The sequence below is a fragment of the Scopulibacillus cellulosilyticus genome (assembly GCF_042665295.1).
Classification (GTDB): Bacteria; Bacillota; Bacilli; order Bacillales; family Sporolactobacillaceae; genus Scopulibacillus_A; species Scopulibacillus_A cellulosilyticus.
Window position 1 is genome coordinate 1 of the sequence record NZ_JBHTCO010000016.1, and the last position, 52,519, is coordinate 52,519.

Below are 52,519 nucleotides of genomic sequence, written 5' to 3' on the forward strand. Positions count from 1 at the left end.
CATATACACGTAACTCCTATCCTTCTCTTGTTTCTGGACAATTCAAGTGTAAAGGATTAAGGAGCTTGCGTGTATTTTTTTGTTTTAATTTTTCTCATACCCCAACAAATATTATAGAGCCAAAAAAGCTTGTCATCTCATCTGAAGATGACAAGCTTTTTTCCTTCAGAGATTTAGGAGCAACTTTCAGAAAATTACGGCCAACCCAAATAAAGAAGAACCGGCAGTACATCCCCGGTCCTTCTAGCTTTATACAAATAACATGATTATTTTAAACACAATCGCCGCCAAGATTGCTGTGATAGGCAATGTGATAATCCAAGTAAAGATAATGCGCAGAGCAACTCCCCAATCAACGCCCCTGATCCGTTGTGCAGACCCGACACCCATAATTGAAGAAGAGATCACATGGGTGGTACTTACTGGAAGGCCTAATTTTGAAAATCCAAAGATAATAATCGTGGATGACAAATCAGCGGCAGCCCCGTTAACTGGCCGTAATTTCATTATCTTTCCGCCGACAGTTTTAATAATTCTCCATCCGCCAACGGAAGTGCCGGCGGCCATTGTCAATGCAGCAATGATTCGTACCCAAAGTGGGATATCAGGTGAAGAATGATAACCTGCGGCAATTAACGCCATTGTAATAATTCCCATCGTTTTTTGAGCATCATTTGTGCCGTGCGACAAAGATTGAAGAGCGGCAGTAAAAATTTGGAGGGTGCGAAACCCTTGATTCGTTTTAGAAAGTGGGAAATTTTTAAAGATTATTTTAAATAAAGTCATTATAATAAGACCAACAGCTAAAGCAAGAATAGGAGAAACCACAAGTGCTTCAATAATATTTAAAAAACCTTTATAGTTTAGCGATCCAAATCCTTCTGAAGCAATCGCGGCCCCAGCGATTGAACCGATAATGGCATGGGAAGAGCTGCTTGGAATCCCGAAGTACCATGTTAATAAGTTCCATATAATCGCTGCGATTAAAGCAGCAAGGACAACCATTAAGCCGTTATTTAGTGAAAATGGATCCACAATCCCTTTGCTGATCGTTTGCGCAACCCCAGTAAACATCAGTGCGCCAATTAAGTTCATCGCACCGGCGAGTATAATGGCAGCGCGCGGGTGTAAAGCTCTTGTCGAGATGGAAGTTGCAACAGTATTAGCAGTGTCATGGAATCCGTTTATAAAGTCAAAAGCAAGTCCGAGTATGACGACTAAAATGATAAGGTAAAGAATATTGTCCATTCATTAGCTCCTTATAATTTTTAATATATTTGTATAAATGTAAGAAGAATTTCCCTTTATCGATGACAAGTCGTTTGATCCTCAGTTACTGATATTTTCCCCTTTCATTAGTAAAGTATCTTTACAACCAAATCATATCAGATTGTTACAATTTTTTTGTTAAGGGAATGTAAAGGTTATATAAAGGTTGTGTAAAGATAAATACATACAATGTCAGGAAAAAAGCAGTGAAAATTCCGTTAATATTTGCTACAATGAAAAAATAGAAAGGATGTGATATCAATCTTGATATTATAAATTACGCTCAAATGAATGCTGAGGTGATTTATGAGTTTGTTGTCGTTTGTTAGAAAAAATAATGTGTTATCCGCTCAGCCATTACCTGCTTATCATCTTCCCTCACCGCCGTTACCTGTTAAAACCTCTTTTCAATTTAATCCGGATTTACAAAAAGCTTTATATGGCCGCCATCTTTTATTAAACGAACTTCCGTTTCCGAAAGATTTGATTGATGAACACGAGGCTCACGGATTTGTGCGAATTGAACAAGCGATTGCTGATCGTCCCCTAACCTGCAAGCGTTGCAGCAACCATTCTTCGTATCTTTTTTATTCCTATCATTGTGCTAAATGCGGACAAATTTGTTATTATTGCCGGCAGTGTCTGAAGCTTGGCATTGTGAAATCTTGTTCAACCCTGGTTGAATGGACGGGCCCGCCGCCGGCAATCTGGCATCCGGTAAATAAATCCTTTTGCGAATGGAAAGGGAAGTTATCGGAAGCGCAAGCAAAAGCTGCATCTGCTTTGCTTGAATCCGTAAAGAAACAAGAAAACTTTCTTGTCTGGGCTGTTTGCGGGTCCGGGAAAACTGAATTGCTTTTTCCTGCAATTGACTATATGTTAACCAATAACAAGACACTGGCAATAGCCTCACCCAGAACTGATGTTGTCCTCGAATTAGCGCCCCGTATGCGTCAAGCCTTTCCTGACGTTCCGATCAGCGTTTTATACGGCGGCAGCCAAGAACGCAATCACCCCGTCCCCTTTGTGATTTCAACAACCCATCAGCTGTTAAGATATAAAGATTACTTTGATTTGATCATTATTGACGAAGTAGACGCTTTTCCTTTTAACCACGATCCAATGCTGCCATTTGCCGCAAGTAAAGCCCTCAAATCATTCGCTCCGCTCGTTTACCTGACAGCGACACCTTCCAGGCAGTTAAAAGAAAAATTTTTATCAAAATCCTTAAACGGCATGAAAATCCCTGTACGGTTTCATGGTTACCCTTTGCCTGTACCGGAAATGAAATGGATCGGTAATTGGCGTAAGCAAATAAAAAAGGGAAGATTGAATCCAATATTTTTAAATTGGTTAAACAAATCTATTGGGATGAAGCATCCAGTCTTTATTTTTGTGCCATCCGTCGAGATACTTAAAATGCTTGAACCTTTGATCAAACAAGCGGTTACAGTAAATGTCGGCGGCGTCCACGCCAATGATCCGGACCGTCATCAAAAGGTGATGGACTTTCGGGAAGGACGTTTGCGAATTTTAGTGACAACGACAATTCTTGAACGCGGCGTTACTATTTCTTATGCGGATGCCGCTGTATTTGGTGCTGATGATGATATTTTTGACGAGCAGGCATTGGTACAAATTTCCGGACGTGTCGGACGGGATATCAAACATCCAACGGGATCGGTAGTCTTTTTTCATTATGGTGTGACACTTGAGATGACAAGAGCTGTTAAGCATATTTTGAATATGAATAGGGAGGGCCATAAATAATGGGATTTTGCCTTTGGTGCAGTCAAGCTTTTCAACCGCAGATAGGCTTTCGGTCTTTTTTTTCAATAGATGTTCATACAGGGTTTTGTCCTATATGTTATAAGCAGTTGCAGCCCATTGATGAAAGAGAATGCTGCAGGGTTTGCGGACGTGATTTACGGTTATTGGATTCCCGTTATGTTGAAGGGAGTGTTTGCCGTGATTGCAGCCGTTGGGAGGAAAGTGAGTGGCAAGGGCTATTAACCAAGAACCGGTCACTTTATGTTTATAACGATTTTTTAAAGGAAGTCGTCAAAGCTTTTAAATTTCAAGGGGACGTTGCGCTTGTTCATGGTTTTAAAACAGATGTATTGCAGATGTATAAGAAACATTTTAGGAATGCGGCGATTGTACCTGTACCATTAAGCTTTGAAAGGCTGGCGGAAAGGGGATTCAATCAATCAGAACATATTGCTTCGCTGCTGGATCAGCCGGTCTACCATGGATTAATTCGGGCCATTCATGAAAATAAGCAAAGTAAAAAAGGGAGAAAAGAAAGAATCACTCATCGGGAAAATCCATTCACAGCCAATCAAAAATTAAAAGAACGCCTTGAAGGTCAAAGCGTTCTTCTTATCGACGATATTTATACAACCGGTGCGACCATCAGAATGGCCGCCCAAGCTTTACTATCCTTTAAGCCAAAAGAAATTAGCGCCTTAACGCTTGCCAGAGGCGCATAACATTTACTTATTAATTAATTATAGCTGATCGCTTGGCTCCCCATCTGCTTCCACGCTGCGATAAAATCATCCCGATCAACTTTTTCATTTTTTCCGCCTAACGGATTATTAAAGTAAATATTTTTGTCGTCAAAGCCGGTAACGAGGACGGCGTGCTGATAGTATGTAATCTTAACCTTGCCATCTGCTGTATCCCATGTCGTAAATTGCCCGTCTGGAAGTTTTTTGAATGTATAATTCGTAATAACCACAACAGGATGTCCTTTTATAATTTGGTCAAGCACCTTATCAAAAGATTCCCCGGATAAGTCGATAATACGATTAGGCAGATATTGCCGTGCTAATCTTGCTAATGGTTCGTGGTAAACACCGAGGCCGGATTCACTGAAAGTTTTTATATTGCCGACAAAACCATCGTGCGGATTGCCGCGATAGTCATCCTTTTTAAATGGCACTTTATCAATATTATCGGCGAGGGTCATTTTATTTACCTTTACACCGGCGTAGTTAAGCATCATGGCAAGGCTTGTCACCTCGCAGCCCCTGTCTAATTGCGGCTCCTGATGAATCAGCGGTGCATTTAAAATATATTTACGCTGCTGTAAATCAGACTGTATTGTCTGAACCTTGGATACCGGCTTGGCGGCAGAAGCATCATTCGATTTTTCCTCGGCGTGACGAGGGTCAATTTGAAAAACAACCAAGGCTAAAATAATAATAGCTAAAGGAAAAAACAATAGCCAAAGTTTCTTAATCAGTTTCATGCTAATCTCCTTCCCTATACTATTTTTTATCATTAACGCTTTTTCTGTCAATCCTTACGGGAAAATGTAAATAAAACTTAAGAAATTCCATATAGAGGAGTGTCGTTCGTGGCAGAATTATTTAATTGTAAAAATTGCGGTAAATTATTTGTGAAAGTAACGGCTTCCATTTGTCCTTCCTGTCGAAAAATCATTGATGAAAAATATGACGTTGTGTACGACTATATCCGGCAACAGGAAAATCGGCAGGCAACGGTAAGCGAGGTACATGAAGCAACCGGTGTTGAAGAATCGCTGATTTACGGCTGGGTTAGAGAAGGGAGATTAAAAACAGCCGATTTTATTAATCTTCACTATCCATGCCGTACATGCGGACAAATGATTCAGACAGGAACAATTTGCGACAATTGTTCCAAGCAGCTGGCGCATGAACTGAAAATCTATGAAAAACAAAAGGAACAAGATCAGTCTAGTGACAATGATAAAAAAACCTATTATACTGAACTATAAAACTTGGCGGGAGCTAAGTTTTATTTTTTTGCACTTTAAAGGAGTATAAAATGTTACACATTCAGTAATGGAGAACCTTTAAGGCATTCCAACTGGTAAGTTTTCTTTAGTATAATTAAAGAAAGAAACTATGGTGCCGATATAAATATAAGAAGAATAGAACGGCTCGATTTTTATAAAAGGGTGAGTCAACGATGAAAATTAATGGCTATCACAGCATTCATAAATACCAGTCTTACCAAAATCAGATGGGGAGGCAAGGAGGACCTGTCAAAAAGTCTTCCAAACAGGATCAAGTAGAAATATCTTCTCAAGCAAAGCAACTTCAAAATGCTTCAGGAATTGAAGCCGAAAGGAAAGAAAAAATAGCCAAAATCAAAGCAGCGATTGATAATGGCACATATAAAGTTAATCCGGAAGAAGTGGCTAAGAAGCTCTATGATTTTTGGAATCGATAAAAATACGAGTTAAAAAAAGAGAACAAACAGGGCAAAGAAGAAATTCGAAGGTATGATTCCCGGACTATTTGAACTTCTTCTCAAAGGTGGCGGAATAGATGGTTGAAGAACTCATCAATAATCTAAAGACAATAATTAGCGGGCATAAAATGCTTAACCAACTGGCGGCAGCTAAAATACAGGTGATTAAGGATGGGGATGTCAAACAGCTGAATCAAATCATTAACCAGGAAGAAAAGGTCATTTGCCGAATCCGGCAATTAGAAAAAGATCGGGAAATGATTGTGAAAGCGATTTTACAAAAGAAAAATGTTTCAGGTGAACATACACCAGCTTTAACCGAAATACTAGCCTATATTCCGTCCGTATATCATCATCAGCTTAAACAATTGCGGGGCGAATTAGTTCAACAGATTGAAAGTTTAAAAGAAACGAATGATTTAAACCAGCAGCTGCTCCGGCAATCACTGCAATGGGTTCATTTAAATATAAATTTACTGCAGCCTCAGCCAACGCTTAATAACTATCAACATCCTGGGAAAGCACTTGGCGGGCAGCCAATGTTATCGCGGATCGACTCCCGGGCTTAGAAAGAATTGGAGGACAAATAAATGGTATCAACGTTTGGGGGCTTAGAGATTGGCCGGCGCGGTCTGGCAAGTCAGTTAGCCGGCATAAATACAACTGGAAATAATATCGTTAACGCCAATACGGAAGGATACACTAGACAGCGTGTGGATTTTTCACCGTCGGCCGCTTATCCCCCGTCAGGATTCAACCAGCCGTATATCCACGGGCGCTATGGGACGGGTGTCGATGCTAATGGTGTACAGCGGATACGTGATCAATTTGCCGATGCGCAATACAGGGAAAAGTTCAGTAATAACAGCTATTGGGAAACGAAAAGTGATGCACTGGGGCGGGCAGAAGATGTCTTAAATGAACCATCTGATGATGGTATATCAAAAGCGATGGATGACTTTTGGCAAGCGCTTCAAGACTTGGCATCCAATCCGGAAAACGCCGGGGCCCGTTCGGTTGTCCGTGAGCGGGGGAAGGCATTAGCGGAAACATTTAATGACTTATCAAACTCTTTGAATAAAATTAAAGGCGATTTAAAGCAGCAAATTAATGTATCGGGAAATCAGATCAATACTTTGACCAAGCAAATTAACGAGCTTAATAAACAAATTGCTGATGTTGAATCAACCGGTCAAATGCCGAACGATTTGTACGATCAGCGTGACTTGTTAGTCGATCAGCTGTCAGGCCTAGTAAATATTAAAGTTGACCGTGCGGACAGCGGAGGCAATTCCGCTGCTGCTGCGGAAGGCAAATATACGATTACCTTGCTTGATAAGGACGGTCATTCAGTCGGTACGCTTATTGACGGCAAAAATAACCAAGTCAATGAGCTGACTGTTAACACTGATGATAAAGACGGCAAAATCAACGTAACTCTTTCTCTTGGAGGACAGGATATTACAGGAAAAGAGGTTTCCGGTAAGCTGCAAGGGTTAATTGACGGTTATTCGAAAGATCTTCCGGATTTAATGAGCAAACTTGACGATATGGCATACACATTTGCCCAAGCTTTTAATAAGATTCATGAACAAGGGCAAGGTCACGACGGTTCCAAACAAGGTGTCGGCTTTTTCAGCGGTGTTGACCAAAAAGACGGCGCGGCTAAGAACATTAAAATATCAGATGACATTGAAAATTCTTTGAATAACATTGCCACCCGGAAACCCGGTGCACCAATAGGCGATAACTCAATCGTTAATGATTTAGAAAAAGTTTTTTCAGATCAAACATTAACTTTTAATGATGGGACAAAAGGAACTGCTAAAAGTTATTTGCAAAGTTTGATCGGTGATCTTGGCGTTAATAGTCAAACAGCGCAGCGCATGGCTAAGAACACAGGTATATTGGTGGAAAATGCCAACGTACAGCGCCAGTCAGTCAGCGGTGTTTCGCTTGATGAGGAAATGACAAACTTGATTCAGTACCAACAAGCCTATACAGCTTCAGCTAAAATGATAAATGTCATGAACGACGTGCTTGATACCATTATCAACAAAATGGGAGTGTAGGTGATTATTATGCGTGTGACGCAGGGGATGATGTCACAAAACATATTAAGACAGCTTGGCAAAAGCTATGAGAAAATTGCTCAATACCAGCAACAGCTCGCTTCAGGAAAAAAAATCACCCGTCCTTCACAAGATCCGGTTGTTGCGGTCATGGGGATTTCTTACCGGGGGGATGTTAACCATGTTGAACAATTTAAACGGAATCTCTCCGAAGCTCATAAATGGCTCGACACATCAGACGGCAATCTGGATCAAGTCAATCAAGTGCTTCAGCGTGTCCGTGAACTAACGGTGGAAGCCAGTAACGATACATATAATGCTGAACAAAGAAAAGCAGTCAACGATGAAATTGATCAGCTCAAGCAGCAGCTGACGACCATCGGCAACCAGCAAGTCGGCGGCAAATATATTTTTAACGGCCAAAGGACAGATCAAAAACCATTGAATCTTAATGAAAAAGGCGAAGCAGTCGGCGATCCGCCCACTTATATCAGTAAAGTAGATGTAACTTTTAAAGGTGCTGATCCGTCAACGAATCATTTTTCAGTTGAAGTCAATGACGGTATTAATGTGGATATCAATGTAGATCCGAATTCTGTTTTTAACCAAGGTTTATTTGATGATTTAGATGCTCTTCAGAAGAAGCTGTTAGACCCGTCATCTTCAAGCCAAGATATAAGCAGCTTCTTAGGGAAAATCGACCAGCATCTTGATGAAGTCGGTTCAGCAAGATCGGAACTGGGCGCTAAAATGAACCGGATTGACATGTTGGATAACCGCCTTGACCAGCAGCAGGAAATCGCTGAGAAAGTGATGTCGAATAATGAAGATGCTGATTTTGAGAAAGTGATTATTAACCTGACACAGCAAGAAAGTGTTTACCGTGCCGCGCTTTCGGTTGGCGGGCAAATCATGCAGCCGTCGCTTGTTGATTTTATAAAATAATAAGTTTCAAAGTTATCAAATGAAGCGTCCTAATGAAAGGGCGCTTTCATTATAGTTAAATATTGTCATTGTTGTTTGAAGATGTTTAATTTTAATTTGAGGATTTATCAAGATTAGAAAGGATATGTGAAATGGAAATTAAAACGAAATATACAGGCATACAAACGATAGAACAAGAGGAAATCATCACGTTCCCAAATGGCATACCGGGATTTTTAGAAGAAAGGCAATTTGTTGTTCTCCCGTTTGCGGAAGGAACCCCTTTTCATATTTTACAATCTATTAAAACTTCTAACACAGCTTTTATCATTGTTTCACCCTTTCTATTTTTTAAGGATTATGAATTTGAGATTTCTGATGCCCTTGTTGAACAACTCTGTTTTCAAAGCAAAAACGATATCAATGTTTACTCGATTGTTTCAGTGAAGGAACCATTTGAGATGTCAACCGTTAACCTATGTGCGCCGGTACTCATTAATCCTAAGCAACAACTTGGCAAGCAGGTTGTTTTAAACAATGGCAACTATAAAGTTAGGCAGCCGCTTCTGCAAACTCAATTGAATGGTCAGGAGGGATAACATGCTTGTTCTAACAAGAAAACCAAACGAATCCCTTATGGTTGGCGACGATATCGAAATACAAATTCTTGGCATCGAAGGCGATCAAGTGAAGCTCGGTATAAAAGCGCCAAAGTACATCGATATTCATCGAAAGGAAATATATTTATCTATTCAGCAAGAAAATAATCAAGCCGCAAACACTAGTTTATCCAACAACCTTTTAGAAAGCCTAAAATCATTAAAGAAACAATAAAAAGCTATTAAACACTTTTCCTCTAATTCCGATATATAAAGTGTAGAACAATAGACAGGGCGCGCCTTAACATTGTTCGAACAAACCACAAGGACGTGGGAACACTTGTTTTTCAAGGAGGAAAACGAAATGATTATTAATCACAACATTGCGGCGTTAAATGCCAACCGCCAACTAGAAATTAACGGTAACAACACACAAAAAGCATTGCAAAAACTATCATCAGGTATGCGTATTAACAGCGCAGCCGATGATGCTGCAGGACTTGCAATTTCAGAAAAAATGCGCGGTCAAATCAAAGGACTTGAACAAGCTCAACGGAACGCGCAAGATGGTGTTTCACTTCTTCAAACCGGTGAAGGCGCCTTAAATGAAACACAAGATATGCTGCAAAGAATGCGTGAATTAGCCGTTCAATCAGCAAACGATACGAATACAGCTGACGACCGCAAACAACTTCAACAAGAAGTTGATCAATTAGCGAATGCTATTAATGATATTTCAAAGAATACTGATTTTAATACACAAAAACTATTTGCTGGTGACTTTAAGGCTACATTCCAAGTTGGGGCAAATGCAGACCAAAATCTTACTATTAACTTAGATAAAATGGATTCTGACTCTTTAAACGTAGCAGGAAAATATACTGCAGGTACTGAAACAGACATAAAAGTAAAAGATAGGGATGGAAATGATTTAACAGTTTCTGGAGATACAAATGTATTAAAAAGTGGAGATAATGTTAAAGGTATCTGGGTCAATGATGGATACTATAGCACTAATGATGTAGTAGCTGAAAAAGATACTACTTCTGGAGCTATTAATCTTAAAGTTAAAGATGGCGCAGAAAAAATTAGTTCTGGTGATAAGGATGGAAATGCACTAACTGATGGTGACACTATTGTAAATGGCGGTATTGATATTTCTTCTTCTCAAGATGCAGCAAATAAAGCCATCACAACAATTGATAATGCCATTAATAAAGTTTCAACGCAAAGATCAAAAATTGGTGCAGTTCAAAACCGTCTTGAACATACCATTAATAATCTTGGAACGTCTGATGAGAATATAACTGCAGCTGAATCACGTATTAGGGATGTTGATTATGCTTTAGCCGCTTAAGCGGTAACAAGCACAGTCGTCCTAACTGGTAACGGTTAGTGATTATAATCGGGTGAATTGCTGGAAACCCCTAAAGTCTTTCATACGACAACGGAGCTGGAAACGGCAAACGTGAACGTTTAAAAAATGAAAGAATTGGGCAATCAGCAGCCAAGCTCCTGTTCCGAAAGGATGGAGAAGGTTCAACGACTAGGATAGACCACCTAACGTGAATACTATGGTGATGAAATCCGTAGGGCAGAAACCTGTCCGAAGTGCCCGGCCCCTAACAGATCATTCTGAGGGTGAAGATATAGTCTTGTCAATTATGAAAGTAATTGTGGCACGATGGCCAAAGAAATGATGAACTTTACTAAGAACAATATCCTTAACCAAGCTGCACAATCTATGTTGGCTCAAGCCAATCAATTACCGCAAGGCGTTTTGCAGCTTCTTCGTTAATAAATTATGAGGTCCCAAATTTGGGATCTCTTTTTTGGTTCGTTAAACAGTTAAAAAGTAAAAGGGGTTCTTTCAAAGAAAGAAAGTGAAATCCTTTAAATTGATATTAATAAAAGTATTAAAGTTTACCAAACTTTACATACCCTTCTATATTAAAAAAGAAAAGTAAATGTAAAAAAATTATACGATATCACAACCTATAAAAATAAAAAATAGTGAGAGATCAAATAAACATTATGTATTTGGTAAGATGTAGAGAAAAGGCAACGGTATTATGTTGGCACTTTAACTTATCGAAATGAAGAATTTATTTTTGAGTACGAAACGAAAAAGCAACATCGGGGTTTACAAGAGGCTTTAGAAAATGGTTATCTACCTCATTTAGCCATTTTAGATTTACACAAGAAATATCATTTTGACACTCTGTTTGGGCTGTAAAAGGGGTATATTTCGAGTAAACTTTTATATAAGTCTATCAGGAGTATAAAATTCGACACCAAGTTTTTTAAAATCACGCTCGTTATAGGTTAGAATTTTATTTTCACTATGATTTTTGGCGGTTGCGGCAATATAAGCATCTTCAAAAGATATACGGCTATTAATTTTTAATGCACCGATAGCCTCAATAATTAATCGTTTATCATCCCCTAAAAAGCCTGGTTGTTCAAATAATCGTGTTAAAATATTGGCAATTTCTTCACGTTCTTTTTTATAAACCTTTCTTAAAATAAAACAACACTCTGCTGCAACAATAGGAGAAAGATACAAGGCAATTTCATCATCTTGAACCTTTTGCATAATCTCTTTTGATGCAATAGAGTGCTGTCCTCGTTTGATTAAAAAGCTAATAATTATATTTGTATCAACCCAAAAACAATCCAATTAAAATTTCCCCTCCTGCTTTTTCCATGCATAGTATTTTTCTTTTGCTTCTTCACGAATTTCTTCAAATGACTTTCCACTAGGATCCTCTCCAAATACACCAAAAAGTTCCATAATATCTGTAGAAGGTCTAGTTAAAGAAGCTTTGGCGTTATTAATATCCCTCCTTGCCTTCTTTATATATGTTGAAGGAATGGGACTTCTATGAACATTTCGCTTTCCGCTTAATTGATTTGATTCTTTTGAAAAACGGAGCCCTATATGTTGCATGTTTTTACCTCCTTTAATACATTTCTTCTTATTCATTATAGCATCACCTCTTAAGATAAGTCATTATTTTCAAATAGTTATAATTATAATTATGCCCAAGAAATGGCGGGATAGTAAGAATAAAGCAGTCAAATTAATCTTATGCTTCTTTATCTAAATCCTTCAAAAATCCATACTACCCTCCGATATAAAACATAGAAGCTTAAGAGGTGATCAATATGATAGGAAGCCCTTTACGGATCAGCGGTTTAGCAAGCGGTATGGATATAGATAGCATGGTCGATAAGTTGATGCAGGCGGAGCGGAAGCCGCTTGATAAGATGAACCAGGATAAGCAGAAGCTTGAGTGGCAAAGGGATGATTATCGTGACATGAACAAGCTGCTTGATGATTTAAGCAAGATGACATTGGATATGAAATTGCAATCTACATATTTGACAAAGAAGACGTCATCATCTGATGATTCGAAGGTAACAGCAACGGCAGGCGGCAACATTGGTAATGCGACGTATACGTTATCCGGTGTTGATTTGGCGACTTCTGCTCATAATCAAAGTACGGGCAGGATTGCTGGCAATGATTTTGATCCGGATAAAAGCTTAAGTGAGATGCAAGACAGGTTTCAACCGCCGTTAAGCATGGAAGATCCAATAGATTTTAAAATTACGACTTATGATCAGGACGGGAAACCGGTTGAAAAGGAGTTTAATTTTGACCAATCGAAGTCTTTAAATGATATTTTAAAAGACATTAATAGTTCAGATTTAGGTGTTAATGCTTTTTATGATCAATCAACCGGTAAAGTTTCCTTTACACGGACGGATACGGGCAATATGAATGAAGATGGCCCGGAAATGGAATTTACAGGTAACCTTTTAATAAACACACTCAAACTCGATACAACAAAAGAAACCGGCGGCAAGGACGCATCTTTCACACTGAATGGCCTGCAAACAACCCGCCATTCCAATTCATTCACCGTTAACGGCGTCACCTTTAATTTAAAAAATAATAGCCCTGATAACGAGACAGTAACAATTAACGTTGAAAGCGACACAGATGCCGTTTATAAAAAAATTACCGATTATATTAATAAATACAATGATGTGATCGGTCAAATAAACGCAAAAATTTCAGAGACACAAAACCGCGATTATCCGCCGCTTACAGATGACCAGAAAAAAGATATGAAAGATGATGATATTAAGCTGTGGGAAGATAAGGCTAAGAGCGGCATGCTCCATAATGATAGTATTTTATCGAATGTGCTCACTCAAATGCGGAAGGCTTTCTACAGTCCGGTCAAAGGCGTTGATTCAAAAGCTGATCAATTGGCTAAAATCGGTATGACGACATCCAGTGATTATAGGGATAATGGCAAATTAATCATCGATCCTGATAAGCTCAAGCAGGCGGTTACTGATGATCCTCAAGGAGTGATGGATCTTTTCACGAAGAGCGGTGATAATTTTGATTCTGAAGGGATCGCTAAGCGCATTGATGATTCAATCAAGGATGCGATGAATCAGATCAAACAAAAAGCCGGTAATTCGACGATGGTTGACAGTCAATTTTCACTAGGCAGAAGTCTCGATGATTTAAATGATAGAATTAAAACTTTCCAGGACCACTTAAATGGCGTTGAGAATCAATATTATAAGCAATTTACCGCGATGGAACAGGCGATTGAGCAGGCAAATCAGCAGGCAACCTACCTGCAGCAGCAATTTGGCGGCGGAGCGTAATGAGTAAGGGGGAGAAATCATGCCTATGAAACCGCAGCAAGCCTACCAGCAAAATTCAGTGACAACAGCTTCACCAGGTGAATTGACATTGATGCTGTATAATGGCTGTCTTAAGTTTATAAAACAGGGCAAAAAAGCTATGGTTAATAAAAATATCCAAGTAAAAAATGAACAGTTGATTAAGGCGCAAAGCATCATTCATGAGCTGATGGTGACGCTTGACCGGAGCCAGCCTGTCTCTGAACATATGCTGCCGCTCTATGAATATATTCACCGCCTGTTAATAGAGGCTAACGTGAAAAATAACCCGGATATTTTAGATGAAGCAGCAGAATTAGTGACTGAATTCCGCGATACATGGAAGCAGGTCATTCAGCTGTGCCGGAAGGAAAAATATACCGAAGGCGGGCAGGCATAATGTCTGTTGTCTATGAACTTTATAAAACAACCCAACAGCTGGATAGACATATTGAAAACTATCAAAGAAATAAGCAGGGCCGTGATAAAACAATCCTGCATATTGAGCGTCTGTTAGACGGCCGTGATAATCTTATATCCTCTATGACCGGCAAATATACTAAAGAAGAAAAGGTGTGGGGTCAGGAAATCGTTATAATTAACGAAAGGATTAACAAGGGGTTGGTCAGCATTTTAAATGATATTAATCACGACCGTTTTCAGCTTAAGAGAAAAAGGCAATTCTCGAACAAGTATCAGAATATGTACCAAGGTATCTCAACAGATGGCGTGTTTCTGGACAAGAAAGAATAGGTAATAGGTTATCCCAAATCAAAGCTTCGTTTATAGAAAATACTTTTACGGCACTTCAGAACCTTTTTAAAATTCTACATGTTTTGAAGGGATATGAATAGGGAATAACGAATATATATATAAACGAAAGGAGGAGTTCTACATGAATTTCAACATTCGTGGTGAAAACATTGAGGTGACTCCCTCTCTGAGAGATTACGCTGAGAAAAAGGTCAAAAAATTAGAGAGGTATTTTGATTCACCGCTTGCATCGGATGTTCATATTAACATGCATGTTCACAATAATGAACAGGTTATTGAGGTGACAATTCCAATGCAAGGACTTCTCTTAAGGGCAGAAGAATCCCATGAGGATTTGTACGCCGCAATTGATTTAGTGGTTGAAAAGCTTGAAAGGCAAACACGCAAGTATAAAACTAAAATGAACCGTAAGTTGAGACAGGACACCCGTGAACAACAATTAAACCAACTCTATCAAGGTTCAGCCACTACTGCTACATATACGGAGGTGGATGACGAGGATACGGATTTTGAAGTCGTACGTAATAAGCGGTTTAACCTTAAGCCGATGGATACGGAAGAGGCGATTTTACAAATGGACATGCTTGGCCATGCGTTTTTCGTCTTTACTAATGCAGAATCCGGTGACACTAACGTTGTTTACAAAAGGAAGGACGGTCGCTACGGATTGATTGAACCCGAATAATATAAAGGGTCTAAAACATCCAAGCGTATAAGTTAATAACATTTTTGATTAGCATAAAGATAATCGCCTATCGGGCTGTTGTTCGATAGGCGGTTTTATTGTGTTTAATTTTTACAATAAAAGGTTACTTCAATACAATGTGAATTGTAAACCCCTACTGTAATTGTTAAAATAATAAAGTGAAACTTCCATCAGTAGGATTTTGTTTATCCCCGCTGATGGTTAGTAGAACAAATCGGGGTGTTACTGTCCGTTATCTCCCGTCTAACCGTCAATGATTCTCTAACGTTTTGAGGCGGGAGTCTTACGGACAGTTGCACCGGGATAAAGTGTCAATGTCTATCTCTAAGATGAGGTGTATAAACCATGATGGGATTAATAAAAAAAGTTCTCGGGGATCCGGGACTTAGAAAACTGAGCAAAATGGAGAAAATTGCTCATCGAATAGATGCTATGGAAAACGAGTATAAAATATTAAGTGATTCAGATTTGCAGGCGAAAACGGATGAATTTAAGCAGCGTTTAGAAAAAGGTGAAACGCTGGATGATATTCTGCCTGAAGCGTTTGCGGTTGTCCGTGAAGCGGCAGCGCGGATTTTAAATATGCGTCCTTATTATGTACAGCTTGTTGGGGCGATCGCGCTTCATGAAGGTAATATAGCCGAAATGAAAACAGGTGAAGGTAAAACGTTGGTTGCGACAATGCCGCTTTATTTAAATGCTTTAGAAGGCAAGGGCGTTCATCTTGTCACAGTTAACGATTATTTGGCTTCCCGTGACGCTGAACAAATGGGCCAACTTTTCAACTTCTTGGGTCTGACAGTCGGTCTGAATGTTCCCGGCATGTCTGAAGAAGAGAAAAAGGAAGCTTATGCGGCTGACATTACTTATGGGACGAACAATGAGTACGGGTTCGATTATTTGCGTGACAATATGGTGCTGTATAAAGAAGAGATGGTGCAGCGTCCGTTAAATTACGCGATTATTGACGAAGTGGACTCCATCCTTATTGATGAAGCCCGGACGCCATTGATTATTTCAGGGAATGCGGAAAAATCCACGGATATGTATGTACGGGCTAATCAGTTTGTCCGTATTTTGAAAAAGGAAGAGGATTATACGGTCGATCTGAAGACAAAGTCTGTTCAATTGACAGAAGAAGGTATGACGAAGGCTGAGCATTTCTTTAAAATCGATAACTTATTTGATTACAGCAATGTCCAATTAAACCATCACGTCCATCAGGCTCTTAAGGCCCATGCGATCATGCATCGGGATACTGATTATGTCGTCCAAGATGGTGAAATCGTCATTGTTGACCAATTTACCGGCCGTTTAATGAAAGGCCGCCGTTACAGCGAAGGTTTGCATCAAGCGATCGAAGCCAAAGAAGGTCTCGTCATTCAGAGTGAAAGTAAGACACTTGCGACCATTACCTTCCAAAATTACTTCAGAATGTACCATAAGCTTGCAGGTATGACAGGTACGGCGAAAACGGAAGAAGAAGAATTTCAGAGCATCTATAATATGGATGTTATTGTTGTGCCAACAAATAAAGATGTCATCCGTGACGATAAACCGGATTTGATCTACAAAAGTATGGAAGGTAAGTTTCATGCGGTAGTTAAAGAAATTGAACGCGCCCATAAAACAGGACAACCTGTGCTAGTAGGCACCGTGGCGGTTGAAACGTCTGAGTTAATTTCTAAAATGTTGAAGAAGCGCGGGATTCCGCACAATGTCTTGAATGCGAAAAACCATGCGAAAGAAGCGGAGATTATTGAAAATGCCGGACAAAAAGGTGCTGTAACCATTGCCACCAACATGGCCGGCCGCGGTACGGACATCAAGCTTGGCGAAGGGGTTCGCGAGCTTGGCGGATTATATATTATAGGTACAGAACGACATGAATCACGGCGGATTGATAACCAGCTGCGCGGACGTTCGGGCCGTCAAGGAGATCCCGGCATGTCGCAATTTTATTTGTCAATGGAAGATGAATTAATGCGCCGTTTTGGTTCAGAACGCATGCAAGGTATGATGGAGCGCTTAGGCATGGCCGATGATCAGCCGATCGAAAGTAAAATTGTCAGCCGTTCTGTTGAATCCGCTCAAAAACGCGTTGAAGGCAATAACTTTGATGCCCGTAAGCAGCTGCTTCAATTTGATGATGTCATGCGCCAGCAACGGGAAATTATTTATAAACAGCGTTCTGAAGTGCTTGATTCAGAGAACCTTCGGGAAGATATTGAAGGGATGATTCATTCAGTCATTGAGAATCATGTACGAGCTCATACACCTGATGAAGAAGTGCCTGAAGAATGGGATTTACAGAAAATCGCCGATTATCTAAATGCCTTGATCTTTGACGAAGGTGAAATTACGGAAGGCGACCTTAAAGGCAAAGAACCGGAAGAAATGATTGAACTTCTCTATGGCAAGGCATTAAAGAAATATGATAGAAAAGAAGAAGAGTTTACCGAAGAACGTTTAAGAGAATTTGAACGCGTAATTACACTGCGCGCTGTTGATACAAAATGGATGGACCACATCGATGCAATGGATCAGTTGCGTGAAGGGATTCATCTGCGTGCTTACGGACAAATTGATCCGTTCCGTGAATATCAAATGGAAGGCTTTAAAATGTTCGAAGAAATGGTCGCATCTATCGAAGAAGAAGTTGTTAACTACTTGATGAAGGCTGAAATTGAAGGCAATATTCAACGGGAAAAGGTTGCCGAAGGACAAGCGGTTAATCCGCAAGAGGAAGAGCAGCCAAAGAAAAAGAAGAAGAGCCCGATTGTTAAGTTAGATCGTGTCGGACGCAATGACCCGTGTCCTTGCGGAAGCGGCAAAAAATATAAAAACTGTCATGGAAAGTAGGAGAAGCAATGGAATTAGCGGAGATTAAGCATGAACTAACGGAGATGAATGAACGTCTTCAAGAATTCAGGGGGTCTCTTTGACTTAGAGGAAAAACAAGCCCGTATTACTGAACTTGAAGAAAAAATGACGATGCCGAACTTTTGGGATGACCAAAATGAGGCGCAAAAAGTGATCAATGAAGCAAATGCCCTTAAGGATAAAGTCAATGCTTTTAAGGATATTGAAGAAGGCTTCGGTGATCTTGAAGCGGCATATGAACTTGTTAAAGAAGAAAATGATCAAGATCTTGAAAAAGAACTTGAAGCTGATTTAAAGGGCTTAAAGAAAGACTTTAACGATTTTGAACTCACATTATTATTAAGCGACCCTCTTGATAAAAATAACGCCATTTTAGAATTGCACCCGGGAGCCGGCGGCACTGAATCACAAGATTGGGCGTCGATGCTGCTCCGAATGTATACAAGATGGGCTGAGAAGAAAAATTTCTCTGTCGAAACGCTTGATTATCTTCCGGGTGAAGAGGCAGGTGTCAAAAGCGTCACGCTGCTTATTAAAGGGTATAATGCATACGGCTATCTTAAGGCGGAAAAAGGCGTTCACCGTCTTGTCCGGATTTCGCCGTTCGACTCGTCGGGAAGAAGGCATACCTCATTTGTTTCCTGCGAAGTGATCCCGGAAATGGATGAAGATGTAGAAATTGATATTAAATCTGATGAGCTTAAGATTGATACGTACCGGTCAAGCGGCGCCGGCGGACAGCACGTTAATACAACCGATTCCGCAGTAAGGATCACGCATTTACCGACAAATACGGTTGTCACATGTCAATCGGAACGTTCGCAAATTAAAAACCGTGAACAAGCAATGAAAATGCTGAAAGCTAAGCTTTATCAATTAGAGATTGAAAAGCAAAGAGCTGAACTGGATGAAATTCGCGGCGAACAAAAGGAAATTGGCTGGGGAAGCCAGATCCGTTCATATGTTTTCCATCCATATTCAATGGTAAAAGACCATCGGACAAATGTCGAAATAGGCAATACCCAAAGTGTTATGGACGGCGAAATTGATGAATTTATCGATGCTTATCTGCGCTCGCAATTATCATAAAGAAAATTTGCCGATTTAAAAGGCACAGACTTTTTAACGTATATGAAAGCCCGGAACTGAACTGTTCCGGGCTTTTGAATACAATGATTTTTAATAAGGGATACTGCTTTTATGTTGGAGTAAAATGTTTATATTTTTTAATCTAAGTTATGTTAATAAAAAGGAAAGGAATGATTTCCCCTTAAGAACGGGGAAATCGAAGCTTATGCTTCATCATCTGACAATGTAGATTGGGCCTGAGTTGTTTCATTGAAAAATGACAAATGTTGTTCGATGTTGCGACCATCCTCTGGAAAAATATTCATCTCTGGATTTAAAGCTGTATTCATTTGAAGTTCAGCTTTTAAGAAGTTATCTTTTCTCTTACTGGACATAGGCAGACCTCCTTATGAATGATAAAAATTCCTTCCCTCTATCCTATGGATAACGGATAAATAGTGTGAAGTGCCCATCAAATCTTTTTATATTGTATGATTGAAGAGTAAAAAATGTGATCCTTACAAAATAAATAAGTAGTAATTGGCTTACTGTTATTTTATGACCCCTTGTAAAAATTTATACCTGCAAACAGTCATCTTTTTCCACCCTTATTGGACAAATAACCTTCATTTTGTTATTAAAATGATGCATAAAAACTGTCATTTTTAACTTCTTTTACCCTTTTTTATGTTATCTCAGTGAAATGAAAATGTAATACAATTTTGTCTTAACTTGTCGAGAATGGATGTTATAATATGTTTTAGGTTATTTTTCAGCTATATTAGAGATATTTTGACTAAATATGTAGAATAATAAATAAAGTTATTTGTATAGAAAAGGGGTAGGAAGTAAATTAATGACGAATAATCGGATGATTGAAATGAAAGATGTCTGGAAGGCCTATCCCAATGGGGTTATGGCTGTTAACGGCATCAATATTTCTATAGATAAAGGTGAATTTGTATATATTGTCGGACCAAGCGGTGCAGGGAAATCAACCTTTGTTAAGCTCATGTACCGGGAAGTTAAGCCGACAAAAGGCACTATTCATTTTAACGGCACTGATATTACAAAGTTAAAAAACCGTCAAGTGCCGAAATTGAGAAGACAAATCGGTGTTGTTTTTCAAGACTTTAAGTTGCTCCCAAAGCTCACAGTCTATGAAAATATTGCCTTTGCGCAAGAAGTCATAGAAGAGCATCCCCGCAATATTCGCACTCGTGTCATGGAAGTTTTAGACCTTGTTAAATTACAGCATAAGGCACGCTCCTTTCCTGATGAACTTTCCGGTGGTGAACATCAACGCGTTTCCATTGCCCGTTCAATTGTTAACAATCCTTCAGTCGTTATTGCGGACGAACCAACTGGTAACCTTGACCCTGAAAATGCCTGGAGTATTATGGATATCTTTGAAGAAATTAATAGAAGCGGTACGACTGTTGTTATGGCAACCCATAATAAAAGCATTGTTAACACGATGAAAAGACGGGTCATCGCCATTGAAGACGGTATGATTGTCCGTGACGAATTGCGAGGTGAATACGGCTATGAAGCTTAGAATTTTGCGCCGGCATGCCAGAGAAGGCGTTAAGAACCTGGGAAGAAACGGCTGGATGACTTTTGCTTCGATCAGTGCTGTCACTGTTTCACTTATTCTCGTCGGGCTGTTTTTAACTGTAATGGTTAATATTAATCAGATGGCGAAGCAAATTGAGAATGATGTTGAGGTCAGAGTCTATGTTGATCCGTCGGCGAATCATACTGATCAAATGCAGCTGAAGGACAAGCTGGAAAAGGTTCCTGATGTACAGTCGGTTCAGTATCAATCAAAAACAGAAGGACTTAACAATTTGATTCACAGTATGGGCAAGGACGGCAGTGTTTTTGCCGATTTAAAAAAGGAAAATCCTTTGCCTGATACATTTATTTTAAAAACTAAGCAGCCCAAACAAACGATAACAGTTGCAAATGAAGTTAAACACTTCCAATATGTTGGACAGGTAAGATATGGAAAAGGCACAGTAGAAAAACTCTTCAAATTTGTTGGCATAGCCAGAAGTGTTGGTATTGTTCTTATTGTCGGGTTACTGTTTACATCCATTTTCTTAATTGCTAACACGATTAAATTAACGATTATGGCGAGAAGAAAAGAAATTGAAATTATGAAACTCGTAGGTGCCACCAATGGCTTTGTCAGATGGCCGTACTTTATCGAAGGACTTCTTCTCGGCATCCTTGGTTCGGTCATCCCGATATTATTAATCCTGATTGGCTACCGGGCAGTCTATGAAAAACTCAGCAGTGAACTTTCAACATTCTTTTTGAAACTGGTACCGTACAGCACGATGTCATTATATCTCGGTATTTTGCTGTTTGTGATTGGGGCAGTTATTGGTGTTTGGGGCAGCCTGAGCTCAATGCGCAAATTCCTGAAAGCATAAAGGACAGCCGGCGGTGTAGTTGAAAGAATTCTTACACCGCCTATCATCCTTTTTAATAAATAAATACATAAAAATAGAATGATAGCGGTTAGGGGAGAATAAGGATGAAGTCAGCGATCTATCGAGCGGCTTTGGCGCTTGGGTTAACGGTAACGACCGCGTTAGCCTATTCCGGCGCCAGCGCTTTTGCCGATACAGGCTCTGATATTCAGAACCGTATCGATTCAGTACATAAGAAACAGGACTTAAATCAAGGCAAATTAAATAAGGCTGAGCAGAAACTTCAAGAGAACGGGAAGAAGCAAAGTGATTTACAAGCTCAATTAGATGAAGTTAATAAAAAAATTCAATCGATGAGCCGGCAAATTTCTGATAAACATGCTGAAGTAACAAGTATACAGAATCAAATTGAACAGTTAAAAAAAGAAATTAAGAAAATCCAAAAGAGGATTAATAAACGTAAAGGACTCTTAAAAGATAGAGCGAAGTCTATATACATAGACGGCGGTTCCGGCAGTTACGTGCAAGTGCTGCTAGGTTCTGAAAGTTTTGGAGATTTTGTTGACCGGGCGCTTGCCATCGGTTCCATTACTAAACAAGATAAAAAAATAATTAATGATCAAATAGCAGATCAGAATAAAGTGAAAAAGAATAAAGAGACAGTTGATCAGCAGTTGAAACAGGTTCAAAGCGCTTTGGCTGATCTAAAATCCCTTAAATCTTCACTTGATAACCAAAAAGCTAAAAAAGAACAGTTAAGTAAGCAATTAAAGGCTCAGGCCAATGATATTAACGACAATATTATGAGTAAAAAAGAAGAAGCTGATAATTTAGCCGCCCAGGAAAAAGTTTTAAAAGGTCAATTATCTGACTGGAATGATGCTCAAGCAAAGAAAAAGGCGGACGAAGAAGCAGCAAAGGAAAAAGCTCAAGCAAAAGCTGAAGCAGAAAAATCCCAACAGCATGATAAGCCAGAGGTTGAAGCCAAATCAAGCAATCAATCAGACAATCAACCTGAAACTAAGGACAGCCATGATCATAAGCCGAATACCGCGGTTAAATCGGCGTCAACTTCTAATGGGTCCAGTGATTCAAGTACTCAATCGTCACCGGCTGATACGGGTTCGCCATCATCTGGTGAAAAAGATTCGTCATCTCATTCCGGCAGCGCAACATTTGCTTGGCCGGCTGCAGGAACAATCAGCTCGCCTTATGGGCCGCGCGATGGCGGGTTTCATCCGGGTATCGATATTGCGAACAGTGCGGGTACGCCTATTCATGCAGCAGCGGATGGCATTGTTTTCAGAGCCTATAAATCTAGCAGTTACGGAAATGTTGTAATGATTTCCCATCATATTAATGGTCAGCTTTATACAACTGTTTATGCGCATATGGAAGGTTATAATGTTTCAGCAGGACAGCATGTTTCCCAAGGGCAAACGATCGGACATATGGGAAGTACAGGTAATTCGACAGGACCGCATTTGCATTTTGAGCTTTATAAGGGTCCTTGGAATCCGCCGCCGCATCCGGGTACTGTCAACCCTGTGGATTACCTGAACTAAATTGTATTTTAAATAACATCCTGACTTTTTAATTATCGTCATATAATAAAAAGTTTTCGCATATAGATTATTATCCAAAGCAACTGGACAGGTTGTGAATGGGACACAATTTGTAAAAGCATCGCATCATCAACAGGTGTGATGCTTTTTCTTTAAACGAGGGGTGTCGTGTATGAAGTTCAGTGGTAAAATTGTCGCCTTGCTTATCGTTATATCCTTAATTATCGGAGCGGGCGGATCTTTCGCCGCTGTTAGATTATATGATAAGGATAAGCAAGTGAAACAATCTGTTAACGAAGGTGCTTCGGGTAATCGTGAGGCGCAAAAGATCATTTCTATCCACGACTTAATAGAGAAAAACTATTATAAGAAAGTGGACGGGGACAAGCTTTATGACGGTGCGATAAAGGGGATGATTGAAGCCCTCCATGACCCTTTTTCAAGCTATATGGATCCGGAGAATGCGAAAGAGTTCACACAGTCACTTTCGTCATCTTTTAAAGGGATTGGTGCCGAAGTTCAATCATTGAATGGGAAAATTAGCATTGTTTCAACAATTAAAGGGTCGCCTGCGGAAAAAGCCGGGTTAAAGTCTAATGATCAAATTATTGCTATTGATGGCAAAACGACCCAAGGTCTCAGCATCAACCAGGCTGTTTCAAAAATTAAAGGTAAAAAAGGGACGGTTGTTCATCTTCAAGTAAAAAGACCGGGTATTTCCCATACACTGTCTTTTAATATTAAGCGTGATGAAATTCCTTTGAAAACAGTTTATTCTAAGATGATGAAACAAGACCGTAAGCATATTGGTTATATTAATATTACGTCTTTCAATGAAAGAACTGACAAGGAATTTAATGATGCTTTAAGGAAACTTGAGGATCGCGGGATGGACGGATTAATTATTGATGTCAGAAATAATCCCGGCGGTTACTTAGAAGCTGTCGAACATATTGCCAGCCAGTTTATTACGAAAGACAAACCGATTGTGCAAATTGAAAATCGTTATGGTAAACGTCAAAGCTACACCTCTTCTTTAGAAAGAAAGAAGCCTTATCCCATCACAGCTCTTATTGACGGCGGAACGGCATCCGCATCAGAAATATTGTCAGGTGCTTTAAAAGAGGCAGGCGGATACCCGATTATTGGAACAAAGTCTTTTGGTAAAGGTACTGTGCAGCAAGGTATTCAAATGGAAGACAGCAGCGAACTTAAATTGACAACGTTTAAATGGTTGACGCCAGACGGTCATTGGATTCATAAAAAGGGAATTAAACCAACGATTGAAGTCAAGCAGCCTGATTATTTCTATGTATCACCATTATCATTAGATAAGGGTAAAGTATTAGGCTATGATCATACAAGTTCAAAAATAAAGGATGCTCAGCTCATGTTAAAAGGCTCAGGATTCGATCCGGGCCGCGAAGACGGTTATTTTGATAAACAAACAGATTTGGCTGTCCGTGCTTTTCAAAAGAAGAATCACCTTCCTGTGACAGGATCAATTGATAAAAAAACAGCCGGCTTTCTGCAGATGGGCACCTTAAAGGCGATTGAAAATCCAGATAATGATTTACAGTTAAAAGAGGCACTTCACGTGATAGCTGAAAAAGTCAATCATAAAAAGAAATCTGTTGCAAAATAGATCAAAATTCTTTTAGATGTTCAAAAAGTCCGGGAAAAATAGCTGTCGAGACTGCGGGATAAGTGCTCCTGCGCCCGTAGCATATTCATAGGCGTATCGCCAACTTCTCGTCGCAGCTCGCAGTAGTTCGAGAAGCATCGCTCGGTGCTCCTCCGCTCCTCACGTATTTAAAGGCATACACTCCGGTGCTCGGAGACGGCGCTTCCTTGAACTTCCGACGCACAGGACGTGCTAGTACTGGCGTTGTCACATGGACGTGACGTTTTTAGCCAGTGTCGGCTCTTTTTGTCCTCCTTTTTGAACACGATCTAATTAGATAAAATTTTTATTTCCCGAGAAATAAAAAGGATTTTGTTTATAAACGTCGAAGGATATCCGTAAATGTAATACGGATATCCTTTTTTATTGTGTTTGGCTAGTTTTCTATGTCGTTATAAAGGTATAATAGTTTTATATGAATTTATAAAATTTTAATCAAGGTCTATTTACATAACAATACGTTCTCCTTGACGGAATTCAAGTTTATCTTTGGAGGTGTTATCAAATGGTCATAGATATCTTAAAGGGTATTTTAACACTTTTTTATAATCCGTTATTTTATTTATTATTGATTGGACTCGTTCTATTTGGTTATCAACGTGTGAGAAGAGAACGGGTTTCCTTTGGTGTTAAAGTGTATGGGGTGTTTAATAATATTTTTGCAAGTATTGCTCCAAGCCTTATTATGGGGTTAATAGGGACTGTAGCTTTGCTTATTATGGGTGTTTCTCTTCCAAGCGGTGTCATTGTTCTCATGGTTATTTGCCATTTGTTAGTTATGTTAACACTCCGTTTGCGGTATTTGTCTCCTGCGATCATTTTAGGTATGACTATGATTATCAGCGACCTTCTTCCACATTTTGATACGGGCGTTTCATTGATTAATAGTTGGTTGAACGATATTTATCATGTTTCCTATTTGTCCTTTAGTTTATTTTTTCTTGTCAGTTTATTTATCGAAAGCTTTCTTGTCCTCTTTTGGGGGCATAAGCAAACATCTCCGCGTATTATTAATAGTAAACGCGGGAAGAAAGTAGGGGCTCATGAGGCCAGTTATTTATGGATTGTACCGCTGTTTTTCCTAATGCCAACGACCGGGGGGCTTAATCATCACGGCTGGTGGCCTCTAAGTCCGGGGGCAAATTTTGGGTTTGTCCTTTTTCCATTAGGAATCGGTTTACAACAGTTAATCACCTATTCATTGCCAAAAAGAGCGGTTAAAGAAACGGGTATATGGTTATTATTAATTAGTGTTTTAACAGCTGTTATTGCCGGTGCCGGACTCCTATGGGACATGAAGGCATTTATTATCGTTGCCGCGGCATTTGCGATGATCAGCAGACTCATTCTTGTATTTGTTCACCAATATCAATTAGAGAAAAGGCCATTCTTCTTCTCAACAAAATCAGATGGATTAATGATTATTGGCGTTATTCCTCACTCACCGGCCGACCGTATGAATTTAAGAGAAGGCGAAATCATTAAAAAGGTAAATGATCAGGACGTTCTGACAGAAAAGGATTTTTATCAAGCTTTGCAAAGCAATATGGCTTATTGTAAAGTTGAGGTCGTTGATGTCAGCGGGGAACCTCGCTTTGAAAGGGGTTCAATTCATGAAGGAGATTATCATACAATCGGACTATTATTTCTGGAACTCGATAGAAGAAAGCCTTATTTGAAGGCAAGGTCACAATAATTTTTGACATCACCAGGGAAATGTTTCATTTTGTTGCAACGAAGCATTCCTAATAGATTTTAAGTGAACGGGAGGAAAGTCGTTAGCGAAAAACGGCAACATTATAAAACATAAAGTGTGTGTTCAAAAAGGAGGACAAAAAGATCCAAGCTATTTTCCCGGACTTTTTGAACATCTCATAAAGGTTTATAAGTTTTTCATAACGAATCTCGATTGTTGTTTCTAATTATAATTTTAGCGATTTTTGCACCTGGGTTAGTCACGATGGCTCTATTAAGGGTTACCTTTAATGCATACGTCGGGCCGATTTTAACTCTATTAATTACAATTGTTTTATTAATCCGTTTTGCGATGCCTTGGTACACCATCGTCTTAGGTATTCTATCCGTACTGGCGGGCTATGTCCTCGCTAAGAAGATGTCGCTCTTAAAATAAACTAATCTGTATCATGCAGAAGCACATGGTACAGATTTTTTGTTTATAAATGTAATGAAAAGATAAGGTTTGCCTAAGGCAATCTTCGTCAATGATAATAGCAGGTAAAATCGTTGTTTCAAAATAAAGTTGGCTCATTTTTCGAATATCAGTTCGTATTGTTTGTAGATAACCACATTATCTGTGCTATAATGGTAACCACGATAATGTGATATTGGAGGCAATGAGATGGGATTTGAGCTTGTTTCTAAGTATCAGCCTCAGGGCGACCAGCCGAAAGCGATACAAGAAATTGTTGAAGGAATCAAAGCTAATAAAAAGCATCAGACACTGCTTGGTGCAACAGGTACCGGTAAAACATTTACAATGTCGAACGTTATCCAGCAGGTGAATAAACCCACACTCATTATTGCACATAATAAAACACTCGCTGGACAATTGTACAGTGAGTTTAAGGAATACTTTCCAAATAATGCTGTTGAATATTTTGTCAGTTACTATGATTATTATCAGCCTGAGGCTTATATTCCGCAGTCGGATACGTATATAGAAAAGGATGCAAGCATCAATGATGAGATTGACAAGCTTCGCCACTCGGCAACAAGCTCTTTATTTGAACGGAATGATGTGATTATTATTGCCAGCGTTTCCTGTATCTACGGTTTAGGTTCACCGGAAGAATACGGCGCGCTTGTTCTTTCATTAAGAGTCGGCATGGAAAAAGACCGTGATCAAATGCTAAGAGAGCTTGTAGATATCCAATACGACCGTAACGATATTAATTTCGTCCGGGGGACTTTCCGGGTTCGCGGCGATGTTGTTGAAATTTTCCCGGCATCAAGGGATGAGCATTGCATTCGTGTTGAATTTTTTGGTGATGAAATTGATAAAATTACCGAGATTGATGCGTTAACGGGCGAAATTATCGGCCTCAGAGACCATGTTGCTATCTATCCGGCATCTCACTTCGTCACAAGAGAAGAGAAAATGAAAAAAGCAATCAAACGGATCGAAGATGAGCTTAAAGACCGGCTGGCTGAATTAAAAGAACAGGGGAAACTGCTTGAAGCGCAAAGACTTGAGCAAAGAACGAATTATGACCTTGAAATGATGCAAGAAATGGGCTTTTGTTCAGGCATTGAGAACTATTCCCGGCACTTATCATTAAGAGAAGCAGGGTCAACGCCTTATACGCTGCTTGATTATTTTCCGAAAGACTTTCTTATTATGATAGATGAATCTCATGTTACGCTGCCGCAAATCCGCGGGATGTATAACGGAGACCAGGCCCGGAAAAGTGTTCTTGTTGATCACGGATTCAGGCTGCCATCCGCAAAAGATAACCGGCCGTTAAAGTTTGCCGAATTTGAAGATCATGTTCATCAGATTTTATATGTCTCAGCTACACCCGGACCTTATGAACTCGAGCATTCTCCTAAGCCGGTCGAACAAATTATCCGACCGACAGGCTTATTGGATCCAACGATTGATGTCCGCCCGATAGAAGGGCAAATTGATGACTTGCTTGGGGAAATTAACAAACGTGTTGAACAAAATGAAAGAGTGCTGGTGACAACACTTACGAAAAAGATGGCTGAGAACTTAACAGACTATTTAAATGATATGGGCGTTAAAGTACGCTATTTGCACTCAGAAATCAAAACGCTTGAACGGATTGAAATTATCCGTGATTTACGTATGGGCGCTTTTGATGTTCTTGTCGGGATTAACCTGCTGCGTGAAGGACTTGATATCCCGGAAGTTTCATTAGTGGCGATATTAGACGCTGATAAGGAAGGCTTTTTGCGTGCGGAAAGATCACTGATCCAAACGATTGGCCGGGCAGCAAGAAACGCCCATGGACACGTCATTATGTATGCGGATAAAATGACGGATTCTATGAAAGTTGCAATCGATGAAACAGAAAGACGCCGGAAAATCCAAAATGCTTACAATGAAGAGCACGGCATCACACCGCAAACGATTAAAAAGAATATCCCTGATTTAATTAAGGCAACGCATGTGGCTGAAGAGGTTGAGGAATATAATAAAGCGCCTGATCTAAGCAACTTAAACAAAGCTGAACGCGAAAAGGCTATAGAAAATATGGAAAAAGAAATGAAAGAAGCTGCAAAAGCATTGAATTTCGAAAGAGCTGCTGAGTTAAGGGACATCATTTTGGAACTTAAAGCGGAAGGATGACCTGTATGGGACTAGAAAATATTATTGTAAAAGGTGCGCGCGAACACAATTTAAAAAACGTTGATGTAACGATTCCAAGAGACAAACTTGTTGTTGTAACAGGGTTATCCGGATCAGGGAAGTCGTCGCTTGCCTTTGATACGATTTATGCGGAAGGTCAAAGACGTTACGTTGAATCGTTATCTGCTTATGCCAGGCAATTTCTTGGCCAAATGGATAAGCCGGATGTCGATGCTATTGAAGGGTTGTCACCGGCAATTTCCATTGATCAGAAAACAACGAGCAGGAACCCGCGATCAACGGTTGGAACCGTCACGGAAATTTATGACTATTTAAGGTTATTATTTGCACGTATCGGTCATCCGGTTTGTCCAAATCATGGGGTGGAAATCTCGTCGCAAACAATAGAACAAATGGTCGACAGAATTTTGGAATACCCGGAAAGAACTAAACTGCAAATTTTAGCGCCGGTTGTTTCCGGACGAAAGGGCGAACATGTCAAAGTTTTAGAGGATATCAAAAAACAAGGCTACGTTCGGGTTCGTGTAGACGGTGAATTGCGGGAAGTCGCTGAAGAAATCAAGCTTGAGAAAAATAAAAAGCATAATATTGAAGTTGTGATTGACCGTATTGTAGTAAAAGAAGGCGCGCGGTCACGCTTGGCAGATTCTTTGGAATCAGCGACAAAACTTGCGGACGGCCGGGCTATCGTTGATATTATTGACGGTGATGAACTATTATTCAGTGAACATCATTCCTGTCCATATTGCGGTTTTTCGATTGGTGAACTTGAGCCGCGGTTATTTTCCTTTAACAGTCCTTTCGGTGCCTGTCCGTCTTGCGATGGTTTGGGAGCAACGCTTGAAGTTGATTTGGACTTAGTGATTCCAGATTGGGACAGAACTTTGGAAGACAATGCGATTGCTGCATGGGAGCCGACAAGTTCCCAATATTATCCGCAGCTTTTGAAATGTGTTTGTGACCATTATGGCATCGAAATGGATGTTCCTGTAAAAGATTTGCCTAAATCGCAGCTCGATAAAATTTTATACGGAAGCGGAAAAGAGAAAATTTTATTTAGATATGAAAATGATTTTGGCCAAGTGAAAGAGAATATGATCTATTTTGAAGGGGTTATCAATAATATTAGCCGCCGCTATAAAGAAACAGGATCAGACTGGGTTCGCGAACAAATGGAAGGCTACATGACACAAAAGGCATGTACAACTTGTAAAGGCTACCGGTTAAAACCAGAGGCCTTAGCTGTAAAAGTCGACGGCAGACATATTGGCGAGGTCACATCTTTATCAATTCGGGAAGTGAAAGCTTTCTTTGAACAGCTTCATTTAACGGATAAAGAGAAACAAATCGGACGGTTGATTTTAAGGGAAATTATTGAACGGACCGGTTTCCTTGTTAATGTCGGCCTTGATTATTTAACATTAAGCCGGGCGGCCGGTACATTGTCCGGCGGGGAAGCACAGCGGATCCGGTTGGCAACCCAGGTCGGCTCACGTTTGATGGGAGTCTTATATATTTTAGATGAGCCTTCTATTGGTTTGCACCAACGGGATAATGATAAGCTTATTCAAACGTTGTTAAACATGCGTGATCTTGGCAATACTTTACTTGTCGTAGAACATGATGAAGATACGATGCTTGCCGCGGATCATATTATTGATATTGGCCCTGGAGCAGGTGCTCATGGCGGTTATATAACAGCGCAAGGGTCACCGGAAGAACTGATGAAAGACGAAAACTCTTTAACCGGGCAATATTTATCTGGAGAGAGGTTTATCCCTGTTCCGATTGAAAGACGGAAACCTGAAGACCGGTCAATTAAAATCAGCGGGGCCAAAGAAAACAACCTTAAAAATGTAAAGGTGGATATACCCCTTGGCGTATTTACTTGTGTGACAGGGGTTTCAGGTTCAGGCAAGAGTACGCTCGTCAATGAAATTTTATTTAAGACTTTGGCTCAAAAGCTTCATGGAAGAAAAGAGAAGCCTGGTGAATACCGCTCGATCAAAGGCATTGAGGAACTTGACCGTGTCATTGATATTGACCAGTCGCCGATTGGCCGGACACCGCGTTCTAATCCGGCAACGTATACCGGTGTCTTTGACATGATACGTGAAGTATATGCCCAAACAAATGAAGCGAAAATACGCGGCTACAAAAAAGGCCGGTTTAGCTTTAATGTCAAAGGCGGCCGTTGCGAAGCCTGCCGTGGGGACGGTATCCTTAAAATTGAAATGCATTTTCTCCCGGATGTTTATGTGCCATGCGAAATTTGCCACGGGAAACGTTACAATCGCGAGACCCTTGAAGTCACATATAAGGGGAAAAATATTGCCGACGTTCTTGAAATGACGGTTGAAGAGGCCATGCATTTCTTTGAAAATATTCCTCGTATTAAAAGACGGCTTGAACCTTTGTATGATGTCGGCCTAAGTTATGTTAAGCTTGGACAGCCAGCGACAACATTGTCAGGCGGTGAGGCTCAGCGGGTGAAGCTTGCCTCGCAGCTTTACCGGAGAACAAAAGGCCGGGCGCTGTATATCCTTGATGAGCCGACAACTGGTCTGCATGTTGATGATATCTCCCGGTTATTGGATGTTTTGCAGCGATTAGTTGATAATGGTGATTCAGTTTTGGTCATAGAACATAATTTGGATGTTATTAAGACAGCCGATCACTTGATCGATCTTGGTCCGGAAGGCGGCGACGGCGGAGGTACGATAATCGTTACCGGTACACCGGAAAAAATAGCCGAAACATCTGCATCTTACACAGGTCAATATCTTAAACCGGTTTTAAAACGCGATAAATTAAGAATGGAAAAAAGAATTAAAGAGAAACAAACGATTTAATCAGGTTGTTGAACTTAACAGTCTGATTTTTTTATACTTTTAAGTATAAACGGCAGTAAGCTGCAACATGAAACAGCTTCTTCTCAGCTTTGCGACGCGAAGCGGCCATACTTCCCTGAATAAACGCCGGCGGAGGAGCACCGCCCCGCACATTCAGTTATACATCGCCTTTTACGCTAGATCGGCAAGTTTTCTTTAATATAATTTTTGGGTATTTGGCATAAGCTAATGAAAGTATGAGAACTTTAATGCGTTGTTTTGTACTTTTAGTGTGCGGGTATAGTAAAATATAAATTAATATGCCGGTGAAGAACGTTATTTTCATAAAATGAGGTGGAAAAATGTTCAATTTATTTCGCTCGACAAAGCATAGAATTCTTGGAGGGGTTTTAGGAGGATTAGGTGAATTTATTCATGTCAGTCCGTCTCTTCTAAGACTCATTTTTATTGTTATCCTTATAGCTACCGGATTTTTCCCGATGGGGGTAATCTATATTATTGCATGGCTTGTTTTACCAAAAGATTATGAAAGACAGTGATAATTTATGATTAAGGATTGGTTGATTAATGTCATAGTGAATACTATCGTGCTCGTCGTTATTGCCGGATATGTCCATACATTTTATTTAAGCAGTGTATGGGCGGCCTTTGCAGCGAGTATCATACTATCTATTTTAAATTTAATAGTCAAACCCATCCTTGTCTTATTGACTTTACCTATAACCGTTTTTACCTTAGGTTTGTTTTTATTTGTTATTAATGCGATTACGCTTTGGATTACTGCCGGAATAATGGGCAACGCTTTTCAAATTTCCGGCTTTGGAACAGCGCTGTTAGCGGCGATTATTATGGCTGTTTTAAATGCATTAATTCAAATGTTAATTATTAATCCGATACGGCATAAAAATAAATAATGGTTTTTGCAGTGTTTAAAAAGGAGCTTTCGTTATATAAAGAAGGCTCTTTTTTCTTTTGCCATTTTAAAATAATAAAATTTCGGCCCGGCTTTATGCTAAGTTTCAAAACTGCTAAAATATATACATATGTGTATATCCAATAATTAGAGAAGAGCATGTATTTTAGGAGGCAGCTATGGCAAAGGTTCTTGTAGGAGAAGTGCTGAAACATTTTAAATTAGAACTTATTTGCGGTGAGGAAGGGATTAACCGGGAAATCCTCACAAGCGATATTTCGAGACCCGGTTTGGAAATGGCGGGATTTTTTACTTATTATCCTGCCGAACGGGTTCAATTGCTGGGGAAAACAGAACTTTCATTTTTTGCTTCATTATCTAAAAAAGAACGGGAAGATCGAACAAGAAAGCTTTGTACAGACAAAACCCCTGCTATTATGATTTCCCGAGGATTGGATGTGCCGGATGAATTAATAGCATCCTCGAAAAAAGTAGGCGTACCTGTCCTGCGGTCTACACTGAAGTCTACCCGGTTAAGCAGTTTAATTACAAACTATCTTGAAACACGGTTAGCACCGACAACATCTATTCATGGTGTTCTTGTGGATGTCTATGGTGTAGGCGTTTTATTAACAGGCGACAGCGGCGTTGGTAAAAGTGAAACGGCACTGGAGCTTGTCAAACGCGGTCACCGTTTGGTTGCTGATGATTCTGTTGAAATTCGTCAAACAGGTGAAAATGAATTAGTCGGCAATGCTCCGAAATTAATCCGGCATCTCCTTGAAATACGGGGGTTGGGCATTATTAATGTAATGACATTGTTTGGGGCCGGAGCCGTACGAAACTATAAAAAAGTCGCATTGGTTATTCATCTTGAATTTTGGGATCAAAAAAAGGTATACGATCGTCTCGGGTTAGAGGAAGAGAAAATTCAACTGATTGATACATCAATTCCCCGTTTGGTGCTGCCCGTAAGGCCGGGACGAAATTTAGCGGTAATCGTTGAAGTGGCGTCAATGAACTTTCGTTTAAAGAATATGGGAGTTAATACGGCCCAAGAATTTTCCGAAAGGCTTAACGAAGCTATAAGAGATAAATAACTGAATAAGGATGTGAAATTGATGAATCAAAACATCCACCCTTTAAACCGTACAGCCTTCGAATTTGGTCCATTTCACATTTATTGGTATGGGATAATTATAGCGGTTGGTGCGCTGTCAGGCTTTTTGCTGGCCATGCGGGAAGGAAACCGGAGAGGACTTCCAAGGGATACATTTATTGATCTGGCCTTATTCGCTGTCCCTATTTCGATTATTTGTGCAAGGGCGTTTTATGTTATTTTTGAGTGGCAATATTATTCTCAGCACCCTTCGGAAATCATTGCCGTATGGCACGGCGGAATCGCAATATATGGGGCATTAATTGGTGCTGTGATAACAGCGGCTGTTTTTTGTAAAGTCAAAAACTTATCTTTTTGGAAGGTCGCTGATATCGCCGCACCAAGTATTCTTCTCGGTCAAGGCATTGGCCGTTGGGGAAATTTTATGAACCAGGAGGCACATGGCGGCGATACGACCCGGCAGTTTCTTGAGCACTTGCATCTTCCGGCATTTATCATTAATCAAATGTACATAAATGGTGCCTATTATATACCAACTTTTTTATATGAGTCGGTTTGGGATATCTTAGGGGTTGTTATTTTGCTTATATTAAGACGGTTTAACTTAGGGCGCGGTGAGATTTTTTTAAGCTATGTGATTTGGTACTCGATAGGGCGCTGTTACATTGAAGGACTGCGAACTGACAGCTTAATGCTGACAAGCCATTTACGGATTTCACAAGTTTTATCAATTGTTTTTATCATTATTTGTCTTATTATTTGGATTTATCGCCGCGGTAAAGGTTACTCTAAAGTTAAATATATAGAACAGTAAGACAGTTAAAATAGAGGAGTGTCTTGTTTTGATTAAAACAATATTATTTGATTTAGACGGAACATTAATTAATACTAATGATCTGATTATTGCTTCCTTTGCTCATACTTTGGAGCATTATTATCCTGGACGCTACGGGCGCAAGGATATTATTAATTTTATTGGTGAACCCCTTGAAGATTCATTTAAAAGAGTAGATGAACAGAAAGCGCAAGATATGATTGATATGTATAGAACACATAATCATGAATTCCATGACGAACTTGTCAAAGAGTATCCTCATGTTTATGAAACCATGCGGACATTATCGGAAAAAGGCTATAACCTTGGTATTGTTACAACGAAAATGCGGCCGACAGTTTTGATGGGATTAAAGCTGACTAAGCTCGAACCGTTTTTTCCTGTTGTTATTACTTATGATGATGTCACGCATGCCAAGCCTCATCCGGAACCGATTTTTAAGGCATTAAAGGCAATAGGCGCCGAGCCTGATACAGCAATGATGGTTGGCGACAGCCCGTATGATATTCAAGCCGGCAAAAATGCAGGCGTCAGAACTGTCGGTGTTGCCTGGACTATCAAAGGCCGTGAAATCATTGAAAATGAGAATCCGGATTTTATTATTGATGATATGTCTGAAATTCTGTCAATTGCAGGTGTTAATGGCGAATGAGGCAAACGACGCGGTATCCGGTTAAAGGACCCAACTCTCTTTGGCAATTATATAAAACAGTTTCCTTTTGGAAAGTGGCAAAATGCTTTATTGTGATTCAGATTGGACGCTACACACCATCCCTCCGGTTAAAACGTTGGCTGTACCGTACCTTTTTAAAAATGGAAATCGGCGATTATACTGCACTGGCAGTCATGGTTATGCCGGATCTCATGTTCCCGGAGTACATTAAAATCGGATCGAATTCAATCATCGGTTATAACACAACCATCCTTGCGCATGAGTATCTTATTAATGAGTACCGTCTTGGCGAAGTTCGTATTGGTGATCGTGTGATGATTGGGGCCAATAGTACGATTTTACCCGGTGTGACGATAGGGAATGATTCGGTTGTGTGTGCAGGCACAGTTGTCCATCGGCATGTACCTGAAGGCGCATTTGTTGGAGGGAATCCGATGAAAATTATTTATACAAAAGAAGAACGCCAAAAACAGATGAAAGATAACAATGGTTAAGGGGGACAGATCATTGGATAAATGGATTGATCATTACCATTGCTGTGCCTCATGCCGGCATTTTCGCATACGTTCCAAAGATGGCGGTAAGATCTCTGTCTGTTCAAGATTAGGTTACGAGACGAAGCCGTTTTATAAGTTTAATTGCTGGGATCCGAAACCGCGTGTCCAACAAGCGTTAGAAAATAAGCTAGATGAAAAGTCATCCTGAAGGATGACTTTTTCATCTGTATAAGCTGTTTTTATACGTAAAGTATGGCAAGTTTTCTTTATTCACAGAAGATAAAACCCAAATCCCATAATAACGTATGAGGCGAGCAACAGGGCGCCCTCGAACCAATTTGTATCTCCATCTGTTGTGATACTAATCGTTAAAAGGACACTAAGTACCATAGCGACCAGATCTGTTACCGGAAAGACCAAAGGCAAAAAGTTTGTGAAAGCCAGAGACAGCAGTACAAGAATTGGCGCGACAAACATGGCGATTTGTAAAGTAGAACCAATCGCTATCTCTACGGTTACACCGATACGATTCTTAAAGGCCATCATAACGGCAGACGCGTGCTCAGCCGCATTGCCCACAATCGCAACGATAATGACCCCGATAAAAATTTCCGACCAGCCAAACGACCTTGCGACAGGTTCAATCGTCTTAACGAGGTTTTCACTAATATAAGCAACAAAAATCGTCGCAACCGCGAGAATAATAATAGCCTTCCATAATCCCCATTCAGGATCCTCGTGTTCTTCCGGTTTTGCTCCTTCATTTTTCTTATAGACGCCCCGGTGTGTGACAAGTTTGAAAAACAGGGCAAATAAGTAAATGATAATCATAATGACCGATATAGCGGCGCTTAATACACGAACGTCAGAATGATCCAGTTTCGTGGAAAATACGAGCGGAAATACAAACGAAACAATAATTGCAAACATAAGCAGGCCGCCATTATGCCTAGCTTCGAAAATATTAAATTGCTGGCGTTTGTACTTTAAACCGCCGATAAAAAAGGAAAGGCCCGCGACAAGCAGCAGATTGCCAATAATTGAGCCGGTAATAGAGGCCATTACCACATTAATAAGGCCGGACTTTAAAGCAAAAATCGAGATAATGAGTTCAACCGCATTACCAAAGGTTGCATTTAGCAAACCTCCGATAGAAGGTCCGGCGACAATCGCTAAGCTTTCCGTGGCCCGCCCCATGAAACTTGCCAGTCCAATAATGGTTATACAATCGATAATAAACATTAAAGTCGGCGTCCAGTGCAGAAAGCTGCCAATGATTGAAACAGGCACGCCGATAATCGTGATAATAAGAAAAATTAAATTCAACGAATAACCTCCTCTTAAGACAAACTGTTCCAACTTTATTTTATAACATTTTTACATAACTATTTATATATCAATTAAAAAATAATGAAGATTTAGTCTTGACGGCCTCAAATATGTTGTGTAAACTCTATTTAAACTTTATTTTATTATCACATTAGCGAAGTAAAGTACGGAGTGATTATTTTGAGCGATTTGTATATGTTTGAGAAACCTTTGGGTATGCGTGATACATTGCCATCTGTTTACCGTACTATCCAAAAAATAAAAAATATTTATAATAAAGAAATTGAAAAATGGGGTTATGAATTCATGGCAACCCCGGCTTTGGAATATGAAGCGACAATTGGAAAGGTATCAGCGACTGTTGATCACCATCTGTTCCGATTATTGGATAAAGAAGGACGTACGGTTGTCCTTCGCCCGGATATGACAGCACCGATTGCGAGAGTTGCGGCATCCAGTTTAAAGAAACAGCCATTGCCATTACGATTGGCATACACTTCTACATTGTTTCGGACCCAGCAATTTGAGGGCGGACGCCCGGCGGAATTTGAGCAAGCTGGTGTTGAATTGATTGGCGATGCAACTGCTCATGCCGATGCTGAAGTGATTGCCCTTATGATTAGATTATTAAAAATGTCCGGATTGAAAGATGTCAAGATTGTGATTGGCCATACGGGATATGTCAATGCGCTGTTATCAGATATTATTGATTCCCCGGACGATGAATCGGCATTAAGATGGTTTCTGTATAAAAAGAATGATGTCGGATTTCGTGAACATGTTCAATCTTTAAAAATAACACAAGAAAATAAGAGACGGCTGCTGACATTTATTGATTCCCGGCGGGACAGCAATCAAAACACATTAGAAAAAATAAAAGAATTGCTGCCTAATTCTTATGGTTTGACAATTTATCAACATATATCCCAGTTGTATCATCTTCTCAAGCATTACGGTGTTTCTGAGTGTATTGATTTGGATCTTACCTTAATTAGTCATCTTGATTATTATACGGGCGTTGTCTTTGAAGGATACGGCGGCTCAAAAGGCTTTGCAATAAGCAGCGGCGGAAGATATGATGAGCTGCTCGGAAAGTTTAACCGCCCGCTTCCGGCAACGGGATTCGGATTACGGTTAGATCGGCTTATTGAGACTCTTGATCTTGTTCAAGATGACCATCAAAACAATAAAACAGTTGTCATTTATAGTGACGCTAATCAGGAACAAGCACTCAAGTATGCTCAAGATATGAGAGAGCAAGGTCACCCTGTCGTTTTACAAGCGGAACAAGGGTTGAAGGATTCTGAAAGGTTTTTAAATCATTTTAATTCGGTTATCGATTTTACATCTTAAAAAAGATAAAGGAGGGAGACCGAATGGTTCAAGAATTAACAATAGCTATGCCAAAAGGGCGGATTTTTCAGGATGCGGCAAAGCTTCTGCGGCAAGCGGGCATTGAGCTGCCGGCCGATTTTGAAGATTCCAGAAAGTTGATTATCACTGCGGAAAATTGCAGTATCCATTTTATTTTAGCAAAGCCTGTCGATGTTCCGACGTATGTGGAATACGGTGTTGCTGATATGGGGATTGCCGGGAAAGATGTGATGATGGAAGAGCAGCGTGATGTTTACGAAGTTTTGGATCTAGGGATCAGCGCCTGCCATATGGCTGTAGCCGGATTGCCGGAATCGAAGCGGTATCCAGTAACCTATAAAGTGGCAACCAAATATCCAAAGACAGCTGCCCAGTATTTTCGGCAGAAAGGTGAACAGGTTGAAGTCATTACTTTAAATGGATCAATTGAATTAGCGCCTTTGGTTGGTTTGGCTGATTGTATTGTCGATATAGTCTCAACGGGCCGGACACTTAAAGAAAATGGTTTAGTAGAAACAGAGAAGATTTCGGATATTACCTCACGATTAATTGTTAACCCGGTCAGTTACCGGCTGAAAAAAATTGAAATTGATCAATTGATTGGGAAACTAACTGAGGTTGTGAAGGAGAATACTTATGGAATGGATCAAAAATCAGGATCTGCGGTTCTTAAATAAAAGAAAGCTTAATGAATCCTCTGAACAAGAAAAAACCGTCCGTGGCATTATTAACTGTGTAAAAATCCAAGGCGATGCAGCGCTGCGGGATTATACCAATCGTTTTGACGGCGTTAAATTAGAAGACTTAAAAGTAACAAATGAAGAGATTGCATCATCCTATCAAAATACATCAAAGGAAATTGTTGAAATCATTAAAGAAGCTGCAGCTAATATTCGGGCTTTTCATGAAAAACAAAAGCCGGATTCATGGCAGGATACACAATCTGATGGCACTGTGCTTGGACAAAGGGTTACTCCGCTTGATGCGGTAGGTGTCTACGTACCAGGCGGCACTGCGGCTTATCCTTCTTCCGTTTTAATGGGTGCAATACCGGCGCTTGCGGCAGGGGTTGAAAAGGTTGTAATGGTTTCACCGCCGCAGGATAACGGCACGGTAGCCGACGGCGCATTAATAGCCGCAAATGAAATCGGGCTGACCGATATTTATAAAGTGGGAGGTGCACAGGCCATTGCAGCTTTAGCTTATGGAACAGAAACAATTCCCAAGGTTGATAAAATTGTCGGTCCCGGTAACCAATTTGTGGCCTTAGCCAAACGTGAAGTCTTTGGAACAGTTGACATTGACAGCTTGGCAGGCCCGAGTGAAATTGTTGTTTTAGCTGACGATTCGGCTGATCCCAAATGGATCGCCGCTGATCTTTTATCACAAGCTGAGCATGATCCATTATCGATGGCTGTTTTGGTCACACCTTCTGAAATGTTGGGAAAAGCGGTTGAATCCGAGGTGGAAAGTCAATTGGCTGCGCTGCCGAGAAAGGCAATTGCTGAACGCTCAATCAATGACTTTGGAAAAATTATTCTTGTTGAACAGCTTGAAGGTGGTGCTGCGGTCGTTAATCAATTGGCACCGGAGCATCTTGAAGTTATTGTTGAACAAAAAAAGGAAGAAAAAATACTTAAAGCGATTAAGCATGCCGGCGCAATTTTTATCGGCCCGTACAGCTCAGAACCTGTCGGCGATTATTTTGCGGGTCCGAATCATATTATTCCGACAAATGGGACAGCGAGATTCGGAAGTCCTTTAAGCGTTGAAAGCTTTGTCAAACGTTCCAGTATCATCCGTTACAGCCGGCAAGCTTTAGAGGATAATGCCGCAAAAATAGCCGGGTTTGCCCGTTATGAAGGGCTTGAAGCGCATGCCCGGGCAGTTGAAGCGCGTATTAAGGAGTGTTAAAAGATGACAAGAGAAGGCCGCGTGAACAGAGAAACTTCAGAAACAAAAATTAATCTTGCTTTAGAAATAGATGGTGAAGGGCAGGCAGACATTGAGACGGGTGTCCCGTTTCTGGATCATATGCTTAACTTGTTTACAAAACATGGGCTTTTTAATTTGAATGTTAAGGCGGATGGCGATACGGAAATTGATGACCATCATACGACTGAAGATATTGCGATTTGCCTGGGACAGGCTTTTCGGGAAGCGCTCGGCTCCAAGCAGGGGATTGTCAGATATGGACACATCGTGCTGCCGATGGATGAAGCCCTGGTGCTGGTTGCGGTTGATTTAAGCGACCGTCCGCATTTTGAATTTAACGGGCAGCTGCCTTCGCAAAAGGTTGGAACTTTTGACACAGAGCTCGTTCATGAGTTTTTATATAAGCTTGCCATTGAAGCGCGAATGAATCTTCATGTAAAGATTTTTTACGGACAAAATACACATCACATCATTGAAGCGATTTTTAAAGCATTAGGGCGAACGCTTGATGCTGCATCAAATATAGATCCGCGTGTGCAAGGTATACCATCGACAAAGGGGATGTTGTAAATGATCGGCATTTTGGATTATGGGATGGGGAATTTACACAGTGTGGCTTCAGCTCTGAAGCGTCTTGATGTTGAATGTATCGTTTCTTCTAAACAGTCAGAGCTTGAGGAGACAGACGGGTTGATTTTACCGGGGGTCGGCGCTTTTAAAGATGCCATTGACCTATTAAAAGAAGAGGGCCATATTGCCTTTTTAAAAGATTATGTTCAAAGAAAGCCGCTGCTCGGTATTTGCTTAGGCATGCAGCTATTATTTGATGAGAGTGAAGAACACGGGTTAACTGGTGGTCTTGGTTTATTGCCGGGCAGGGTCAGACGTTTTGCTGACGGCGGCTATAAAGTACCGCATATGGGGTGGAACCAGCTTATTGTTCACCGGCCGCAGGAACCGTTAATAAAAAATTTAAAAGCAGATTTTGCTTATTTTGTACATTCTTATTATGTACAAAACGATGATAAAAGTTTGTTAATTGCAACTGCAGAGTACGGTGTGGATGTTCCGGCGATTGTAGGGAAGGGCCGGGTCTTTGGTACACAATTTCACCCGGAAAAGAGCGGTGAATTCGGATTACAGCTGTTATCACACTTTTGTCAACTAAGTGAACGAGGAGTGATTTATGATGCCATTTACCATATTTCCCGCCATTGACATTCGCGGCGGGCAATGCGTCCGTCTTTACCAAGGTGATTTTAATCATGAGACTGTTTATGATAAATCACCTGTCCGGGTCGCACAATCGTTTTATGAACAAGGCGCACAATGGCTTCATCTTGTTGATTTAGACGGCGCAAGGGCGGGTCAGCCGGCCAATCAGCAAATCATTGAGGAAATCGCTTCTTCTGTTCCTATACCGATTGAGGTTGGAGGAGGTATTAGAGATATTAAAGCCATTGAAAATTATTTAAGTGCCGGGATAAAACGCGTGATTTTAGGAAGTTCGGCCATTTCTGAACCGGAATTCGTTAAGGAAGCTCTTAGGAAATATCCGGAAAATATCGCAATTGGGATTGATGCGCGGAACGGCAAGGTAGCCATTGAAGGATGGATGGAAACATCGGAAACGACCGACCTGGAGCTAGGAAAGCGGCTTGCTGAGGCCGGCGCTGAGACTTTTATTTATACCGATATTTCCCGAGACGGCACTTTAAAGGGACCGAACATTGAGGCCATCTCCCAGTTGGCGATTGAAACAGGGCAAAACGTGATTGCCTCAGGCGGCGTTTCGACGGTTGAAGACATTAAAAAACTTGCAGAGAAATCAAAAAAAGGCGTGATTGGATCAATCATCGGCAAAGCCTTATATACCAATTTGATCTCCTTGCAGGAAGCTTTAGAGGTTGTTGAATATGCTTACTAAACGATTAATTCCTTGTCTAGATGTTAAAAACGGACGCGTGGTTAAGGGGATCCAATTTAATAATTTAAGAGATTCCGGCGACCCTGTTGAATTGGCGAAGCAGTATGACCGTGAAGGCGCTGATGAACTGGTTTTTCTTGATATATCAGCGACAAATGAAGGCCGGGAAACAATGATTGAAGTGGTTAGAAGCGTAGCCGAGCAATTATCGATTCCCTTTACTGTCGGCGGCGGTATTAAATCGTTGGAAGATATTAAGCAAATATTGAGAGCCGGCGCGGATAAAGTGTCCTTAAATTCGTCAGCCGTCAGCAACCCGGAATTGATTAAAGAGGGTGCGCGTTACTTTGGCAGCCAATGCATTGTCGTAGCTATTGATGCAAAATATGATCCTGTTTCAGACGGCTTTAAGGTTTATACGCATGGCGGTCATAAAAAAACGGATCTGGATGCAGTTGAATGGGCGCAGCAAGCGGCAGCATACGGTGCCGGGGAAATTTTATTAACAAGTATGGATTGTGACGGAGAAAAGTCAGGTTTTAACCTTACCTTAACAAAAAAAATAAGTGAAGCGGTCACTGTTCCTGTGATTGCCTCCGGCGGTGCTGGATGTGCGGATGACTTTTACGATGCTTTTATCGAGGGAAAGGCAGATGCCGCATTAGCTGCTTCCATCTTTCATTATAAGGAAACATCTATTGATCAAGTTAAAACATTTTTAAAAGAAAAGGGAGTGGCGGTGAGATGACTATTGATGAACTAAACTTTGACGAAAAAGGTTTGATACCGGCAATCGTGCAAGACGCTCAAAGCAAGGAAGTTCTTATGTTAGCTTATATGAACAGGGAATCATTAGATATGTCGCTAAAAACAGGAGAAACATGGTTTTACAGCCGTTCGCGCCAAGAGCTTTGGAACAAAGGAGCGACATCCGGGAATAAACAACAAATTGTTGATATGCGTTTTGATTGTGATAAAGATACCCTGATTGTAAAAGTAATAACACAAGGGCCTGCATGCCATAATGGTTCATACAGCTGTTTTACCCAGTCTCTTAACAATGATAACGATAAATCTCAGGTTTCGCCGGATCGCTTCCAAATTATTAATGAACTGGAGGAGACGATTGCTTTAAGAGAAGCAGAAATGCCTGAAGGTGCTTACACGACCTATCTTTTTGATAAAGGCGTTGATAAAATCTTAAAAAAAGTCGGCGAAGAAGCCGCCGAAGTCATCATTGCAGCGAAAAACCGTTCGAGTGAAGAACTGGAATGGGAAACCGCAGACTTACTTTACCACCTGTTAGTTCTATTAAGGGAGCAAAAAGTGGGGCTAGATCAAATATTAGCTGTTCTAAAAGAAAGACACAAGAACAAAGCGACTACCTGATTAATCATCTTAGCAGCTTTGCGACGAGAAGTAGGGTTACTTCCTCGAATAATCTACGGCGCAGGAGCAAAAAGTGGGACTGGATCAAATATTAACTGTTCTAAAAGAAAGACACGCTAATAAAGCCGGGGCGGAGATGTAAATACCCCGGCTGTTTTTTCTTATCGTAAGGAAAGTATAAAATGTCAATAAATTTTAATGTTTCACCCTTTCTATTGTTAGATGTATGTTATACTTTTTTATGGGATAAAAAGTATACACGGGGGACGACTACCTTGGAACGAATGTCTAAGAAAGCACATATCATTTCCTTTCGTCCAGACGGGGAATATTACTTTCAAAAAGGAATTAGCGCCTATCAAAAAGGCGATTTATACAGAGCACATAAATATGTTGGCAGAGCGATTGCGTTTGAACCGAATGAAACGGAATATTTGTGTCAACAGGCTGCGATTTTAGCTGAATTAGAGGAATATGAATCATCCATTGATATATTAAATAAAGTGGTTCATGATCTTGATGAACAATTAACGGAATGCTATTTTTTTATGGCGAATAATTATGCTTATCTTGGCCGCTTTGATGAGGCTTTAAAAGAAGTAAGGACTTATCTCTCTTTAGATCCTAAAGGCAGCTTTAAACAGGAAGCCATGGAACTTTATAAACTGTTGACAATTGAATCCGGTCATCTTATCGAAGAAGAAGAAAGTTATATCGGCGACCATGAAAAGGGCAGGCAAGCATTGGAGCGCGGGCAATTTGACAAGGCAATCGGCTATTTTAAAAAAGTGATTGAGGATCAGCCGTTATTTTGGGCAGCATACAATAATCTTGCTATTGCTTATTTTTCACAGGGCCATACAGATAAAGCCTTTGAAACACTCCATAGAATCCTTAAAAAAGATATTGGAAATGTTCACGCATTATGCAATTTAGCCACTTTCTATTATCAAATCAATGAGAAAAAGCAGTTGGATCAATTAGTTCCTGTGTTGGATAAACTTCATCCTTTCTATCCGGAACACCGCAGCAAGCTTGGCTCAACCTACTTTTTCCTGGGTGATTATGAAAAAGCTTATCATTGGTTAATATCAGCGGAAAAGGCCGGGGTGTATGGAGATCAGGCCTTTTATTACTGGCTGGCTCTTTCCAGTTACCGGATTGGCCGAAAGGACCAGGCGATGAGGGCATGGAAGAAGGTTGACTTTTTTAAAGGACGTCCTTTTCATCCTTACGAACATGGGAAAATTCAAGACATGCTTCTTGCTGGCGATGCCGGAAACAACCCAATGGTTTTCTCACTTGTTGACCAACAGCTTCAAGATGGCGAAACAGCATCAAAGGTTTTTTCGCTTTTTTATTTAAATTACTTGGGCAATGACAGCGCCAAAAAACGAATTGAGCAATTTGGCTCGAATATGAATGGGGAACAACCATTTAGTGATATTGCCTGTTTATTAATAGAGGATCAAGGCGATGATAAACGTATAGAGATTATGCGTACGTTAGAAAAAGAATTCGGTAACGGCGCCCCGATCATCGATTGCTATGATCTATATGGCTGGTGGACGATTGTTTTCGATATTGTAAGAGAAGAAAAAGACCTTGATGTACCGGGTTGGGCCGCTGCGCTTGCTTACTTATGGTTTAAGGAAACCGGGCAAAAAGAAACGCAAAAAAATGTGGCTAAAAGATTTGGAACAACTGTCTATCGTTTGAAAAAGCATATTGATCAGCTTGGCAGCATATTAAACGATTATGAATTTTGATTCGCTTTAGCCGAAGCGTAACAATCACATAAACATCACCATGAGCATATTGATAGACTTAAATACAGGTCTTATATAGCATAGAATTAGTACTCGAGACAGAAACTAAATGAAGCTGATTTTAGAGGATGTTCAAAAAGTTTGGGAACAGGGTTAGCGGAGCAGATGTGTATGCTCACTCGAAGTCAATTCGGGATGTAACGCTCGTTCCTCCTTTTTGAACTTGCATTTATATTTCAGAAAAGGAATGATCTAAAATGACCACTGAAAAAATTTATGATGTGATCATTGCAGGAGCAGGGCCTGCCGGAATGACTGCAGCTGTCTACGCTTCCCGTGCTAATATGGATACTCTCATGATTGAACGCGGTATTCCCGGCGGTCAAATGGCCAATACTGAAGACGTTGAAAATTATCCAGGATTTGAAAGTATTCTAGGTCCTGATCTTTCAAATAAAATGTTTGAACACGCCAAAAAATTTGGTGCGGAATACGCTTATGGTGATATAAAAGAAATCCGTGACGGCGAGGATTATAAGACAGTCATTGCAGGCGATAAAGAATATAAGGCTTTATCAGTTATTATTACGACAGGTGCTGAATATAAAAAATTAGGCGTACCTGGTGAACAAGAACTCGGAGGACGCGGTGTTTCTTACTGTGCCGTATGTGACGGCGCCTTTTTTAAAAACAAGGAATTGATCGTTGTCGGAGGCGGGGATTCCGCTGTTGAAGAAGGCGTTTATTTGACCCGGTTTGCTTCTAAAGTAACCATTGTTCACCGCCGTGATCAATTGCGTGCCCAAAAGATTTTGCAGCAACGGGCATTCGATAACGATAAAGTTGATTTTATTTGGAATCATACAGTAAAAGAAATTCATGAAGTAGATGGCAAGGTTGGCAAAGTAACGCTTGTTAATACTCAAGATGGTTCCGAACAAGAAATGGATACCGATGGTGTTTTCATTTATATTGGTTTGCTTCCGCTTAATGGAGCTTTTAAAAACTTGGGCATCACAAATGAAGCGGGATATGTCGTCACAAATGAACAAATGGAGACAAAAGTCCCGGGCATTTTTGCGGCCGGCGACATACGGGAAAAAGAACTTCGTCAAATTGTTACTGCAACCGGTGACGGCAGTATTGCAGCGCAATCTGCTCAAGCATACGTTGAAGGGATAAAAGAGAAATCCAAAGTCTCATGACTAAGTCACTAAATAAAGTAATTCGCTCTTAACCCGCTTGTAACAAAGCTGAAATAAAATTGGGTTAATATGAAAGTAATAAATTGACCCCCTTTTTAATAAAGTTCTTTTACGGCATGGGCAGGAGTCCATGCCTCTTTTTTTATTTATGATACGATTTCCCGTTAATATTTATGAAAGGGCTTACCGTAAATTAAGATGCTTTTGACAAACATAAATTCGTAGTATACTAAGAAGCGAGGTGTAACTAGTGCAAAGAGTAACAAATTGTTTATTACGCAAAGATGATCAAGTATTAATGCTGAAAAAGCCAAGACGGGGCTGGTGGGTCGCTCCCGGCGGAAAAATGGAAAGCGGTGAATCAGTCAAAGATACTGTCATTCGGGAATTCCGTGAAGAAACAGGTCTTTACTTGCAGAACCCCGTTTTAAAAGGCGTTTTCACATTTATTATTAAAGATGGTGAACATATTGAGTCAGAATGGATGATGTTTACCTTTTATGCGGACCAATACGAAGGTCAGACATTAGAAGCAAGCGATGAAGGAGAATTGGAATGGCAGCCTGTTGATCATTTTCAAAAACTGCCGATGGCGGAAGGGGATCGGCACCTCCTTGACTATGTACTCCGCGGCCACGGCATGATCTTTGGCACCTTCCATTACTCGCCTGATTTTGAATTATTAAGTTACAGGCTCGATCCAAGTTAATTTTAAATATATTGGGGATGGAGATAATGAATAAGGATATTCAAGTTGTCATAATCACCGGCATGTCCGGTGCGGGGAAAACAGTCGCAACGCAAAGTTTTGAAGACCTTGGTTTTTTCTGCATAGATAATTTACCGCCGACACTGCTTCCCAAATTTATCGATCTTATCGAAGAATCAGGCGATAAATTGAATAAATTAGCTCTTGTCATGGACTTAAGGGGCAGGGAGTTTTTTGATTCCCTGTTTGAATCAATTGATGCCTTGAGCAAAAATGAAAATATTAAACCAAAAATTCTTTTCTTAGATGCCGACGACGATGCTTTAGTCCGCAGATATAAAGAAACACGCCGTTCCCATCCGTTAGCGCAGACAGGACTTCCTCTTGAAGGTATAAAGGCTGAAAGAAAAATGGTCGATGAAATTAAGGGGATTGCCCAGTATTATATCGATACTACCGAATTAAAGCCAATTCAATTACGGGAGAAAATTACCGAGCAATTTTGCGGTAAAAATGAACAGACTTTTCGCGTGAACGTTTTGTCCTTTGGTTTTAAATACGGCATACCGATTGATGCAGACCTTGTCTTTGATGTTCGCTTTTTGCCAAACCCGCACTACGTTGAGCACATGAGGGAGCGGACAGGATTGGAAGCGGATGTTTCCGATTACGTTTTTAAATGGACGGAAACGAAACAATTTCTGCAAAAATTAATGGACCTTTTAAAGTTTATGTTGCCCCAATATAAACGCGAAGGGAAAAGGCAATTGATTATTGCGATTGGCTGTACCGGCGGCAAGCATCGTTCAGTTGCCTTAGCGGAAGCTATTGCAAAACAAGTTTCAGATGAATATGCCACTCATGTTTCACACCGTGATATGAAAAAAGGCAGGCAGCGTTAATGAATAATAAACGGCCAAAGGTGGTTGCGATTGGCGGCGGAACCGGCCTATCTGTACTTCTTAGGGGATTAAAGAAAGAAGACTTGGATATTACTGCAATTGTCACAGTGGCAGATGACGGCGGCAGTTCGGGTATCTTAAGAAATGAGTTGCAAATTCCGCCGCCCGGTGATATCCGCAATGTGCTTGTAGCACTCTCTGAAACTGAACCGCTCTTTGAGAAATTACTTCAACATCGTTTTGAAAACGGCAACGGTTTAAGCGGTCATTCAGTCGGCAATTTATTACTTGCGGCGATGACTTCGATTACGGGTGATTTTGCTAAAGGTGTCAGTGAGATAAGCAGGGTTTTAAATGTAAAAGGCCAAGTGTTGCCGGCAGCTAATCAAAGCATCATCCTTAAGGCTGTCATGACGGATGGTACAGTTGTTGAAGGGGAATCAATGATTCCAAAAATGAACAAGGAAATTGACCGTGTCTTTTTAGAGCCTAATGACATCCAGCCGTTGCCTGAAAGTATTGAGGCCATCCAGGAAGCTGATTTGATTGTGCTCGGTCCGGGGAGCTTATACACAAGTGTCCTGCCAAATTTACTTGTTCCAAGAATTGGACAGGAAATTCAAAAGGCAAAAGCGAAGAAAGTATATATCTGTAATGTCATGACTCAAAAGGGTGAGACAGACCAATTTACAGCCTCTGATCATGTCAAAGTATTGTTGAACCATGTTTCTGACGATTTTCTCGATTATGTCCTTGTTAACAATAAAACAATTCCGGAGCGCATTTTAGAACGTTATGCGACTGAAGGTGCGGCGCCGGTTATCTATGACCAGAAAGAGCTTGAATCGTTAGGATTTAATTTGATTAGTGACCGGATTATTAAATATGACCGTTCTGTAATCAGGCATAATGAGAAGGTGTTGACAAAGTGGTTAATGTCCTTGCTCCAAAGTGAATGAAGTCTGATTGGAGGTTAATACCAGTGTCATTTGCTGCTGAAACGAAAAATGAACTCACCCAGCTTGATGGTAAAGATTGTTGCAGTAAGTCAGAGCTTGCAGCCCTAATACGAATGAATGGCTCAATATCAATCGTTAACAAGCATTTGGGGTTGGATATCTCGACGGAAAACGCTGCAATTGCCCGGAGAATTTATAAATTAATTAAAAAAAGCTATGATTATTCAATTGAACTGCTTGTCCGCCGCAAGATGAGATTAAAGAAAAACAATGTGTATATCGTAAGAGTAAAAGAACATGCAAAAGACATCCTTCAAGACTTAAAAATTGTCGATGATCATTTAATGTTTACGAGAAATATTGATCCTTCGCTTATTAAGAAGTCTTGCTGCAAACGATCGTATTTACGCGGCGCGTTTTTGGCTGGAGGATCCCTTAATCATCCGGAATCATCCTACCATTTGGAAATTTTTTCAATTTATGAGGACCACACAAAATCATTGGAAGAATTAATGAACCGTTTTGATTTAAATGCAAAGATGCTTCAAAGGAAAAATGGCTATATTTTATATATGAAAGAGGGAGAAAAGATTACAGAGTTTCTTAACATCATTGGCGCGCATAAGGCTCTGCTTTATTTTGAAGATATCCGCATCGTTAAGGATATGAGAAATTCTGTGAATCGTCTCGTTAACTGTGAAACAGCAAATCTTAATAAAACTGTCAGTGCAGCAATGAAACAAATTGAAAATATTAAGTTGATTGAAAGTGAAATGGGTCTGGATCAATTACCGGATAAACTGAGAGAAATTGCCGAGTTGCGAGTTAAACACCCTGACGTCACATTAAAAGAACTGGGTGAATTGATTCAAGGCGAAAAAATTAGTAAATCAGGGATTAATCACCGCTTTAGAAAAATTGAAGCGATTGCAGATAAAATTAGAAAAGGACTTTCTCATTCAAGCTAATAATTATCATAAGGAGGCAGTGCTCATGGTAGAAAAAGAGATGGAAGTTAAATTAAAAGGCGGGTTACAGGCAAGACCTGCTGCTCTTTTTGTCCAAGAAGCCAACAGGTTTCATTCAAATCTATATCTAGTAAAGGACAATAAGAAAGTCAATGCCAAAAGTATCATGGGTATTATGAGTTTGGCGATTGGTGCTGACTCAAAAGTAACCTTAGTTGCTGAAGGCGAAGATGAAAGTGAAGCCATTGAAGCCTTACAAAAGTTTGTTCAAAATGAAAAAATATAAGCCTCTCAATAACGAGAGGCTTATATTTTATTTATTTATTGCTTTTTGGTGATAACACTTGGTCTACAAGACCATAATCTTTGGCTTCATCTGCGGTTAGGAAGTTATCGCGGTCTGTATCGCGTTCAATAACTTCAATAGGCTGACCGGTTCTTTCAGAAAGAATTCTATTCATTTTTTCCCGGATTTTAATAATATGGCGAGCATGGATTTCGATATCAGATGCTTGTCCTTGAGCGCCGCCAAGCGGTTGGTGAATCATAATTTCACTGTTCGGTAACGCAAAACGTTTTCCGGGTTCACCAGCTGCAAGAAGGAAGGCGCCCATTGAAGCAGCCATTCCCATACAAATGGTAGAGATTTTTGCTTTTGTATGCTGCATCGTATCATAAATGGCCATTCCAGCTGTAATAGAACCGCCGGGACTATTAATATAAAGGGAAATATCTTTGTCAGGATCTTCCGCTTCAAGGAAAAGCAATTGGGCAACAATGGTATTAGCGACGTTGTCATCAATTTGGCTGCCCAGTATAATAATCCTGTCTTTAAGCAGTCGTGAATAAATATCATAAGCACGTTCTCCGCGGTTTGTTTGTTCAATGACAGTAGGTATTAAAGTCATTCAACATCCTCCTTTTCATTATCTAATTTCTCTTCTTGTTTTCATCATAACCCAATGGTCAAGATAGGTCAAATTTTAAAACAAGAATTTAAGCGGGCAATTTTTAATTGATATAAGGTAAGCTGTTCTATGTATGTAAAAGTTAATCAGGCCCGATATACAAACATTTTTCCCGTGTTCATTTTAATTTAAACGTATGTTATGCTTAGATAAAGAAAAAACTAAGGCGGTTGACCACCTTAGTTAATATTCAATATCTTTAGGGTTGAACCCTGCTGCCTTAAGAGAATTTTCGATCCACTTTGCTTTCATGACTTTATGGTTAAAGACGACGGTTACTGTTTTTTCTTCCGGATTCATTTTATATTCTTTAATGCCGATGATTTTACTTAGTGCATTATCCATGCGGCTCTCGCATCGATTGCATGATAGGTTCACCCCTGTAAATACAGCTTTGTTACTGTTCGCGTGAGTGCTGAATTTATCACGTTCAAAGAAAAGACCGGTTGCAAGAAGAGCTATGCATAAGACACTGACAATAAGGCTTTTATTTCGCATAATCATTCCTCCGTTTTTTCTTTTATATTGTGTGAAAAAATATTTAATTATTCAGGGGTTGAAATATCAGCGAAAGTTTTATATAATATTTTTGTGTCACTTTTATATTACTTATTGCGCTCGTAGCTCAGTTGGATAGAGCAATGGTTTCCGGTACCATGTGCCGCGGGTTCGAATCCTGCCGAGCGCGCCATACATAAGATAATTAACCCCGCTTTTTAAAAAAGCGGGGTTTTTTGATGGTTTAAAAAATTTTTTGGCCTAAAGGTATAATTTTTTGGCTCTATAATATTTGTTGGGGTATGAGAAAAATTAAAACAAAAAAATACACGCAAGCTCCTTAATCCTTTACACTTGAATTGTCCAGAAACAAGAGAAGGATAGGAGTTACGTGTATATG

At 40.2% G+C, this 52,519-nt stretch carries 56 protein-coding genes, 1 tRNA gene and 1 pseudogene; 49 read left to right on the plus strand and 9 right to left on the minus strand.

The window, feature by feature from the left end:
* The coding region (locus ACFQRG_RS12800; protein ID WP_380966557.1) for a hypothetical protein at window positions 1–266 on the plus strand (266 nt) is incomplete at its 5' end.
* On the opposite strand, the gene ACFQRG_RS12805 is transcribed toward ACFQRG_RS12800, so the two are convergent.
* Window positions 250–1,248 (minus strand): inorganic phosphate transporter, encoded by a 999-nt coding sequence (locus ACFQRG_RS12805; protein WP_380966559.1) that lies wholly within the window; start codon window positions 1,246–1,248, stop codon window positions 250–252. The genes ACFQRG_RS12800 and ACFQRG_RS12805 overlap by 17 nt on opposite strands.
* A 327-nt stretch (window positions 1,249–1,575) precedes the next feature.
* Here ACFQRG_RS12805 and ACFQRG_RS12810 point away from each other — a divergent pair, with 327 nt between their 5' ends.
* Together ACFQRG_RS12810 and ACFQRG_RS12815 are read left to right on the plus strand one after the other, a co-directional pair.
* Window positions 1,576–3,039, plus strand: a complete 1,464-nt coding sequence (locus tag ACFQRG_RS12810) for an ATP-dependent helicase ComFA (RefSeq protein WP_380966561.1) — start codon at window positions 1,576–1,578, stop codon at window positions 3,037–3,039.
* Complete coding sequence (locus ACFQRG_RS12815) at window positions 3,039–3,761, plus strand: ComF family protein (RefSeq protein WP_380966563.1); 723 nt, start codon at window positions 3,039–3,041, stop codon at window positions 3,759–3,761. Before ACFQRG_RS12810 ends, ACFQRG_RS12815 begins: the two co-directional genes overlap by 1 nt.
* A gap of 14 nt (window positions 3,762–3,775) precedes the next feature.
* Here ACFQRG_RS12815 and ACFQRG_RS12820 read toward each other — a convergent pair whose 3' ends face one another.
* Window positions 3,776–4,525 (minus strand): C39 family peptidase, encoded by a 750-nt coding sequence (locus ACFQRG_RS12820; protein WP_380966566.1) that lies wholly within the window; start codon window positions 4,523–4,525, stop codon window positions 3,776–3,778.
* 108 nt (window positions 4,526–4,633) lie between these two features.
* Here ACFQRG_RS12820 and ACFQRG_RS12825 point away from each other — a divergent pair, with 108 nt between their 5' ends.
* The 9 genes and pseudogenes from ACFQRG_RS12825 to ACFQRG_RS12865 all read left to right on the plus strand — a co-directional run.
* On the plus strand, window positions 4,634–5,035 hold the full coding sequence (locus ACFQRG_RS12825) for a TIGR03826 family flagellar region protein (RefSeq protein WP_380966568.1): 402 nt from the start codon (window positions 4,634–4,636) through the stop codon (window positions 5,033–5,035).
* Between the two features lie 194 nt (window positions 5,036–5,229).
* A complete protein-coding gene (gene flgM / locus ACFQRG_RS12830) occupies window positions 5,230–5,493 on the plus strand; it encodes a flagellar biosynthesis anti-sigma factor FlgM (RefSeq protein WP_380966570.1) in 264 nt (87 codons plus the stop codon).
* Window positions 5,494–5,591: 98 nt separating this feature from the next.
* On the plus strand, window positions 5,592–6,083 hold the full coding sequence (locus tag ACFQRG_RS12835) for a flagellar protein FlgN (RefSeq protein ID WP_380966572.1): 492 nt from the start codon (window positions 5,592–5,594) through the stop codon (window positions 6,081–6,083).
* 21 nt (window positions 6,084–6,104) lie between these two features.
* On the plus strand, window positions 6,105–7,586 hold the full coding sequence (gene flgK, locus ACFQRG_RS12840) for a flagellar hook-associated protein FlgK (protein WP_380966574.1): 1,482 nt from the start codon (window positions 6,105–6,107) through the stop codon (window positions 7,584–7,586).
* 9 nt (window positions 7,587–7,595) lie between these two features.
* A complete protein-coding gene (flgL, locus tag ACFQRG_RS12845) occupies window positions 7,596–8,531 on the plus strand; it encodes a flagellar hook-associated protein FlgL (RefSeq protein WP_380966576.1) in 936 nt (311 codons plus the stop codon).
* Window positions 8,532–8,662: 131 nt separating this feature from the next.
* Window positions 8,663–9,109 carry a flagellar assembly protein FliW gene (gene fliW / locus ACFQRG_RS12850; RefSeq protein WP_380966578.1) on the plus strand — a complete coding sequence of 149 codons (447 nt, stop codon included), beginning with the start codon at window positions 8,663–8,665 and terminating at the stop codon, window positions 9,107–9,109.
* 1 nt (window position 9,110) lies between these two features.
* Window positions 9,111–9,344, plus strand: a complete 234-nt coding sequence (csrA, locus tag ACFQRG_RS12855) for a carbon storage regulator CsrA (RefSeq protein WP_380966580.1) — start codon at window positions 9,111–9,113, stop codon at window positions 9,342–9,344.
* A gap of 129 nt (window positions 9,345–9,473) precedes the next feature.
* Window positions 9,474–10,466 carry a flagellin N-terminal helical domain-containing protein gene (locus ACFQRG_RS12860; RefSeq protein ID WP_380966582.1) on the plus strand — a complete coding sequence of 331 codons (993 nt, stop codon included), beginning with the start codon at window positions 9,474–9,476 and terminating at the stop codon, window positions 10,464–10,466.
* A gap of 327 nt (window positions 10,467–10,793) precedes the next feature.
* A pseudogene (locus ACFQRG_RS12865) lies at window positions 10,794–10,907 on the plus strand (flagellin); the annotation flags it as partial.
* Window positions 10,908–11,369: 462 nt separating this feature from the next.
* Here the strand turns inward: ACFQRG_RS12865 and ACFQRG_RS12870 are convergent.
* Both ACFQRG_RS12870 and ACFQRG_RS12875 read right to left on the minus strand, forming a co-directional pair.
* Window positions 11,370–11,789, minus strand: a complete 420-nt coding sequence (locus ACFQRG_RS12870) for a PIN domain-containing protein (protein WP_380966586.1) — start codon at window positions 11,787–11,789, stop codon at window positions 11,370–11,372.
* On the minus strand, window positions 11,790–12,095 hold the full coding sequence (locus ACFQRG_RS12875) for a hypothetical protein (RefSeq protein WP_380966589.1): 306 nt from the start codon (window positions 12,093–12,095) through the stop codon (window positions 11,790–11,792). It abuts the gene before it with no gap.
* 182 nt (window positions 12,096–12,277) lie between these two features.
* On the opposite strand from ACFQRG_RS12875, the gene ACFQRG_RS12880 reads away from it, so the two are divergent.
* The 6 genes from ACFQRG_RS12880 to prfB all read left to right on the plus strand — a co-directional run bounded on the left by ACFQRG_RS12880 (window position 12,278) and on the right by prfB (window position 19,274).
* Entirely contained in the window at window positions 12,278–13,804 is a 1,527-nt protein-coding gene (locus tag ACFQRG_RS12880; protein ID WP_380966591.1) for a flagellar hook-associated protein 2, read from the plus strand.
* A gap of 19 nt (window positions 13,805–13,823) precedes the next feature.
* Window positions 13,824–14,222, plus strand: coding sequence for a flagellar export chaperone FliS (gene fliS / locus ACFQRG_RS12885; RefSeq protein ID WP_380966594.1), 399 nt, complete (start codon window positions 13,824–13,826; stop codon window positions 14,220–14,222).
* The gene (gene fliT / locus ACFQRG_RS12890) at window positions 14,222–14,575 is read left to right on the plus strand and encodes a flagellar protein FliT (protein WP_380966596.1); all 354 of its coding nucleotides are present in this window, start codon (window positions 14,222–14,224) and stop codon (window positions 14,573–14,575) included. The genes fliS and fliT overlap by 1 nt, the downstream gene beginning before the upstream one ends.
* Window positions 14,576–14,717: 142 nt before the next feature.
* Complete coding sequence (hpf, locus tag ACFQRG_RS12895; protein ID WP_380966599.1) at window positions 14,718–15,281, plus strand: ribosome hibernation-promoting factor, HPF/YfiA family; 564 nt, start codon at window positions 14,718–14,720, stop codon at window positions 15,279–15,281.
* Between the two features lie 366 nt (window positions 15,282–15,647).
* The gene (gene secA / locus ACFQRG_RS12900) at window positions 15,648–18,164 is read left to right on the plus strand and encodes a preprotein translocase subunit SecA (RefSeq protein WP_380966601.1); all 2,517 of its coding nucleotides are present in this window, start codon (window positions 15,648–15,650) and stop codon (window positions 18,162–18,164) included.
* Between the two features lie 8 nt (window positions 18,165–18,172).
* Window positions 18,173–19,274, plus strand: a protein-coding gene (gene prfB / locus ACFQRG_RS12905) for a peptide chain release factor 2 (RefSeq protein WP_380966603.1) whose coding sequence is annotated in 2 segments (ribosomal slippage) — window positions 18,173–18,244 and window positions 18,246–19,274 — 1,101 coding nt in all. Because the reading frame shifts where the segments join, the coding sequence is not laid out codon by codon here.
* 203 nt (window positions 19,275–19,477) lie between these two features.
* Here prfB and ACFQRG_RS12910 read toward each other — a convergent pair.
* Window positions 19,478–19,648, minus strand: coding sequence for a hypothetical protein (locus ACFQRG_RS12910; RefSeq protein WP_380966606.1), 171 nt, complete (start codon window positions 19,646–19,648; stop codon window positions 19,478–19,480).
* A gap of 476 nt (window positions 19,649–20,124) precedes the next feature.
* Here ACFQRG_RS12910 and ftsE point away from each other — a divergent pair, with 476 nt between their 5' ends.
* The 15 genes from ftsE (at window position 20,125) to ACFQRG_RS12985 (ending at window position 36,395) form a co-directional block, all read left to right on the plus strand.
* Window positions 20,125–20,811, plus strand: a complete 687-nt coding sequence (gene ftsE, locus ACFQRG_RS12915; protein WP_380966674.1) for a cell division ATP-binding protein FtsE — start codon at window positions 20,125–20,127, stop codon at window positions 20,809–20,811.
* Window positions 20,801–21,694, plus strand: a complete 894-nt coding sequence (gene ftsX / locus ACFQRG_RS12920) for a permease-like cell division protein FtsX (protein WP_380966608.1) — start codon at window positions 20,801–20,803, stop codon at window positions 21,692–21,694. Before ftsE ends, ftsX begins: the two co-directional genes overlap by 11 nt.
* A 104-nt stretch (window positions 21,695–21,798) precedes the next feature.
* Window positions 21,799–23,259 carry a murein hydrolase activator EnvC family protein gene (locus tag ACFQRG_RS12925; RefSeq protein ID WP_380966610.1) on the plus strand — a complete coding sequence of 487 codons (1,461 nt, stop codon included), beginning with the start codon at window positions 21,799–21,801 and terminating at the stop codon, window positions 23,257–23,259.
* A gap of 172 nt (window positions 23,260–23,431) precedes the next feature.
* The gene (locus ACFQRG_RS12930; protein WP_380966612.1) at window positions 23,432–24,904 is read left to right on the plus strand and encodes a S41 family peptidase; all 1,473 of its coding nucleotides are present in this window, start codon (window positions 23,432–23,434) and stop codon (window positions 24,902–24,904) included.
* Window positions 24,905–25,448: 544 nt separating this feature from the next.
* Window positions 25,449–26,639 carry a PDZ domain-containing protein gene (locus ACFQRG_RS12935; protein ID WP_380966614.1) on the plus strand — a complete coding sequence of 397 codons (1,191 nt, stop codon included), beginning with the start codon at window positions 25,449–25,451 and terminating at the stop codon, window positions 26,637–26,639.
* A 216-nt stretch (window positions 26,640–26,855) separates the two neighbouring features.
* Window positions 26,856–27,074, plus strand: a complete 219-nt coding sequence (locus tag ACFQRG_RS12940) for a DUF2198 family protein (RefSeq protein ID WP_380966616.1) — start codon at window positions 26,856–26,858, stop codon at window positions 27,072–27,074.
* Window positions 27,075–27,302: 228 nt separating this feature from the next.
* Window positions 27,303–29,276, plus strand: coding sequence for an excinuclease ABC subunit UvrB (gene uvrB, locus ACFQRG_RS12945; protein WP_380966618.1), 1,974 nt, complete (start codon window positions 27,303–27,305; stop codon window positions 29,274–29,276).
* A gap of 5 nt (window positions 29,277–29,281) precedes the next feature.
* Window positions 29,282–32,149, plus strand: coding sequence for an excinuclease ABC subunit UvrA (uvrA, locus tag ACFQRG_RS12950; RefSeq protein WP_380966620.1), 2,868 nt, complete (start codon window positions 29,282–29,284; stop codon window positions 32,147–32,149).
* Between the two features lie 341 nt (window positions 32,150–32,490).
* Complete coding sequence (locus ACFQRG_RS12955; protein WP_380966622.1) at window positions 32,491–32,688, plus strand: PspC domain-containing protein; 198 nt, start codon at window positions 32,491–32,493, stop codon at window positions 32,686–32,688.
* Window positions 32,689–32,694: 6 nt separating this feature from the next.
* Entirely contained in the window at window positions 32,695–33,063 is a 369-nt protein-coding gene (locus ACFQRG_RS12960; RefSeq protein ID WP_380966624.1) for a phage holin family protein, read from the plus strand.
* A gap of 178 nt (window positions 33,064–33,241) precedes the next feature.
* Window positions 33,242–34,162, plus strand: coding sequence for an HPr(Ser) kinase/phosphatase (gene hprK / locus ACFQRG_RS12965; RefSeq protein ID WP_380966626.1), 921 nt, complete (start codon window positions 33,242–33,244; stop codon window positions 34,160–34,162).
* Window positions 34,163–34,183: 21 nt separating this feature from the next.
* Window positions 34,184–34,996 (plus strand): prolipoprotein diacylglyceryl transferase, encoded by an 813-nt coding sequence (gene lgt, locus ACFQRG_RS12970; RefSeq protein ID WP_380966628.1) that lies wholly within the window; start codon window positions 34,184–34,186, stop codon window positions 34,994–34,996.
* Window positions 34,997–35,024: 28 nt separating this feature from the next.
* The gene (gene ppaX, locus ACFQRG_RS12975; protein WP_380966630.1) at window positions 35,025–35,669 is read left to right on the plus strand and encodes a pyrophosphatase PpaX; all 645 of its coding nucleotides are present in this window, start codon (window positions 35,025–35,027) and stop codon (window positions 35,667–35,669) included.
* Window positions 35,666–36,184: an acyltransferase gene (locus ACFQRG_RS12980; RefSeq protein WP_380966633.1), complete on the plus strand. Its 519-nt coding sequence runs from the start codon at window positions 35,666–35,668 to the stop codon at window positions 36,182–36,184. The genes ppaX and ACFQRG_RS12980 overlap by 4 nt, the downstream gene beginning before the upstream one ends.
* A 13-nt stretch (window positions 36,185–36,197) precedes the next feature.
* On the plus strand, window positions 36,198–36,395 hold the full coding sequence (locus ACFQRG_RS12985; protein ID WP_380966635.1) for a hypothetical protein: 198 nt from the start codon (window positions 36,198–36,200) through the stop codon (window positions 36,393–36,395).
* 62 nt (window positions 36,396–36,457) lie between these two features.
* Here ACFQRG_RS12985 and cax read toward each other — a convergent pair whose 3' ends face one another.
* Window positions 36,458–37,513 carry a calcium/proton exchanger gene (gene cax, locus ACFQRG_RS12990; RefSeq protein WP_380966637.1) on the minus strand — a complete coding sequence of 352 codons (1,056 nt, stop codon included), beginning with the start codon at window positions 37,511–37,513 and terminating at the stop codon, window positions 36,458–36,460.
* Window positions 37,514–37,687: 174 nt separating this feature from the next.
* Between cax and ACFQRG_RS12995 the strand changes: the two genes are divergently transcribed.
* From ACFQRG_RS12995 to ACFQRG_RS13065, 15 genes are all read left to right on the plus strand, one after another.
* Window positions 37,688–38,869, plus strand: coding sequence for an ATP phosphoribosyltransferase regulatory subunit (locus ACFQRG_RS12995; RefSeq protein ID WP_380966639.1), 1,182 nt, complete (start codon window positions 37,688–37,690; stop codon window positions 38,867–38,869).
* Between the two features lie 23 nt (window positions 38,870–38,892).
* A complete protein-coding gene (hisG, locus tag ACFQRG_RS13000; protein ID WP_380966641.1) occupies window positions 38,893–39,567 on the plus strand; it encodes an ATP phosphoribosyltransferase in 675 nt (224 codons plus the stop codon).
* Window positions 39,527–40,804 (plus strand): histidinol dehydrogenase, encoded by a 1,278-nt coding sequence (gene hisD, locus ACFQRG_RS13005; protein ID WP_380966644.1) that lies wholly within the window; start codon window positions 39,527–39,529, stop codon window positions 40,802–40,804. The genes hisG and hisD overlap by 41 nt, the downstream gene beginning before the upstream one ends.
* Window positions 40,805–40,807: 3 nt before the next feature.
* Complete coding sequence (hisB, locus tag ACFQRG_RS13010; RefSeq protein ID WP_380966646.1) at window positions 40,808–41,395, plus strand: imidazoleglycerol-phosphate dehydratase HisB; 588 nt, start codon at window positions 40,808–40,810, stop codon at window positions 41,393–41,395.
* Window positions 41,396–42,043 (plus strand): imidazole glycerol phosphate synthase subunit HisH, encoded by a 648-nt coding sequence (hisH, locus tag ACFQRG_RS13015; protein ID WP_380966648.1) that lies wholly within the window; start codon window positions 41,396–41,398, stop codon window positions 42,041–42,043. It abuts the gene before it with no gap.
* Window positions 42,015–42,752: a 1-(5-phosphoribosyl)-5-[(5-phosphoribosylamino)methylideneamino]imidazole-4-carboxamide isomerase gene (gene hisA / locus ACFQRG_RS13020; RefSeq protein ID WP_380966676.1), complete on the plus strand. Its 738-nt coding sequence runs from the start codon at window positions 42,015–42,017 to the stop codon at window positions 42,750–42,752. The genes hisH and hisA overlap by 29 nt, the downstream gene beginning before the upstream one ends.
* Window positions 42,742–43,500: an imidazole glycerol phosphate synthase subunit HisF gene (gene hisF, locus ACFQRG_RS13025; protein ID WP_380966650.1), complete on the plus strand. Its 759-nt coding sequence runs from the start codon at window positions 42,742–42,744 to the stop codon at window positions 43,498–43,500. Before hisA ends, hisF begins: the two co-directional genes overlap by 11 nt.
* Window positions 43,497–44,141, plus strand: coding sequence for a bifunctional phosphoribosyl-AMP cyclohydrolase/phosphoribosyl-ATP diphosphatase HisIE (gene hisIE, locus ACFQRG_RS13030; RefSeq protein WP_380966652.1), 645 nt, complete (start codon window positions 43,497–43,499; stop codon window positions 44,139–44,141). The genes hisF and hisIE overlap by 4 nt, the downstream gene beginning before the upstream one ends.
* A gap of 284 nt (window positions 44,142–44,425) precedes the next feature.
* Window positions 44,426–45,910: a tetratricopeptide repeat protein gene (locus ACFQRG_RS13035; RefSeq protein WP_380966679.1), complete on the plus strand. Its 1,485-nt coding sequence runs from the start codon at window positions 44,426–44,428 to the stop codon at window positions 45,908–45,910.
* A 257-nt stretch (window positions 45,911–46,167) separates the two neighbouring features.
* Window positions 46,168–47,115, plus strand: a complete 948-nt coding sequence (trxB, locus tag ACFQRG_RS13040) for a thioredoxin-disulfide reductase (protein ID WP_380966655.1) — start codon at window positions 46,168–46,170, stop codon at window positions 47,113–47,115.
* Window positions 47,116–47,365: 250 nt separating this feature from the next.
* The gene (locus ACFQRG_RS13045; RefSeq protein WP_380966657.1) at window positions 47,366–47,824 is read left to right on the plus strand and encodes an 8-oxo-dGTP diphosphatase; all 459 of its coding nucleotides are present in this window, start codon (window positions 47,366–47,368) and stop codon (window positions 47,822–47,824) included.
* A 26-nt stretch (window positions 47,825–47,850) separates the two neighbouring features.
* Window positions 47,851–48,726 carry an RNase adapter RapZ gene (rapZ, locus tag ACFQRG_RS13050; RefSeq protein ID WP_380966659.1) on the plus strand — a complete coding sequence of 292 codons (876 nt, stop codon included), beginning with the start codon at window positions 47,851–47,853 and terminating at the stop codon, window positions 48,724–48,726.
* On the plus strand, window positions 48,726–49,685 hold the full coding sequence (locus ACFQRG_RS13055) for a gluconeogenesis factor YvcK family protein (protein ID WP_380966662.1): 960 nt from the start codon (window positions 48,726–48,728) through the stop codon (window positions 49,683–49,685). Before rapZ ends, ACFQRG_RS13055 begins: the two co-directional genes overlap by 1 nt.
* 23 nt (window positions 49,686–49,708) lie before the next feature.
* Window positions 49,709–50,653: a DNA-binding protein WhiA gene (whiA, locus tag ACFQRG_RS13060; protein ID WP_380966664.1), complete on the plus strand. Its 945-nt coding sequence runs from the start codon at window positions 49,709–49,711 to the stop codon at window positions 50,651–50,653.
* Window positions 50,654–50,678: 25 nt separating this feature from the next.
* Window positions 50,679–50,939, plus strand: coding sequence for an HPr family phosphocarrier protein (locus tag ACFQRG_RS13065; RefSeq protein ID WP_380966666.1), 261 nt, complete (start codon window positions 50,679–50,681; stop codon window positions 50,937–50,939).
* A gap of 31 nt (window positions 50,940–50,970) precedes the next feature.
* Here ACFQRG_RS13065 and clpP read toward each other — a convergent pair whose 3' ends face one another.
* Window positions 50,971–51,561: an ATP-dependent Clp endopeptidase proteolytic subunit ClpP gene (gene clpP, locus ACFQRG_RS13070; RefSeq protein ID WP_380966668.1), complete on the minus strand. Its 591-nt coding sequence runs from the start codon at window positions 51,559–51,561 to the stop codon at window positions 50,971–50,973.
* Between the two features lie 243 nt (window positions 51,562–51,804).
* A complete protein-coding gene (locus ACFQRG_RS13075) occupies window positions 51,805–52,119 on the minus strand; it encodes a heavy-metal-associated domain-containing protein (RefSeq protein ID WP_380966670.1) in 315 nt (104 codons plus the stop codon).
* A 116-nt stretch (window positions 52,120–52,235) separates the two neighbouring features.
* Between ACFQRG_RS13075 and ACFQRG_RS13080 the strand changes: the two genes are divergently transcribed.
* Window positions 52,236–52,312 (plus strand) — tRNA-Arg (locus tag ACFQRG_RS13080).
* 25 nt (window positions 52,313–52,337) lie between these two features.
* Here the strand turns inward: ACFQRG_RS13080 and ACFQRG_RS13085 are convergent.
* Window positions 52,338–52,519 (minus strand): hypothetical protein (locus tag ACFQRG_RS13085; RefSeq protein WP_380966672.1); only part of this gene is annotated, 182 nt, incomplete at its 5' end.

Bases quoted from the DNA above. Each gene is read 5' to 3' on its own strand.
- ACFQRG_RS12805 (WP_380966559.1), bottom strand. From the start codon at position 1,248: ATGGACAATATTCTTTACCTTATCATTTTAGTCGTCATACTCGGACTT.
- hisH (WP_380966648.1), top strand. From the start codon at position 41,396: ATGATCGGCATTTTGGATTATGGGATGGGGAATTTACACAGTGTGGCT.
- ACFQRG_RS12875 (WP_380966589.1), bottom strand. From the start codon at position 12,095: ATGAATAAGAAGAAATGTATTAAAGGAGGTAAAAACATGCAACATATA.
- ACFQRG_RS12980 (WP_380966633.1), top strand. From the start codon at position 35,666: ATGAGGCAAACGACGCGGTATCCGGTTAAAGGACCCAACTCTCTTTGG.
- ACFQRG_RS13035 (WP_380966679.1), top strand. From the start codon at position 44,426: ATGTCTAAGAAAGCACATATCATTTCCTTTCGTCCAGACGGGGAATAT.
- fliW (WP_380966578.1), top strand. From the start codon at position 8,663: ATGGAAATTAAAACGAAATATACAGGCATACAAACGATAGAACAAGAG.
- flgK (WP_380966574.1), top strand. From the start codon at position 6,105: ATGGTATCAACGTTTGGGGGCTTAGAGATTGGCCGGCGCGGTCTGGCA.
- ACFQRG_RS13065 (WP_380966666.1), top strand. From the start codon at position 50,679: ATGGTAGAAAAAGAGATGGAAGTTAAATTAAAAGGCGGGTTACAGGCA.
- flgL (WP_380966576.1), top strand. From the start codon at position 7,596: ATGCGTGTGACGCAGGGGATGATGTCACAAAACATATTAAGACAGCTT.
- ftsX (WP_380966608.1), top strand. From the start codon at position 20,801: ATGAAGCTTAGAATTTTGCGCCGGCATGCCAGAGAAGGCGTTAAGAAC.
- ACFQRG_RS12930 (WP_380966612.1), top strand. From the start codon at position 23,432: ATGAAGTTCAGTGGTAAAATTGTCGCCTTGCTTATCGTTATATCCTTA.
- ACFQRG_RS12935 (WP_380966614.1), top strand. From the start codon at position 25,449: ATGGTCATAGATATCTTAAAGGGTATTTTAACACTTTTTTATAATCCG.
- ACFQRG_RS12820 (WP_380966566.1), bottom strand. From the start codon at position 4,525: ATGAAACTGATTAAGAAACTTTGGCTATTGTTTTTTCCTTTAGCTATT.
- ACFQRG_RS12835 (WP_380966572.1), top strand. From the start codon at position 5,592: ATGGTTGAAGAACTCATCAATAATCTAAAGACAATAATTAGCGGGCAT.
- uvrB (WP_380966618.1), top strand. From the start codon at position 27,303: ATGGGATTTGAGCTTGTTTCTAAGTATCAGCCTCAGGGCGACCAGCCG.
- hprK (WP_380966626.1), top strand. From the start codon at position 33,242: ATGGCAAAGGTTCTTGTAGGAGAAGTGCTGAAACATTTTAAATTAGAA.
- ACFQRG_RS12860 (WP_380966582.1), top strand. From the start codon at position 9,474: ATGATTATTAATCACAACATTGCGGCGTTAAATGCCAACCGCCAACTA.
- ACFQRG_RS12880 (WP_380966591.1), top strand. From the start codon at position 12,278: ATGATAGGAAGCCCTTTACGGATCAGCGGTTTAGCAAGCGGTATGGAT.
- hisF (WP_380966650.1), top strand. From the start codon at position 42,742: ATGCTTACTAAACGATTAATTCCTTGTCTAGATGTTAAAAACGGACGC.
- ACFQRG_RS12955 (WP_380966622.1), top strand. From the start codon at position 32,491: ATGTTCAATTTATTTCGCTCGACAAAGCATAGAATTCTTGGAGGGGTT.
- fliT (WP_380966596.1), top strand. From the start codon at position 14,222: ATGTCTGTTGTCTATGAACTTTATAAAACAACCCAACAGCTGGATAGA.
- ACFQRG_RS12810 (WP_380966561.1), top strand. From the start codon at position 1,576: ATGAGTTTGTTGTCGTTTGTTAGAAAAAATAATGTGTTATCCGCTCAG.
- ACFQRG_RS13055 (WP_380966662.1), top strand. From the start codon at position 48,726: ATGAATAATAAACGGCCAAAGGTGGTTGCGATTGGCGGCGGAACCGGC.
- ACFQRG_RS12960 (WP_380966624.1), top strand. From the start codon at position 32,695: ATGATTAAGGATTGGTTGATTAATGTCATAGTGAATACTATCGTGCTC.
- flgM (WP_380966570.1), top strand. From the start codon at position 5,230: ATGAAAATTAATGGCTATCACAGCATTCATAAATACCAGTCTTACCAA.
- ftsE (WP_380966674.1), top strand. From the start codon at position 20,125: ATGATTGAAATGAAAGATGTCTGGAAGGCCTATCCCAATGGGGTTATG.
- trxB (WP_380966655.1), top strand. From the start codon at position 46,168: ATGACCACTGAAAAAATTTATGATGTGATCATTGCAGGAGCAGGGCCT.
- rapZ (WP_380966659.1), top strand. From the start codon at position 47,851: ATGAATAAGGATATTCAAGTTGTCATAATCACCGGCATGTCCGGTGCG.
- uvrA (WP_380966620.1), top strand. From the start codon at position 29,282: ATGGGACTAGAAAATATTATTGTAAAAGGTGCGCGCGAACACAATTTA.
- csrA (WP_380966580.1), top strand. From the start codon at position 9,111: ATGCTTGTTCTAACAAGAAAACCAAACGAATCCCTTATGGTTGGCGAC.
- hisD (WP_380966644.1), top strand. From the start codon at position 39,527: ATGGAATGGATCAAAAATCAGGATCTGCGGTTCTTAAATAAAAGAAAG.
- hisA (WP_380966676.1), top strand. From the start codon at position 42,015: ATGCCATTTACCATATTTCCCGCCATTGACATTCGCGGCGGGCAATGC.
- clpP (WP_380966668.1), bottom strand. From the start codon at position 51,561: ATGACTTTAATACCTACTGTCATTGAACAAACAAACCGCGGAGAACGT.
- lgt (WP_380966628.1), top strand. From the start codon at position 34,184: ATGAATCAAAACATCCACCCTTTAAACCGTACAGCCTTCGAATTTGGT.
- hisG (WP_380966641.1), top strand. From the start codon at position 38,893: ATGGTTCAAGAATTAACAATAGCTATGCCAAAAGGGCGGATTTTTCAG.
- ACFQRG_RS13075 (WP_380966670.1), bottom strand. From the start codon at position 52,119: ATGCGAAATAAAAGCCTTATTGTCAGTGTCTTATGCATAGCTCTTCTT.
- hpf (WP_380966599.1), top strand. From the start codon at position 14,718: ATGAATTTCAACATTCGTGGTGAAAACATTGAGGTGACTCCCTCTCTG.
- secA (WP_380966601.1), top strand. From the start codon at position 15,648: ATGATGGGATTAATAAAAAAAGTTCTCGGGGATCCGGGACTTAGAAAA.
- ACFQRG_RS12815 (WP_380966563.1), top strand. From the start codon at position 3,039: ATGGGATTTTGCCTTTGGTGCAGTCAAGCTTTTCAACCGCAGATAGGC.
- ACFQRG_RS12910 (WP_380966606.1), bottom strand. From the start codon at position 19,648: ATGTCCAGTAAGAGAAAAGATAACTTCTTAAAAGCTGAACTTCAAATG.
- hisB (WP_380966646.1), top strand. From the start codon at position 40,808: ATGACAAGAGAAGGCCGCGTGAACAGAGAAACTTCAGAAACAAAAATT.
- hisIE (WP_380966652.1), top strand. From the start codon at position 43,497: ATGACTATTGATGAACTAAACTTTGACGAAAAAGGTTTGATACCGGCA.
- fliS (WP_380966594.1), top strand. From the start codon at position 13,824: ATGCCTATGAAACCGCAGCAAGCCTACCAGCAAAATTCAGTGACAACA.
- ACFQRG_RS12925 (WP_380966610.1), top strand. From the start codon at position 21,799: ATGAAGTCAGCGATCTATCGAGCGGCTTTGGCGCTTGGGTTAACGGTA.